The organism is Winogradskyella arenosi (assembly GCF_003337305.1).
Lineage (GTDB): Bacteria > Bacteroidota > Bacteroidia > Flavobacteriales > Flavobacteriaceae > Winogradskyella > Winogradskyella arenosi.
On sequence record NZ_QPJO01000001.1, the window covers coordinates 1 to 57,671 of the forward strand.

General features: G+C 36.9%; 43 protein-coding genes and 1 tRNA gene (1 of these 44 running past the window's edge). 5 read left to right on the forward strand and 39 right to left on the reverse strand.

Annotated features, from left to right (window positions below):
- Window positions 1–2,077: choice-of-anchor L domain-containing protein (locus DFQ08_RS00005; protein WP_245935337.1), on the reverse strand; the 2,077-nt coding region annotated here is incomplete at its 3' end.
- Between the two features lie 179 nt (window positions 2,078–2,256).
- Here DFQ08_RS00005 and DFQ08_RS00010 point away from each other — a divergent pair.
- Together DFQ08_RS00010 and DFQ08_RS00015 are read left to right on the forward strand one after the other, a co-directional pair.
- Complete coding sequence (locus tag DFQ08_RS00010; protein WP_114307756.1) at window positions 2,257–3,159, forward strand: NifU family protein; 903 nt, start codon at window positions 2,257–2,259, stop codon at window positions 3,157–3,159.
- A 145-nt stretch (window positions 3,160–3,304) separates the two neighbouring features.
- Window positions 3,305–4,117, forward strand: coding sequence for a mechanosensitive ion channel family protein (locus DFQ08_RS00015; RefSeq protein WP_114307757.1), 813 nt, complete (start codon window positions 3,305–3,307; stop codon window positions 4,115–4,117).
- Here the strand turns inward: DFQ08_RS00015 and tsaB are convergent.
- From tsaB to DFQ08_RS00185, 34 genes are all read right to left on the reverse strand, one after another.
- On the reverse strand, window positions 4,114–4,785 hold the full coding sequence (gene tsaB / locus DFQ08_RS00020) for a tRNA (adenosine(37)-N6)-threonylcarbamoyltransferase complex dimerization subunit type 1 TsaB (protein ID WP_114307758.1): 672 nt from the start codon (window positions 4,783–4,785) through the stop codon (window positions 4,114–4,116). The two genes, DFQ08_RS00015 and tsaB, sit on opposite strands and share 4 nt — an antisense overlap.
- Window positions 4,786–4,855: 70 nt before the next feature.
- Entirely contained in the window at window positions 4,856–6,151 is a 1,296-nt protein-coding gene (locus DFQ08_RS00025; RefSeq protein ID WP_114307759.1) for an efflux RND transporter periplasmic adaptor subunit, read from the reverse strand.
- Between the two features lie 2 nt (window positions 6,152–6,153).
- Entirely contained in the window at window positions 6,154–7,596 is a 1,443-nt protein-coding gene (locus DFQ08_RS00030; protein ID WP_114307760.1) for a TolC family protein, read from the reverse strand.
- A gap of 52 nt (window positions 7,597–7,648) precedes the next feature.
- Complete coding sequence (locus tag DFQ08_RS00035) at window positions 7,649–8,806, reverse strand: efflux RND transporter periplasmic adaptor subunit (protein WP_114307761.1); 1,158 nt, start codon at window positions 8,804–8,806, stop codon at window positions 7,649–7,651.
- 19 nt (window positions 8,807–8,825) lie between these two features.
- A complete protein-coding gene (locus tag DFQ08_RS00040; RefSeq protein WP_114308627.1) occupies window positions 8,826–10,085 on the reverse strand; it encodes an ABC transporter permease in 1,260 nt (419 codons plus the stop codon).
- Window position 10,086: 1 nt separating this feature from the next.
- Window positions 10,087–11,331: an ABC transporter permease gene (locus tag DFQ08_RS00045; protein ID WP_114307762.1), complete on the reverse strand. Its 1,245-nt coding sequence runs from the start codon at window positions 11,329–11,331 to the stop codon at window positions 10,087–10,089.
- The gene (locus DFQ08_RS00050) at window positions 11,324–12,025 is read right to left on the reverse strand and encodes an ABC transporter ATP-binding protein (RefSeq protein ID WP_114307763.1); all 702 of its coding nucleotides are present in this window, start codon (window positions 12,023–12,025) and stop codon (window positions 11,324–11,326) included. Before DFQ08_RS00050 ends, DFQ08_RS00045 begins: the two co-directional genes overlap by 8 nt.
- 166 nt (window positions 12,026–12,191) lie before the next feature.
- Window positions 12,192–12,416 (reverse strand): hypothetical protein, encoded by a 225-nt coding sequence (locus tag DFQ08_RS00055; protein ID WP_114307764.1) that lies wholly within the window; start codon window positions 12,414–12,416, stop codon window positions 12,192–12,194.
- 2 nt (window positions 12,417–12,418) lie between these two features.
- The gene (locus tag DFQ08_RS00060) at window positions 12,419–12,964 is read right to left on the reverse strand and encodes a DUF420 domain-containing protein (protein ID WP_114307765.1); all 546 of its coding nucleotides are present in this window, start codon (window positions 12,962–12,964) and stop codon (window positions 12,419–12,421) included.
- Window positions 12,965–12,999: 35 nt separating this feature from the next.
- Window positions 13,000–13,761 (reverse strand): SCO family protein, encoded by a 762-nt coding sequence (locus DFQ08_RS00065; RefSeq protein WP_114307766.1) that lies wholly within the window; start codon window positions 13,759–13,761, stop codon window positions 13,000–13,002.
- Window positions 13,754–14,476: a hypothetical protein gene (locus DFQ08_RS00070; protein WP_114307767.1), complete on the reverse strand. Its 723-nt coding sequence runs from the start codon at window positions 14,474–14,476 to the stop codon at window positions 13,754–13,756. Before DFQ08_RS00070 ends, DFQ08_RS00065 begins: the two co-directional genes overlap by 8 nt.
- 156 nt (window positions 14,477–14,632) lie before the next feature.
- Complete coding sequence (locus DFQ08_RS00075) at window positions 14,633–15,079, reverse strand: cytochrome C oxidase subunit IV family protein (protein WP_114307768.1); 447 nt, start codon at window positions 15,077–15,079, stop codon at window positions 14,633–14,635.
- 20 nt (window positions 15,080–15,099) lie between these two features.
- Complete coding sequence (locus DFQ08_RS00080) at window positions 15,100–16,101, reverse strand: cytochrome c oxidase subunit 3 (protein WP_114307769.1); 1,002 nt, start codon at window positions 16,099–16,101, stop codon at window positions 15,100–15,102.
- Window positions 16,102–16,138: 37 nt separating this feature from the next.
- Window positions 16,139–16,738 (reverse strand): cytochrome c oxidase subunit 3, encoded by a 600-nt coding sequence (locus DFQ08_RS00085; RefSeq protein WP_114307770.1) that lies wholly within the window; start codon window positions 16,736–16,738, stop codon window positions 16,139–16,141.
- Between the two features lies 1 nt (window position 16,739).
- Entirely contained in the window at window positions 16,740–17,633 is an 894-nt protein-coding gene (cyoE, locus tag DFQ08_RS00090) for a heme o synthase (RefSeq protein WP_114307771.1), read from the reverse strand.
- A gap of 223 nt (window positions 17,634–17,856) precedes the next feature.
- Window positions 17,857–19,965, reverse strand: coding sequence for an energy transducer TonB (locus tag DFQ08_RS00095; RefSeq protein ID WP_114307772.1), 2,109 nt, complete (start codon window positions 19,963–19,965; stop codon window positions 17,857–17,859).
- A 126-nt stretch (window positions 19,966–20,091) separates the two neighbouring features.
- On the reverse strand, window positions 20,092–20,886 hold the full coding sequence (locus DFQ08_RS00100) for an energy transducer TonB (protein ID WP_114307773.1): 795 nt from the start codon (window positions 20,884–20,886) through the stop codon (window positions 20,092–20,094).
- A gap of 117 nt (window positions 20,887–21,003) precedes the next feature.
- Window positions 21,004–21,732 (reverse strand): energy transducer TonB, encoded by a 729-nt coding sequence (locus DFQ08_RS00105; RefSeq protein WP_114307774.1) that lies wholly within the window; start codon window positions 21,730–21,732, stop codon window positions 21,004–21,006.
- Window positions 21,733–21,798: 66 nt separating this feature from the next.
- Window positions 21,799–22,137: a VanZ family protein gene (locus DFQ08_RS00110; protein WP_181858338.1), complete on the reverse strand. Its 339-nt coding sequence runs from the start codon at window positions 22,135–22,137 to the stop codon at window positions 21,799–21,801.
- A 16-nt stretch (window positions 22,138–22,153) separates the two neighbouring features.
- Window positions 22,154–22,534: a glycine cleavage system protein GcvH gene (gene gcvH / locus DFQ08_RS00115; RefSeq protein WP_114307776.1), complete on the reverse strand. Its 381-nt coding sequence runs from the start codon at window positions 22,532–22,534 to the stop codon at window positions 22,154–22,156.
- 64 nt (window positions 22,535–22,598) lie between these two features.
- Entirely contained in the window at window positions 22,599–29,912 is a 7,314-nt protein-coding gene (gene sov, locus DFQ08_RS00120; protein WP_114307777.1) for a T9SS outer membrane translocon Sov/SprA, read from the reverse strand.
- On the reverse strand, window positions 29,912–30,493 hold the full coding sequence (gene ruvA / locus DFQ08_RS00125; RefSeq protein WP_114307778.1) for a Holliday junction branch migration protein RuvA: 582 nt from the start codon (window positions 30,491–30,493) through the stop codon (window positions 29,912–29,914). Before ruvA ends, sov begins: the two co-directional genes overlap by 1 nt.
- A 186-nt stretch (window positions 30,494–30,679) precedes the next feature.
- On the reverse strand, window positions 30,680–32,962 hold the full coding sequence (locus tag DFQ08_RS00130; protein ID WP_114307779.1) for an NADP-dependent malic enzyme: 2,283 nt from the start codon (window positions 32,960–32,962) through the stop codon (window positions 30,680–30,682).
- 133 nt (window positions 32,963–33,095) lie between these two features.
- Complete coding sequence (queG, locus tag DFQ08_RS00135) at window positions 33,096–34,025, reverse strand: tRNA epoxyqueuosine(34) reductase QueG (RefSeq protein WP_114307780.1); 930 nt, start codon at window positions 34,023–34,025, stop codon at window positions 33,096–33,098.
- Window positions 34,022–35,359 (reverse strand): cytochrome P450, encoded by a 1,338-nt coding sequence (locus DFQ08_RS00140; protein WP_114307781.1) that lies wholly within the window; start codon window positions 35,357–35,359, stop codon window positions 34,022–34,024. Before DFQ08_RS00140 ends, queG begins: the two co-directional genes overlap by 4 nt.
- 55 nt (window positions 35,360–35,414) lie before the next feature.
- Window positions 35,415–36,437, reverse strand: a complete 1,023-nt coding sequence (ruvB, locus tag DFQ08_RS00145; protein WP_114307782.1) for a Holliday junction branch migration DNA helicase RuvB — start codon at window positions 36,435–36,437, stop codon at window positions 35,415–35,417.
- Window positions 36,438–36,610: 173 nt separating this feature from the next.
- A complete protein-coding gene (locus tag DFQ08_RS00150) occupies window positions 36,611–38,404 on the reverse strand; it encodes a cytochrome c oxidase subunit I (protein ID WP_114307783.1) in 1,794 nt (597 codons plus the stop codon).
- Window positions 38,405–38,434: 30 nt separating this feature from the next.
- The gene (locus tag DFQ08_RS00155) at window positions 38,435–39,496 is read right to left on the reverse strand and encodes a cytochrome c oxidase subunit II (protein ID WP_114307784.1); all 1,062 of its coding nucleotides are present in this window, start codon (window positions 39,494–39,496) and stop codon (window positions 38,435–38,437) included.
- 25 nt (window positions 39,497–39,521) lie between these two features.
- Window positions 39,522–40,886, reverse strand: coding sequence for a quinol:cytochrome C oxidoreductase (locus DFQ08_RS00160; RefSeq protein ID WP_114307785.1), 1,365 nt, complete (start codon window positions 40,884–40,886; stop codon window positions 39,522–39,524).
- 21 nt (window positions 40,887–40,907) lie between these two features.
- On the reverse strand, window positions 40,908–41,468 hold the full coding sequence (locus tag DFQ08_RS00165; protein ID WP_114307786.1) for a c-type cytochrome: 561 nt from the start codon (window positions 41,466–41,468) through the stop codon (window positions 40,908–40,910).
- A 1-nt stretch (window position 41,469) separates the two neighbouring features.
- A complete protein-coding gene (locus DFQ08_RS00170; protein WP_114307787.1) occupies window positions 41,470–42,009 on the reverse strand; it encodes a DUF3341 domain-containing protein in 540 nt (179 codons plus the stop codon).
- Between the two features lie 8 nt (window positions 42,010–42,017).
- The gene (gene nrfD / locus DFQ08_RS00175; protein ID WP_114307788.1) at window positions 42,018–43,751 is read right to left on the reverse strand and encodes an NrfD/PsrC family molybdoenzyme membrane anchor subunit; all 1,734 of its coding nucleotides are present in this window, start codon (window positions 43,749–43,751) and stop codon (window positions 42,018–42,020) included.
- Between the two features lie 27 nt (window positions 43,752–43,778).
- The gene (locus DFQ08_RS00180; RefSeq protein ID WP_114307789.1) at window positions 43,779–46,982 is read right to left on the reverse strand and encodes a TAT-variant-translocated molybdopterin oxidoreductase; all 3,204 of its coding nucleotides are present in this window, start codon (window positions 46,980–46,982) and stop codon (window positions 43,779–43,781) included.
- Window positions 46,983–47,088: 106 nt separating this feature from the next.
- Window positions 47,089–48,378: a c-type cytochrome gene (locus tag DFQ08_RS00185; protein WP_114308628.1), complete on the reverse strand. Its 1,290-nt coding sequence runs from the start codon at window positions 48,376–48,378 to the stop codon at window positions 47,089–47,091.
- 294 nt (window positions 48,379–48,672) lie between these two features.
- On the opposite strand from DFQ08_RS00185, the gene DFQ08_RS00190 reads away from it, so the two are divergent.
- Window positions 48,673–49,053 (forward strand): SPOR domain-containing protein, encoded by a 381-nt coding sequence (locus DFQ08_RS00190; protein ID WP_114307790.1) that lies wholly within the window; start codon window positions 48,673–48,675, stop codon window positions 49,051–49,053.
- Window positions 49,054–49,124: 71 nt separating this feature from the next.
- On the opposite strand, the gene infB is transcribed toward DFQ08_RS00190, so the two are convergent.
- The 3 genes from infB to rimP all read right to left on the reverse strand — a co-directional run bounded on the left by infB (window position 49,125) and on the right by rimP (window position 53,930).
- Entirely contained in the window at window positions 49,125–51,974 is a 2,850-nt protein-coding gene (gene infB / locus DFQ08_RS00195) for a translation initiation factor IF-2 (protein ID WP_114307791.1), read from the reverse strand.
- Window positions 51,975–52,220: 246 nt separating this feature from the next.
- Entirely contained in the window at window positions 52,221–53,453 is a 1,233-nt protein-coding gene (gene nusA, locus DFQ08_RS00200) for a transcription termination factor NusA (protein WP_114307792.1), read from the reverse strand.
- Between the two features lie 12 nt (window positions 53,454–53,465).
- Window positions 53,466–53,930, reverse strand: a complete 465-nt coding sequence (gene rimP / locus DFQ08_RS00205) for a ribosome assembly cofactor RimP (protein ID WP_114307793.1) — start codon at window positions 53,928–53,930, stop codon at window positions 53,466–53,468.
- 161 nt (window positions 53,931–54,091) lie between these two features.
- Between rimP and DFQ08_RS00210 the strand changes: the two genes are divergently transcribed.
- Window positions 54,092–54,916: a universal stress protein gene (locus DFQ08_RS00210; protein ID WP_114307794.1), complete on the forward strand. Its 825-nt coding sequence runs from the start codon at window positions 54,092–54,094 to the stop codon at window positions 54,914–54,916.
- 111 nt (window positions 54,917–55,027) lie between these two features.
- Here DFQ08_RS00210 and DFQ08_RS00215 read toward each other — a convergent pair.
- Window positions 55,028–55,103, reverse strand: a tRNA-Gln gene (locus DFQ08_RS00215).
- 151 nt (window positions 55,104–55,254) lie between these two features.
- Here DFQ08_RS00215 and DFQ08_RS00220 point away from each other — a divergent pair.
- Window positions 55,255–57,671 carry the 5' portion of a glycosyltransferase family 117 protein gene (locus tag DFQ08_RS00220; RefSeq protein ID WP_114307795.1) on the forward strand. 1,000 nt of this gene lie beyond the right edge of the window, so 2,417 of the gene's 3,417 nt are visible here — the first part of the coding sequence; the start codon lies at window positions 55,255–55,257; its stop codon lies off the right edge, out of view.

Below are 57,671 nucleotides of genomic sequence, written 5' to 3' on the forward strand. Positions count from 1 at the left end.
TTGCAGTTTGGTCACTTAGCATAAACTCGCCGATTCCATCGTTAGAATCATCATCACAAAGCTCTAAATTAGACACTGCGTTGATGGTTGGGGCTAATGCTGCAGATATAGAGAAAGAGGTTACATCGCTACACGTTTGAGTTACATCAGCTAAACGTGCCCAAATAACTTGCGGACTAGTAACATTAGTATAAGGAGAGACTAAAGCCCCTACATTATCTATAGCATCCTGCTCTGTAAGGTGATAAGTTACAGCATAATCTGTAGCCGATTGTACACCTAATATATCATCGTCATTTTGGGTTAAATCAAATTCTTCAACCCCTGTTTCACTACAAACCACCATATTTGGTGCTTCATTTGCCGTAGGGTTATCTCTAAATTCAATAACAATAGGGTCAGAAGATCCAGAACAAACACTTTCAATATCAAATTCTGCATAATAAACCCCAGGTTCTGTAACAGTTAATATAGCGGTTGTTTCTCCAGGTATAACCACACCATCTTTATACCATACATGGTTTGCTAATTCAATATCAGTATCTAAGATGACTTCAGAACCCTCACATTGTGCATTTCCGGCAGCAATTGTAATATCATCTCCTAAATTTCCACCTAAATTAAAACTTCCTGCCTTAATAAAAACTCCTGAATCATAGGAACTATCTCTAGCATCTGCAATTACCAATTTAATTGTATACTCTTCATTAGGTGTTACATTTGCATGTGCGGTAAAAGGTACTGTACGCCCATCAAATGAAATTGGAGCCCCAAAATCTGGCGTATAACTATCGAAATAACGCACATTAGCACCTCCACAGCTCTCACCATTATCAGGGTGAATATTGGTTACCAATATGGGCGTTGTAGTCCCTGGTATCACCGCTAAATTGGTCTCATTCCCTGCAGAATCAGTTAAAAGAAAAGCAAATGCGTCCGAATAACTACATTCATAACCTCCCATATCGTATTCTTCCGAAGCCATTAAGAAATCGAAGGTAATTTCATTTCCTCTAGGTATAAAATTAAATTGTATATAGGTTGCATCATTTGAAGTATCTCCCGGATCTAATAAGAGATCAATATCAGGATCACCAGCCCAACTACCGTCAGACAAAGTTGCTCCATTAGGTCCCCCTGCTCTACTGGCATCTCCACTTGTTAACACAAGACCATCTTCAAACTCAAAATTCACGCCATCACTAAAAAAATACCCGATACCACTAGGTAAAGATGGGTTAATAGTAGAGCCCGTGGAATATATAATATTAGAAACTGAAGCACAAGGGCTATCAACCAAAACATCTTCAATAAGCTCCTCTACTGTAAACATATCTTGATCTACCACTAAATTAGGCCCAAGAACAAACACCGTAACAGTATCGCTATCAAAACACCCTTGTGGATTACTATCAGTAGCCGTAAATGTAACCGTATAGGTTCCTGACGTTAAAAAGGTATGAGAAACATCTGTACCAGTTGCTGTATCGCCATCTCCAAAATCCCAACTATACGTAGCACCAGTATCATCAGACTGAAACAGTGCACTTCCGGAAAAATCTACGGTATCTCCTGGTAAAATCCCTATAACCCCAGCGCCATTAGGCTCGGGAGAAGAACTATCAAAAGACGCATCGATATCCTGACAGGCGGTAGCACATAGAATTTCGGCTTCCCAACCATCTACACTCTGTGTACTATTAGAAATAAATTCTACCGTTAAACATCCTGAGGTATTTGCTCCAGTCGCACTTACTGAAAACGCACCAACTGGCCCCGAATAGGTACCAAGTAATGGAGCCGTTGTATCGTCTCCATCATAAATATTCATAACATCGGGATCTGGTCCGCCTTCAGTGAAGAAAAAATTAAAATTAAGAATGGTAAATTGGTCTGAATTTAATGGACATATCGTAGTCACAATGTTTTCATCGTTACCATAGCCTCCAAACTGAGACCCTGAGTCATAAAACATATCAGGACCACAACGCATAAACACTCCAGGTTCCATGTTGATGTCTTGCGAAAAACTAAAAATTGAGAATAATAAAGTGAAAAATAGTAGTGTTTTCTTCATATTAAATAGGGTCTACTCATTAAAGTTTAACCTTTTGGTTAAAACATTAACAAATGCATAACTTAACTTTAACGCGAAATTTAATCAAATTATATTAATTGCCTAAGGATAATAGTTAGAAAACAACAGCCTTTCTTTGAACTTTTCAATTTCATATTTCATATTTTTGCAAAAAAAAGATGCCAAAAACAAAGATATCCATCGTAACCACTTCTAATGAAAGTATTAAGAAATTTGAAGCCGACCGATTTTTAACCAATCACAACAGCTTCGAGTTCAACAACATAGATGAAGCTCAAAATTCACCATTGGCGCAACAGTTGTTTTATTTGCCCTTTGTAAAGAAGGTTTATATTGCTTCAAATTTTATAGCTATTGAACGTTATAATATTGTAGAATGGAAAGATGTAGAAAATGAAGTTGCTGATCAAATTGAGAACTTTTTATCTCAGAATGATGTAATTGTCAAAGAAGATGCGAGCAAACCTAAAGCTGCCGTTACCATTTATGCCGAGAGCACTCCGAATCCTGGAGTTTTAAAATTTGTTTGTAATAAGGCTTTGGTTCCAAATATATTTGAATTTAAAACTATAGAAGAAGCGAAACCTTCTCCTCTTGCCACAGCACTTTTTAAATTTCCTTTTGTTAAAAATGTTTATATAGAGAAGAATTTTATCTCTATTACAAAATTTGACATTGTAGAATGGGAAGAGGTAACCTTAGAACTGCGTGAATTTTTGAAAGCTTATGTTGAAGAAGGTAAAACCATTTTAAATGATGATGCCCCTAAAAAGCTTGAAAAAACGGAGGAAGCTATTGAGCAAAAGTTTGAAGCTTTAGACGACATTTCTAAAAATATAATAAACATTCTTGAAGAATATATTAAACCAGCGGTTGAAAGTGATGGTGGAAACATAGAATTTATCTCTTATGATGAGGATTCAAAAAAAGTAGAAGTCTTGTTGCAAGGGGCTTGTAGTGGCTGCCCTTCCTCTACCTTTACACTAAAAAATGGTATTGAAACCATGTTGAAAGACATGCTTAACGACCATTCTATCACCGTAAATGCTATAAACGGCTAAAATTTATTTAATTTTAAGTGACTTTTTATAGCTATTAAGAGTCTAAGTTGTAGTGTAGACCTTGGTCTGCCTTAACGGAAAGACATAACTCGGACTAAAAATTAGCCGAGTTTTTTATTTTAAATTTAAAAATTAGAACATTAACATGGACACACAAAAATGGATTGACGAAGGCTATAACTTTATTGTTGAGTTTGGACCAAAAGTAATTGGAGCCATTCTTATTTGGATTATAGGCTTATGGGTCATTAAAGTACTTCTTAAAGGCGTAAAAAAAGCAATGAACAAAGGCGATTATGATGAGAGTTTAAAGAAATTCTTATCTAACCTTATCAATTGGATCTTAAAGATTGTCTTAATTATTGTGGTTTTAGGTACGGTAGGCGTAGAAACGACTTCTTTTGCCGCTATTATTGCTGCCGCTGGTTTAGCCATTGGTTTAGCGCTTCAGGGCTCATTAGCTAATTTTGCTGGTGGAGTTTTAATTATGATTTTTAAACCTTTTAAAATTGGAGATTATATTCAAGCCCAAGGTGAAGCCGGAAGCGTTAAGGAAATTGAAATCTTTACTACAAAGTTACTTACACCAGATAATAAAGAGATTATTATCCCTAATGGAAGTTTATCTAATGGAAATATCATTAATTATTCAACAGAAGATAAACGTCGTGTAGATTGGACTTTTGGAGTTGGCTACGATTCTGACATTAGAAAAACAAAAGAAGTGATCTTAGAAGTTATTAAAAAACACCCTTTAATCCTTCAAGATCCTGCACCGGCAATTAACGTTTCAGAATTAGCAGATAGTTCTATTAATTTTTTCACTAGAGTCTGGGTAAATACGCCTGACTATTGGGCTGTAAAATTTGATATTACAGAACAAACTAAAGAAGCATTAGATGCGGCTGGTATTGATATTCCTTATCCACATCAAGTAGAAATACATAAAGAGGCTTAAGACTTCTTTTTTAAAGCTACAAAATCCTTTAAATAATAAGGTTCAAAATAAGCGACATTTACGGTGTCGCTTTTTTTGTACTTTAATTCTGCCAAGGCTGACATTTCATTAGCTGAAGGTAATTTCCCTTCAACAAACACGGCATTAGGATGTGAAATTAAAGACTTGGTCTTCTCTACCCCATTACCTATAAAATAAACTTTAGCCTGTTCTAAAAGCGCCTTAAAACTAGCTTCGTTTAAAATCTCGGCTTCAATGCCGCGGTGGAGCTCAAATTCAGCCGTGTAAATTGCAGAATAAACTTCCATACGTCGTGCATCTAACATCGGAACGATAAAACCACTTTCTGTCTTAACTTGGTGGGCTAAACTCTCTAAAGTAGACAGCGCAATTAAAGGTTTATCTAAAGCAAAACATAAGCCTTTTGCTGAAGATACACCGATACGCAATCCCGTATAAGAGCCCGGGCCTTTACTCACGGCTATAGCATCAATTTGAGAAGGCTCTAGATTGGCCTCCTTAAAAACCTCATCAATAAACAGGTGTAAGGTTTCTGCATGAGAATACCCTAAACTATTATCTTCTTTTAAAACTAAAGTCTCTCCATCTTTAGACAGAGAGACTGAACAATTTGTTGTTGCTGTTTCTATATTAAGCACAAATGCCATAAGTGGTCCTAATTTTTGGCAAAATTACAATATATATTTATCAAAATGAACGGCCACCACGAGGAAGTGGTTAATTGTTGGTGCCTTCAGCGTTTTCTTGAGGCACCGCAATAGCATCACCTGAATTCAAATTTTTAGAAACCGTGTTATATGGCCCTATTATAATTTCATCGCCTTCCTCTAAACCAGATACAATTTCAATATTGGTATCATCTTGAATGCCGGTTTTTACCACTCTTAATTTGGCTTTTCCATTAGCGTTGACAAAGACACATTCAAACTTTTCATCTGACTGCCCAGACGTTGTAGTGGCCATCTCTACAGATTTTGTATTCAGTTTTTTGGTGGCACTCGTATCTGTCTTTATAACAATAGCACTAATTGGCACGGCGATAGCATCTTTTCTGGTCTTGGTAATAATATCTACAGTCGCCGTCATCCCTGGTCTAAATGGAGAATAGGTTTCAGGTTTCCCTTCTGTTAACGCTTTATAAGACGACTCAATAATTCTTACCTTAACTTCAAAATTAGTCACTTGGTCTGCCGCTAAGTCTCCTGCTGCTGAATTAGCAATAGCGGTAACCACACCTTTAAATTGTGTATTTAAATAAGCATCTACTTCTACAATGGTAGAATCACCAATGGCCACTTTTACAATATCATTTTCATTCACATCCACTTCCACTTCCATGTTCTTTAAGTTGGCTACGCGTAAAATTTCTGTTCCGGCCATTTGCTGTGTTCCAACAACACGCTCTCCAAGTTCTACATTGAGTAAGGAAATGGTCCCCGTCATAGGTGCATAAATAGTGGTTCGGTTTAAATTGTCTTTAGCTTCATTAACCGTTGCGGCAGCACTCTGCACATTGTAATAAGCTGAATTTTTTCCGGCGATAGCCGTTTCATAAGCCGCTACAGAATTATCCCATTCTGATTTTGAAATCACCCCTTTATCAAACAGTGTTTTATTTCTATCGTAATCCGCCTTGGCTTGTTTTAAGTTGGCTTCAGCTTGCGCTAAACCCGCTCTTACATTTTGGTAAGACGCCTGACTTCTACTTACTGCAGACTGAATTAAATCGGGATTAATACGTACTAAAAGGTCTCCTTTTTTCACCTCTTGACCTTCTTTAAAAGGCAGTTCTAAAATTTCACCAGACACTTCCGAAGAAATTTTAACCTCAACCTCGGGTTGAATTTTTCCGGTGGCCGATACCGTTTCTACAATATCTTTAAGGATTACGTCTTGTAACGTGACTTCTTTCAATTCTCCTTTTTCACCAAACCATCCTGATTTAGCGCCTATCACTAGAATTAGAAGTGCAACCACTACGATTCCGATAATAATTTTTACTGTTTTGCTCATAATTAAAACTTTAATTCTGTTGCTGGTATTCCGAAGTATAACTCTAAAACTTTTAACTTAAAGATGTAATCATATTTAGCACGATTTAATTCAATTTTAGAATTATCAAATCGCACTTTAGACTGACTAAAATCGAAAGCATTAGTAAGCCCTACATCATAACGTTCTTTGGCATACTCATAGGCCAATTGTTGCGACTCTAAGGCCAATTCTGCCGCCTCATAAGATTTTAAAGCGCCTTTAGCATCAACATAAGCTTGATAAACATTAGATTCTAAATCTAACTCGGCTTGCTCTAATTGAAACTTAGAACGTTCTAAGTTAATTTTATTTCTTTGAATATTTCCTTTAGTGCTAAAGCCATTTAAGATAGGAATATTAAGCTGTAACCCATATGCAATACCGTCATTTAAATATAATTGGTCTATAAACGGATCCGCTCCCACTTGCGTAGCAAAGGTATTAGGAAATTCCCCAATTACAGCTTGTCCGGTACCTTCAACAGTACCTATTTGCTGTGTTACTGTAGGGTTGTCTTGATCTACTTCTGTAATAAATGAAGGTGTATCAGTATACCTTGTGTTATAGCCGAAAAAAGCAGATAAGGTAGGATAATTAAGACCTTTGGCTAATTTTAGATCTATCGCCGCCAATTCTACACTTTGCTCTGCAATTTTGATTTCTGATCGCGATTCTTTTGCTGAAGCAATAATCTCCCCAACACTTTTATCGGCAATCTGTGAAGCAACAATATCATAGTCTTCATCTTCCACATCGAAATTTTCATAATCCTTAATCAGTAAAAGTTGTGCTAAACTGATTAATGAAATTTGAATATTGTTTTCCGCCTGAATAATACTTTGTTGTTCACTCGCATCCGTTGCTTTAATTTCTAATAAATCGCCACGAGGTAAAGATCCCGCTTCTACCAATTGCTCGGTTCTTTTAATCTGTTCTTTGGTCACCACATTTTGGGTTTGCAACACTTCTAAATTCGCCTTGTTTAAAATCACCGTGAGGTAAGCGTTTGCAACGAACAAAGAAATGTCGTCTTTCATCTTATCTAGGCTATATTGGCTAGAAAGCTTAGAAATTTTGGCACGTTGTACCTGTCTTACATTTCTTAATCCGTCAAAAAGTGTATACCCCATATTGATACTTCCGGAGACCGAAAGAAAGGTGGTGGTTTGTGCGTTATTGGTCACCGGATTAAAACTAAGTCCTGTATTTTCTGAAACTCCTGCCCCAGCACTGATACTCGGTAAAAAGTTTCCAACCGCCGTCATTTTATCAACATCGGCTAACTGTAAATCTAATTCGCTTTGTTTTACAGAAATATTGTTTTCTAAGGCATACTCCACACACTCTTTAAGCGTCCACTTTTTATGCTGTGCTTGTGCTAAAACTCCAAAAAGAAGTACTACGATAAGGATTGATTTTTTCATGATGTCTATTGGTCTATGTAAAACTTAAAATGTTACAGTAAATTTAAATATATTACTGAGCGTAGTCTGGCACCCCTTCAAGTTGGTTCCACACCTTTATCTTGTCGGATTTAGAAAGGCCCGATTTAACCTCTACTACAATTCCATCACTAAGACCTAAAGTAATGTCTTTTCGTTCAAAAGTTTGATCGCCAACTTCGACCTCTACATAAGGAGCTTTTGTTTCCTCGTCATACTGTACTAAGGCTTCTTTTATGGCCAACACCTTTTCAACTTTGTCTAAAATAATAGACGCATTTGCGCTGAGTCCGGCTCTAATAAAGGTAGAATCTATTTTCTGAAGTGTTCCTTTTATTTCAAATTGAATGGCACCATTTTCAGCCACACCTTTAGGGGCAATATAATCTAATACCGCTTCAAAAGTTTTATTCTCTATAGCGCCAACCGTGATTTCTAGTGGTAGACCTTCTTTAATTTTCCCCACTTCACTTTCATCTACTTTACCTTCAAAAATCATCTGTTTTACATCGGCTAAAGAAGCTATTGAGGTCCCTTCGTTAAAATTATTAGCTTCAATAACTTGATTTCCGGCCTTTACGGGCACATCTAAAACCATTCCAGATACGGTAGCTCTTACTTGGGTTTGGGCAATATTTCCTAAGCCCGAAGTGGTACCGGTTTTTATAATATCATAATTCTGATTGGCAGAATTCACGTTTATTTTAGCCTGTTCTACGCTTTGCTTAGATTGTAAATAGGCATTACTTACAGATTCGAAATCATTGGCAGAAATCACACCTTTTTCAAAAAGCGCTTTTTGCCTATCGTAGTTGGCCTGCTGCGTTTGTAGATTAATCTGTGCCGTTTGAAGAGCCGTTTGGTTGGTTGCAATATTATTTTTAGCACTCGTTAACGTTGAAGCATTAGGAATAACTTTAATCTGAGCAATAAGATCACCCTGTTCTACGTACTCTCCAGCTTCAATAAAAACCTTTTCAATTACTCCTGAAATATTAGGTTTTATAAGCACCTCTTCTTTAGGCACAATATTACCAGTGGCCACCGTTTTTAGTATAATGGTTTCTTCCGTTGGAGATTCTGAAGTATAGGTCTTTGGATCCTCTTGATTTTTTTGCCATAAATAAAAGAGTGCGCTTCCAAATACAGAAACAATGATGATTAATATAATTATCGTTTTTGTTCTTTTCATGATTATAATGGATATATATTTAGTCTATTCTAAGAGCGTCTACAGGTTTCATTTTTGTGGCACTATTGGCAGGAATAAGTCCGGCAAGCACGCCTGAAACAATTAATATAATTAAAGCGGTAAATATAACTTGCATACTTACACTTGGATTTGCAAAATTATCGACAGGGCCGTAATAGTCTAAAAGGATGTTCATGCCCCAAATGATAAAGGCCGCAAAAGAAATCCCGACCATACCGGCTAAAATGGTAAGCATTAAACTCTCTTGTAAAATTTGAGACTTTATGGCCCACGGGCTAGCTCCTAGTGCGCGTCTTACCCCAATTTCTTTCGTACGTTCTTTAACCACAATAAGCATAATATTACTGATGCCAATGATACCAGACATTAAGACCAAAGCGCCTACAAAATACCCCACAAAAGAAAGGATAGAAAACAAACCATTAACACGTCCAAATTGTTCGGAGAGGTCAAAATGCCCAATGGCGCGGTCATCCGTAGGATCTACTTTATGCCGGGCTTTCATAATGTTAAACACCTGAGGTTTTAAAGTGGTAATGCTTACATGATCTTGTGCCGTTAGCGCCATCCAACCTACGGTATCGCCTCTGTTAAACGCCTGACTAAAGGTGGTAAAAGGCATATAGATGGTATTGGCGTCTTGTTCTTCATCGCCTTGACTATTGCTCATTTTAAAGCTACCTACAACCATAAAATTGACCCCATTAATTTTAATATAGGTCCCTAAAACCGGCTCGCCTTTATCGTATAAACTATTAAGCACCCCTGTACCAATAACACAAATTTTTCGCTTTGCATTAATATCGGAATAACTTAAAAAACGCCCTTGAAGAATATCCATAGGTTGTTGTTTTATGTATTCGGGGTAATCGCCATAAATTTCAAATGCTCCTGTTTTAGTTCCTCTTGTCACATTATTAGCGCCATTAAATCCGCCCAACTGGTTTCTTGGTGACACATATTTTAAATTAGGTACGGCCGTTTTAAGCGCGGCAACATCATCGATTTTAAAATTGAAATAACGTCCCTTAGGCAAGCCTTTATAGGGTTTAGAGGTTCCTTGAGACCACATAAACATAGAATTGGTCGCAAAATCGCCAAAATCTGCAGTGACCCCATTTTTAAGACCATTGGTCAAGGCCAACAGCAAGACTAAAATGGTAATCCCCCAGAACACCCCAAAAGCAGTTAATAAGGTTCTAAACTTATTGGCGTTTAGCGCTTCTAATATTTCATCCCAACGGTCTCTACTAAACATACTATTCATCTCTTAGGGCATCAATAGGTTTAATTTTTGCGGCTCTATACGCAGGAATAAATCCGGCAATAGTCCCTGCAAAAACCAATAAAAACACAGTAGACAAGGCAATTTTAAAATCGACCTGCGGATACTTTATAAAATCATTTTGAATTTGTGGACCTACAAGTTCTAACAAGCCAAGCCCAAGAATTAATCCGAATAAGCCTGAAAACATGGTTACAAAAATGGCTTCTTGCAAAATCATACCGATAATAGAACTCGGTAGCGCACCAAGGGCTTTTCTTATTCCGATTTCTTTAGTACGCTCTTTAACTATGATAAGCATAATATTCCCAACGCCAACGATACCTGCAATGATGGTACCGATACCCACAAACCAGAAGACTAATTTTAAGGTAGCAATGAGCGAATAAATTTTTTCAGCCTGCTCTAAGGTATTGTTAACTCTAACGGCACTAATATCATCTGGGGCTACGGTATGCAGTTCCTTTATCTTTTTTTCAATGCCTAAAGCAATGGCATTAGAGGTTTGAACGGCTTCATCAAAATCATCAGCCATTTTAACGGTGAAGGCCATGTTTCTAATATTTTCTCCGGCATTAAATACTTTTTGCGCAGTTGTTAAGGGCACGTAAACCTGCCCCTCTTCACGATCTCCTCCCGGATCATAAAATACGCCCACCACTTTGAAATTCATCCCAAAGATTTGGATGTTCTTATCGATGGGATCTTCACCTTTAAACAGGTCTTCTTTAATTTTATTTCCAATGACAGCCACCTTTTTACTAGAACTGATATCGGAGCTGTTAATAAAACGACCCGATCCGATGTCTGCATTTTCAATAAATTGATTTTCGGGCATGGTACCACGAACGCGATAATTTCCGGTTTCATTTTGATAATTTACCGTACCACCATAGATCATATAATCTTTGGTTCGATACTCTAAGTAATCATCGTATTGATTTTCGATAGCCTCGAAGCTAGAATTTTTAAGCTGAACATAGCGCCCGGGATTGAGACCTTTATATCCCTTGGTAGTCACTCCCGTCCATACCGAGATTTTATTTGTCGCATCTTGCTCAAACTGTGATTTTACACCGTTAGCAATCCCTTCACTAAATCCTAAAAGTATCACTAATATAAAAATCCCAGAGGCCACAGAAAGTCCTGTAAGAAAGGTTCGCAATTTATTTTTGCTAAGCGTTTCGAATATTTCTTGCCAACGTTCTATATCAAACATGGGCTGATGCTCTTATCTGTTCTACGGAACTATCGTCTATTATTAAGCCATCTTTTAGATTTACAATACGCTTGGTCATATGTGCAATGTCATCTTCATGCGTCACGATTAAGATGGTTTTTCCTTCGTCATTAATACCTTGTATTAACTCCATAACCTCATAAGAGGTTTTTGTATCTAAGGCTCCTGTAGGTTCATCGGCCAATAACACTTTAGGATCACTTGCTAAAGCCCGAGCAATAGCAACCCGTTGTTTTTGCCCTCCTGAAAGTTCACTTGGTAAATGGTGCGACCATTGGGCTAGACCCACTTTTTCCAAATAATGCATGGCACGTTCTGTACGCTCTTTACGTTTTACTCCTTTATAGTAAAGTGGCATAGATACATTATCTAAAGCCGATTTATAATTGATGAGATTAAACGACTGAAAAATGAATCCGAGAAATTCATTTCTATATTTAGCGGCAATTTTTTCGTTAAGATTTTTAATAGGCACATCGTCTAAAATGTATTGCCCTTGATCGGCTTCATCTAACATTCCTAAAATATTAAGTAATGTTGATTTCCCTGATCCTGAAGATCCCATTATAGAGACAAGCTCACCTTCTTTGACATTAAAATTAATACCTTTTAATACGTGAAGCGAGTTGCTTCCCATATGGTAAGATTTATGTAAATCTTTTATTTGAATCATAATGTGATTGGGTTAACGAATACCATTCTAATGGCGTTTGAAGACCTTTTGAATCTACAACACTATTGATCTAAAGCTGGCACATATTAAATTAATTACAACAACAGCAGGCACAATATCCCTTATTTTCACATATGACGTCTATATAGCAAAAATGTTACAGGTTTTACTCTGATTTATCGGGCTGATTATATTTTCTATAAATCACATAACCAATAACCGCCACTAAGAGGTAAGGAACGGCCATTAAAAAGACAATTCCATCATTAATTCCTTCGGCTGCAGATTGATCTTCACCACTTTCTAAAACGGCTCTACACATCGCGCATTGCGCATTACTGAGGGTAAAAGATACAACCGTGAATAAGAATAAACTAATTTTACGCTTCATAATTAGGTATAATATGGTGCTATCATCACATAAACAATAACCCCTGTTACGGCTACATATAACCACATTGGAAAAGTGTAACGTGCAATCTTTCTATGACGCACTTTATCATTAGTAATACCCCGCACATAGGTTATTAATACAAAAGGAATAATCACTATAGACAGCACAATATGGGTGATCAGTATAAAATAATAAAGGTATTTTACAAGGCCGTCACCACCGAATTTTGTTGAATCGCTGGTCATATGATACGCCACATACATCACTAAAAACACCACAGAGCTCCAAATAGCTGTTGTCATTAAGTTTTCATGAAGTACCACCTGCTTTTTTCTTATGGCCAAGAAAGCAACAATTAATACAATAGCCGTGAACCCGTTAATGGTAGCATAAATAGGCGGTAAAAATGTTAAGGGCTCTACATCGTAACCCAAGTCTTGTAGCTTAACACGCGATAAAATGGCGACTACAATTGGGATGATAATAGACAGGACGATAATCCATTTGTTATATTTCTTTGCTTTTACTGTGTCGATTGTATTCATAGATTTGGTGTTACTTAAGCCAGTTCAGAATCGTATTATTCTTTTAATAATTTAGCTATATCTTCTTTTAGAATGGTAATTTCTTGGGCAATGCCATCTTCATCTACACCCACGGCTTCTGAAATTAAACCGTTATAAAAAATCTTAGGGTTTCCAAATTCATCTTTTCTAGAACGGATATATCCTTCTTTATCTATTAAGGCAAAATTACCGGAATGCTCAAAGCCTCCCACGACAGTTTCGTCTTTAGCGGTATAAAGATTAAAGCCTTCATTAGCCAACTTATAAATACGCGTCTCATCACCAGTCATAAAATGCCAATTAGGATTGGTAATCCCATATTTTTCAGCATAAGCTTTAAGTACTTCTGGTGTATCAATATCTGGAGCGATGGTAAATGAAGCAACTCCAAAATCTTTAAAATTCTTAAATTCCTCTTGCACCGTTACCAAGTTACGGTTCATAATTGGGCATATAGTTGGGCAGGTTGTAAAAAAGAACTCTACAACATAGACCTTTCCTAGATAATCTTCATTGGTAATGGTTTCACCATCTTGATTGGTGAAGCTAAAATGAGGCACTTTTTTAGGTGCGCCGTTAATTTCAAGATAAGCCAAGTCACTTTTCACCTTAACTGAAGACTCTAAATGAGAATTTAGAACATCTTTACTTCGACTCTCTTCACGGATAATATCTCCTCCTGTTACACGATCAATAATTTTAGGAACAAAAAGGATTCCAAAAATTAAAATTACAAATGCAATTCCGATATAGGAATAATTAGCTTTTTTACTCATGCTTTTTGTTTATTTCGTTTGCTCGTCTTGTGTTTGAATCGTCAAATTTACCTTTGCGTTTCTGACGGTATTCTGTGAATAGAATACGAACATCATCACTCATCATATTTTTAATTTCTGCCACCTTAATGGCATTATAAGCGTACACTCCGAAAGCGGGTTTATTGTTTTCAACAGCCCGTTCGTCTCGCCCGTCAATACGTCCACGTTGATTTAAATCTTTATCTATAATAAATACTTCATCTAGGGATAAATCGGCTTCTAAATTCACATCGGCCTTTAAAGAATGATAAAGCATTTTTATCTCGCCTTCTGAAGCAAAAGCGTAATGCCAATATTTTAAATCTTCGTAAGTATTGATTTCCTTTTTTAAGGCTTCCACTTCTTCTTCGGTCCCTTCAGGAACGACGATGACCAATTGAAATGTTTTAAACCCTTTAAACTTATCATAGACCAACTCCTTAAGATTTGAAGCCGCAATCATGTGATCTAAGGGTGATTTCCCTAAAAAGCCTAACACAGTAATATGATCTTTTAATAAAAGGGGCTCACCTCTATCCGAGCGAAATGCAGTAATATCAATAACCTTTTCATTGACGACATCTAAAGGCTCGTAATTGTGCTTTGCAGGATAAAGCATTAATAGGAATGCGACTGGTAGAAAGAATAATATACCAAGAACGAGATAGCGTTTTACTTTTGTTAATTTCTTCATCGATTAAGAACTATAGCCCTCATTTTTGGGGTTTAACACACTATAATTTAAGGTCTCTTATAGCGTATGCAAAAATAAAAAAGGTGGTTTATAAAAACCACCTTTTCATTGTATTTAACACTTTGATAAATCGCCCTGTTTATATGTCTGTTTTTACTAGAAATCCTTCTTAATTAAGGCGTGTTCTGCGTTGTATACACTAAATACATAACCTCCTTCTTGTAATAAGATAAAGACTAAGTAACAGATTAAGAAAACACCTGTCCAAACAATAACCTTTCTTAAGCTTCCTACTTCATCTCTAAGGTGCATGAAATCCCATGCAATGTAATAGGCCTTAACTATTGTTAATAAAATAAAGATTAGGTTTAAGGGCTTCATGTAAACAATAGGAGAAAGAATAATGTTTCCTAATGTTGCGAAGAATCCACCTTCTAAAGGCTCTAACCAAGTATGCATTAATATTGCTGGCTTGTAAATCCCTAAAACAACTTCTACTGCCGTTACTAAAGATAAGAATACTAATACGCCCCAGATTTTTTCTTTGTTAGATTTAAATTTCCAACGTCCTCTGAATATTTCTAATTTATGCTCGTGTGCCATAATATAACCTTAATTTCTTTTTAAACTAAATAGAAGAATGTGAATACAAATACCCATACTAAATCGACAAAGTGCCAGTAGAGTCCAACTTTTTCTACCATCTCATAACTTCCTCTTCTTTCGTAAGTCCCTAAGACCACATTAAAGAATATGATAATATTTAATATCACTCCTGAAAGTACGTGGAATCCGTGGAATCCGGTAATGAAGAAAAAGAAATCACCAAATAGAGACGTTCCGTATTCGTTAACCTTGAGGTTAGCACCTTTTACAACTAACTTTCCGTTCTCTTTTATTTGTTTTAAAGATTCTGCTCTAGATAAAATGGTTTTGTGTCCTTCTTCGTTTAAAAATTGTGTACGTACAACAACATTTTCTTGTGCCGCTAAACCTGTGTAGATTTCATCTACTGTATATGGAGGCAATGATCCTTCGTCAGTAAACCAAATTCCATTTTTACGTTCGTGACTGATACGTGCACTTTCTTGTGGAATTGCAATATCGTCAATAGAAACACGTTTGAAAATTTCTTCACCATCTTCAGTAACATACTCACCAAACTGTAAGATGTTTCCACCTTTAGTTTGTACAGCACCGTAATCTCCTTGAATAAACGTGGCCCATTCCCAAGCTTGCGACCCTAAGAATACCGCTCCACCTATAACGGTTAAAAACATGTATATGGTCACTTTAGATTTGTTCATATGATGACCTGCATCTACAGCTAATACCATAGTTACAGAAGACATAATAAGAATAAACGTCATAACTGCCACATAAATCATTGGCAATTCTTGACCGTGCATAAACGGCACGTGTGTAAACACCTCATCCGCTATTGGCCATTCATTAATGAACTTAAATCTTGAAAAGCCATAAGCTGCCAAGAAGCCTGAAAATGTTAAGGCATCAGATACAATGAAGAACCACATCATCATTTTTCCGTAACTTGCTTTTAGTGGACTGTTGCCACCACCCCAAGTTTTATCTTCTGTACCAGTACTAACTACCGTAGAATCCATAGAATTTATTTAAATTTTTAAGATTGGACAAAAATAATCAAATTATATATTTAAAAAAATATAAAAACAAAAAGAGCACAACCCAAAGCCCATCTACGAAATGCCAAAAAATTGCTGCTAGTTCAAATCCTAACATATTGTTGGAGTTATACTTTTGTTTAAAATGATTATAAATTACAACTATAAGGCATATTAGCCCAGCAATAACGTGCGCTATGTGTAATATAGCAATGACATAGATGTAAGACATTGTGATATTACTCGTAGGCCCGGTAAAGTAATAACCTTCCGAAATGATCTGTCCGAATCCTACAAATTGGCTATAAATAAATCCTATTCCAAGACCTAAAGTGGCCAATAAAAACACGGATACCATTTGCATTTTGCCTTGTTGAAGGGCACGTTTTGCTAAAATAAAGGTAATACTACTTACAATTATGAGCACTAAACTGGTAAAAAATGCGCTTGGCAATTGAAAATCTACTAACCAATCTTCATTAAGACGTTGTTTACTACTAACAATAAATGCACTTAATAATCCGGCAAAAGACATAATTAAAGAACCTATCCCAAACCATATCATCATCTTTTTAGACCTTGCAGTTTTTTCTGCTGTTGTTCCTTTTGTTAAATCCATTTTATCTTAAAAATTTATCTGCAACATATATTATTTGCAACATTGTAATATAAAAAACGCTTGATAGCATAAGTTGTTTTGCCGTTTTGATGCTACGATCTTTAAACAATTTAAAAGCGTAGAAAAGCATGATTAAGCCTAATAAAAAGACTAAAACAGCCCCAACGATAGACAATTTTAAATCGCCTGAAAATCCGAATACGGGAATAATAGACGCTAAAATAGTCCAAACACTATACATAATTATTTGTACAGCGGTACCTTTATCGGGCTTTCCGGTAGGTAACATATGAAACCCTCCCTTTTTATAATCTTCATGTAAAAACCAACCTATAGACCAGAAGTGAGGAAATTGCCAAAAGAATTGAATGGCAAATAAGGTTCCTGGTTCTATACCAAATTCGTTACGAGCAGCTACCCAACCTAACATAAAAGGAATAGCTCCTGGCAAGGCCCCTACAAAAACGGACAATGACGTCTTAGTCTTTAAAGGCGTATAAACACTTGTGTATAAAAATATAGAAATGGCGCCATACATGGCGGTCTTAGGATTAATAATGTATAAAGTAATTAGCCCTAAAATTGTAAAAGACACGGCAATAACAAAGGCCGTATTTACAGACATACGCCCGGAAGGAATTGGTCTATTTTTTGTCCGATCCATGAGTGCATCTAAATCGCGCTCAATAATTTGATTATAGGCATTAGAGGCCCCAACCATAAAGTAGCCCCCTAAAGCTAATAAGATTAAGGTAACCAGACTAATGGTCTCTGCTCCTAAAAAATAACCCGCTATAGAAGAAAACACCACACTTAAGGACAAGCCCATCTTGGTAATTTCCTTGAAATCTGTAACCACAGAACCTGTTGATACCGAAGATTTTGTACTGCTCAAACTAAACGAATTTTATTTTTTTTTAAAACGACTGCGAAGATAGTCTGAAAATTGATTCTAACCAACGTTAAACTTTAGTTTTAACAATACAACGCATCTCCTTAACTCTAGGTCTTATAAAATAGCACTATAAAACACTGTCCTTATCAGCACTCTAATAGCTTAGTGCATTGCGCTAACTTCACAAAATTAACGCTTAAGAAGTCACGACATATAACGCCCGTTAAAAATCATTATACCAGTTAAAGATATCTGTTCTTACCCCTAAACTGAACCATAAGGTATTAGACGATTGCGTTGATGCTGTTGTAACATCAGGGTTATAATCTCTATAAATAATATTGGTAAACAATTTAAGATTTGTTACAGGGTTTAAAACATAACCAGCTTGAATCTCGGTCATAAAACTATTGGTGGTATTTCCTTGTCCAACCACAATACCCGTATCGGCATTTCGATCATTGTAATCTCTATAAATGTTACCACCGTAAGAGAAGTTATCCTCATCGGTATTAAAATCTAAGCCGCGTTGTCCAATAATAAATTTAGCATCCCCAAACCAACGCTTATAATGATAGCGTCCTATTAAAACCAATTCTTTAAAATTAGCACCCCATAGGTGTGCCATTGGTTGGTTGAAATTCGCATAATTAAGCACTTGAGTATTGTGAGAATACACATACGGTCTTACGCGGTTATATTCTGCTTGTAACAAGAGGTTATCAACATTAAAGGCATTAAAATATTTGGCCCCTAACTGAAACCCGAATTTATTTTTCCAGCTTTTCTCTCCACCAGTTACATCACTTAAAGAAAATTCATCAAGAATAAACTGCCCATAAAGATTAACCTTATTATTCCATTTGTACTTAGACGTTAAGCCGAGAATGGCATTTCCGGCGCCTTGCCCGGTCTGAAACTCTATCGCTCTAAAAAAGATAATCGGATTTAAATAATTTACATCAAAGCCACGCTCATTAGAATTGGTCCATATTACAGATTCAAAAAGACCAATATTTAGACGCTTAGAGACATTCCAACTCAAGTAATGATTAGCCATATATTTTGTTAAAAAGGCTTTATCAACAACAACTTCATCTCTCACATCTTTTAACCACATCCATGTGCTAGTGTACTTTATTTTCCAAAAGGTAGCATTCAATTTTAAGAAAGGATACGGACTAGACACATCACTTTGCAATAATGAGCGATACCCATCGCCGATAAAGTTTTTACCATGACCAAATTGGATGTTTAAAAAATCGGCTGGTGTATAAGATAAATAAGCCTCTGCTACAGGATAATCATAAGCATCATCTTTAAAACGTTTGGCAATACCACGACCTGGGATAATAGCTGGGTCTGGGCCAAAAGCTTTTAAACTTTCTGCGTACTGATTAAAATACTCCGCAAAACGACCTTGACTTTCATAAACTGACGCCGTTAAATTAAAACGTTTCCCTAAACCGGCTTGTATATTTACCCCTCTTGTATTGTTCCATGTAGAATTAAAATCAGCCTCGGTGTCTTTACCTACTTGTAAATCTATTATAGGATCTACTGTAAACCAATAATCTTCCCCTTGGACTTCCACTAAATGTTCATTAAACAGCTTACGTCCAAACCACGTATCTGTATCTTTTGCTAAATTTTCTTTTTCGGCTTTAATATCATAATAGCGTGCCACATCACTATAGATAAATGGTTTCGCTGCGGTATGGCTATTGGTCCCAATGGCATTCATCTCATCATCAAATCTTGCATAATAAGAATGCGTAAAAGGCACATTTAGTTGGCTATTGTATTCTAAGTTTTCATACGGTTTTAATCCTTGTTCTAACACATCGTACTCTTGAGAAAGCGTCGCATTTAAACTGTCCGTTTCACTCAGGGCTTCAACGGTTTTTACAACGTTTGTTTTACGCACAGGAGCCGTTAGCGGAATGGCAATACTCACACTATACTGTACAAATGTAGGCTTCCCATTATAGGTGGCCGGTTGCACTTTAGGCAAGGCTTCAAAAACGCGTTGGGTTTCCGCTTTTAATTCGTCATAGATCGCATCTATATAAAGCACTTTAAAGGTTCCCTCCTTATCCACTTCAAACAACACCTTAACATCACCTTGATAAGACTCCTCCTCTACCACTTGAGGACTTTTAAAATTCTCAAATAAAAAGGTATTTAGGGTGAAATTAAAACAAGATTTGAGTTGCTCTACAGGAACAGAATCACAGACTTTAAATACGGGTGATTTTTCATAAAACAGGGAATTTTGAGAATACCCTAAGGCGGCCGTTAAGCAAATAACAAATAGCACAATGCGCTTCATAAAAGAGGTCTTTTTAAAGCACGAAAGATACTTATTTTTTTTAGTACCACGAGCTTGAATTAAGTCTTAAAAAAAACCACTATAAAAAATTATAGCGGTTCCTTTAGTCTTCTAATATTACAACTTTTAATTTCTAATCTGATAGGTAATTGGCAAAGAGTATACCACACCTACGGGTTGATTACCTTGTATCCCCGGTTTCATTTTAGGGATTTTACGAATCACTCTATCGGCTTCTGTCTCTAACGCCGGATGAGGCCCTCTCGTTTTTATATCGGTTACATTACCGTTCTTATCAATAGTAAACTGGGTAAAAATGCGTTGTTTTCCGGACATTCCGAAAGAGGCGCCAATGCTAGAATTGAACTTTCTATTAAGGAGTTTCGAAATTTTCTCAGACATACATTCTCTGCGGTCGTTGTTGGACGCATATTTTTCACAACCGGGATAAACGGGAACCCTTTCCACCGCAACAAAATCTACGACTAAAGGTTCTGAAGGTTTTTCAATTTCAGGAACATCAACAATATCTATTGGCGTTTCTACATCCGTTGTTTTAGCATCCGGATGATCCATAATCTGATCTACTATAGGGTGGTCATCTTCAACCACCTTAAGATCATCATTAAGATCGGGAGTCGAAGCCGGTTTCACTACCTGAGGTTTAATAGACTCAACTTGAAAAGGTGGCACCACATCTATGGTTATGGGTTCGGTGGTTGCCGTATCATGGTCAAGTCGCAATTTCTTTTCTTCAAATTGCATTTCAAATAAGGCATAGGTAGCCAACAAACAAAGGATAAGCCCTATTTGGAAATAAAGGCTCGAGTTTTTTCGTAAATTTGCATCATGCTTTTGTGATGGCTTTGCTTTAGTAGCGCTCTCACCAGCAACACTAAAGTCTTTGTTAGAATTTTTCATAATACTATTGGTTTAAATGTTAATATTATGATAAAATCACAATAAGCATACCAAAACGAAAATCCCGCTCAATTAATTTGAACGGGATTTTTTATATAAGAAAAATTCTATGTTGTATTAGTCTTGTACTTGGAATACAATAGGAATAGAGAACGGCATTACTACCGGTTTTCCTCTTTGCTTACCTGGTTTCATTTTAGGTAAATCTCCGATAACACGTTTAGCTTCTTTTTCTAATCCTGGGTGCGGACCACGAGCTACGATATTAGTAATGTTACCCGACTTATCAACCTTAAACTGGACGAAAATTCTTTTTCTTCCAGGAGGTAAACCTAAATCACCTGCTAAGTCTGTATTAAACTTTCTTCCGATAAACTTATTCACCTTATCGTTCATACATTTCTTTTTAGCTGCATTTCCTTTTTCTTTTTCACATCCAGGAAAAACGGCAACATTTTCAATGACAGAGAAAGGAACCTCTAAATCTTCTTCTACCTCAGCAACCTCAACTTCTTCAACTTCCACAATTTCTGCTTCCATTTCTGTTTCAGTAGATTCTATCACTGTTTCTTCAATCTCCTCTTCATCTTCAACAACTTCAATAATTTCCGGTGCTGCTGGTGGTGGTGGAGGTGGAGGTGGTGGGGTTACAATCTGTTCTGTGATTGGCACTTCTTCATCTAATTCATCATCTAAATTTAGCGAGTCCGCAATGATATCAGCTTTATCATAGGTTTTATAATTGATCGCCATATAGGTAATACCCAACATTAAGGCTAGACCAACAGCAAAATACAGCGAACTGTTTCTACTTACGTCTGATTTCGGGTTCTTTTTAGGTTCCATAATATTCTTTTTAAATATAACATCGCTAATTTAACTAATAAATAGTAAAATAAACAAGGCTTAAGGTTAATTTAATTTATATGTATTAATCTGACTTGCAATAAACGTACCAAAAACCGCTCCGATGCTATTTGCTATAACATCTAGCAAATCATAGCTTCTATTAGGGTTTAGGAAGTACTGCAACAACTCTAACACAAATCCAAAGACAATAGCGCCCACAACAATCATTAGATACCAATATCTAATTTTTAACGTTTTAGTGTAAAGCCCCCAAAATAAGGCTAAACAGCAATAGGCTACGATGTGATAAATTTTATCATCTATCGATGAGCCCAAACTAGGCACTGAAGTCAGTGTGATTAAACTTGCAATGACCAATGCCAATGTATAAGCCACCGACATTAGTAAAAGCCCTTTTTTAACCACCAATGTGTGCTTTATAGTCTTCTGCAGATAATAAATTATCGATTTGAGAAGCGTCTGAAAATTTTAATTTAATCATCCAACCTTTTCCGTAAGGATCTGTATTTACATTTTCAGGCTCGTCTTCTAAGTTCTCATTGAATTCTACGATCTCACCTGAGAGGGGTAACATTAAATCTGAAACGGTTTTTACAGCTTCAACGGTACCAAAGACTTCATCAACCTCTAGAGTTTCATCTAAAGTATCTACTTCTACATAGACAATGTCTCCAAGCTCGCCTTGGGCAAAATCTGTGATTCCAACGATAGCCAAATCGCCTTCAACTTTAACCCATTCGTGATCTTTGGTGTATTTTAATTCTGCTGGTATATTCATTTTATAGGGTGGTATAATTATATATTAGATACAAATGTAATTTTTTAATAGCTTCAATTCAAGATTAATTTCCAAAATTATATCGCAATGTTATTCCTGATCGTACTGAGGTTTGCGGAAATGAGGTTGAAATGGCAAATTCTGAGAAGGTATAATCAAAATAAAAGATGGCCGATAAATTTTTACTGAAGGCATAATCAGCGTTATATTGAAGTCCCCAAATGGTTTGTCCTGCCGTGATCTGATTATTCTCTAAATCTAAATATCGTATGATTGTTTTATTATCTCTTACCGACACATCAAGACTCATATTTAAATCACTTACAATAATTTGTTTTGGTCCTGCCAGCTCTGATCTAATTCTTAAATCTTTAATACGGTAACCTAAGCCTAGCGTAAACTCTTTACCTTGAATTTCGGTAAGTAAGTTATTATCGAAACTTAAAGACAGTAAACGATCGGTTTTTATTTCTGCCAAGACCTTGATAGAATTCTTCATCTCAAAATCTAATTTAATTAGAGGACTGAACTGTTCTTCTAAGTTAATATTACTGAATAAGGTTTCGTTCTTAAAGTTACCCGATTGGTCTAAAGCATCTGCATTACTAGGATCGGTAAAACCTAAATCTTGATCGTAATCTTGATAATCTAAATTGGTGATAAATTGATTCACGGTATAATTTGAGCGGTACCCATGCTGAACAGAAAAACGCTTAAAGGTTCTCTTAAACCAAGGCAATTTCATTAGTCCGGTGTACTTTAAATTCCAGTTTGGAATTGGCACATCTCTAAAGGCTCCTGTATTTACACTTTCCGGGTCCGACCCATGGTATGCCGCTAAGAATGCTGGTAATAGCACTTTTTGGCTATTTTTACCAAAACCTTCAGGATAACCTTCTGCATCCGTACCATAAGGCGTATCGCCATAAAATTCTTTAGCCAATCTGTTGGCTACAATATATCGGTTTGCTCTAAAATCATCAAAAGCATCCGATTGGTTTTCATTACTTTTTCCGAAGGCTGTTTTAATAATCGCTGTTGAAATACTAAAGTTTCCGTAAGAATTGGTAATTAAATCATTGTACTCATCACTTAATCCATCGGCGTTAGTATCTGTTGTATTGAAACTTTCCGTTGTGGTCCTTGCGTAAGTTCTGTTTCCGGTTAGGTCTATTTTTAAATCTGTTAACGGTTCTAGGTTAATAGAATAATCTAAACTTTGATTGGTCACTTCCGTGTACTGGTCATTAAAATCTTCATAGGTGGTTAACCAACCGTTTTCTGCAGCAATACTTCTAATGTCGCTCTGGCTACCAAAGGTATATCCTACCGTAGGTTTTAGCGTTCCAATAAATCCTGGAGTTGGTAAATACCCTGGTAAATAAGTTCCGTTATTTTCTGAATAGTTAAACTGCATACGTTTAACCATAGTAACAATATTCACAAAAGTATTATAGGCTTTTTCACCCGCGCTTGGTTTGTCTTCCTCCTCTGATGCTGCCGGGTTAGGTGATGGCGTACGTCTGCTCGCTACTGTACTTCGTGTTCGTGCTCTCGATTTTTGTTTCCCCTTTTTTACGAGCCCCAAGGTTTTGTATAAGGTCTCCATATTAAGGGTCGTATTAATATTGTGCGTATTAGAGTTTTGGATAGAGTTTCCTAAATTCACCGTTTCATATTCTCCGGTATCTGGATTCTCTATTTCTAAATTGCTGTATAAATCTGATCCTTTTTCCCATTGAAAAGCTCCGCTATATGCATAAGTACTTCTTAAGAAACTAAGAGCTGGAATTTTATATAATGGCAATTCATAATTCACCTGAATTTGCTGTGTTTGATAATTAGGATCTCCAAAATCAAAGAAGCCATCCCAAACATCAAGCTCCGGATCTTGAAGGCCGTCTAGTTGATTATCGATAAAATAGTTTCGAATAATATTGGTATTAGCCGCAGTAAAGTTAACACTTAAGGCATCCGATAAGTTATAGTTAATAGCGTACTGAAAATCGAAAGTATAATCTCTTCTGAATAATTCTTCAATACCAATATTGTCTCCTGTTAACTCGACTTCTCTAAACTTTTGTTTGTTAAACTGTCGGTTATAATCTGAATTAATAGAGAAGCTTGAAGGCAGTAAGTTAAAATTAAAATCTTTTAAAATCTTCCAATGTTTACTGGTGAATAAAGAATCGTTCTTTTTAAACGGTTCAATTTTAACAGGCTCAAAAGCGTAAACATAATTCGCTCCCGCTCTTACGGTTTGATCTAAAGCGTTTTCAATTTCGAAGTCGCGATGTTCAACTTTATTATACGAATAATTTAAGGTTAAGTTTTCAACATCATAAAAGTGCTTTTCAGTATCTCCTGTTTTCTGTTTTCTAACCCCAATAAAGTTAATACTTTGACGTTTGGTATAATCCTCTGATTGCTCTCTAATCTCATCCGCCTCCTCACTTGTGGTCGCGGCATCTATTCTAGACTGCAAGGTAAGATCATTATAATACTGATCGTATTTTGGCGTAATAAGTTCTTCACTTTGCGCATAGTTAAATGGCAACTGAACGCCCCAAGTCTTAGGAAACAGTTGTCCTAATTGTACATTGGTAACAAAATCGTATTGCTGTGTGTCTTCTAAACTTCTTTCACTTGGACCTTGATCTATACTTCCAAAACCAGAAGTACTTCTACTACCCGTTGCATTAATGCTTGCAAAATCTGCAATTTTAGTATCCATACTTAGTATGGCCGCCCAACCACCTTCGTTATCCATATCAGACATACGCAGCTCATTAAACCAAACCTCACTACAAGAGTTCATGCTCGTAGAACCTGAATTCTTAACCCCAACCATTAACACTCTAATATCCCCAAAATTCGGATTTCCTTTTATCGCAATACGTTGTTGTTTTTCAGTCCCAACAATATCATTATACGGTGTGTTTAATGACCCTAAAGGCGTTTCATCTAGTTCGCCATCAATAACGTTATAAATAGTCGCGTCCTCATTACTTAAGGTCCCTGCTGAAATTCCTAAAGATTTAATAGTCTGTAAATACTCTAAAGGCATTTCAATTTCATTCTGCTCTGGCCAAGTTTGTTCTCTTAAACTCCCTTCGGCATCAGAGGTTGGCAATAAAGGAACTTCAATTTGATAGTAATTCTCGGTAAAGTCATTACCCATTCTAATAAACCCAACCATTTCACCTGGCTCTAACTGTTGACCATCTTGAGCTTCTGCATGAATAAACATACGCAGTTTTTTATACTGGCGCATATCTAAATCGATGTTCTTATAAACTCCTTTTGAATCTGTTGGCGCCAAATCACAAGCTTGAAGCACTAAGGATTGTTCATTCTGATCTATAATGGTGTTGTTGTTATTTAATTGCTCTTGCTCTACCCCTGGAGGTCTTAAATAGCCTGCATTATCTTGAACGCCTACCACACCAACATTGAATTCTACATTAGGACTATCGTTGGTTAAATCATTATCTAAATCTAGAGTATAACGTCTCCAATCACTACGTACCAAATCGAAAGTAGCAAAACGCAGTACGGTATTTTGTGTAAAATTAGATAAGTATAAACGTGCAAAACGAATAGATCTGATATCAGAAATACCACCAACAGCTTCACGAATATCACTATCATCAATAGGAATTCTAAATTGGTACCATTTTACATCTCTTGTGTCTCCATTAGGTAAGGTTACCTGTTCTTCTTTAATATCGTTTACAATAGGATTTGTAAGACTCAAAGAAGCATTGGTAATATCTATTTCATACTCATAATAACTATTAATAGTATTCATGGTATTATCTCTATTGATATCTTCTACATCAGGTTGTGTGGTAGATCCACGATTTGTATCTGTAAAAGTCTCTGGCGAATTCCCTTCCGTGCCATTATATTTTCTATAACGCTCAAAGATATCTCCATCGGTATTTAAATAGTAGGTATAGTTATCATTAGAAGGATCTTCACCAAATTCTGCACCAAATTCTGCAATTTCTTCTGTATCATTAAAGCCATCGAATCCAACATCTTGATTGGTACGCTCAGCCCCTGTGGTATCAAAAGTATAGATTAGTGATTGATTTTCAGGAACTACACTACCAAAATCCGTTCTCGTTAATATAGAGACATCACCATTTTCTGGCAAACCATTTTCGTATTGTTTTTTTCCATCTTTTAAAATATCTTCAGAGATGTTTCCTAAGTTTAAAAACAACTTACCTCCAGGGTTAGAAGGATTATCTAAAAACGGATCTTGCACCCAAAACTCTATATATTCTACATTAGCTTGTTCAAAATCTGTAGAAGTAATTTGTCTTGTAATCCCCGCCCAACTATTTGAAGGGTTTAAATTATTACCGTTAGCTGCACTAGGATCGAAATTATAAGGTCCTCGTTCTGCAGGGTAATAGGCTAAATCTAAAGTATTAATAACTGAGGTTTGCCCTTGTACAATGTCTTGATCAAAAATCTCTTCAATAAAAATACGGCGCGTATATAAATCTGAAATATCATCATCCGTGATCCCACTTGGTCTTTGTGTACTGTAAAAAATAGGGTCAACGGTATACCAATTTAATAGCGCTCTACCATAGCCGTTTTCTATACCATTACCATCTACTCCGGGAATGTTATTTGGTAAATTTAAAGGTCTACTTGATAAACTCCATGACAACGGACTTAGTAAACTAATAGAACCTTGTGTGCCTTCAAAATCATCAATATAGGCGGTAGCTTCGTCATTAAAATCTGCACCACTAGAAGAGCCTGGTAATAAATACGCAAATTCCCCACGTAACGATAGACTTGACGGTACATCGGTGTCGATGTTGGGTAGTTTATTAACCATTCGGGTTAAAAAAGGCACCTCCGTTGAGTAGTTTCCATTAAACCCAAAAATGGTATTATTGATAGGTTCTGACGCATAATTTGCTTTTTGCGTAATCGGACTTTCGTTAAGATTAAGTAAGGTTGCCCCTAAAAGGAAATTCTCATTAAATTGATGCTCTACATTAACGCCCGTAAAACGTTTGGTCTGCTGTCCGAAAACCGCATTATTCTCTACAGAAATATTAATAGGCGTCTCTGAAGCGATAAGCGATTCATCTAAAATTTCTACCCGACCTAGTGTATAATTTACGGTATAATCTACCCCTTCAATAAGCGTTCGACCTCCTGCGGTAACGGTTACCGACCCACGAGCCACGTTAAATGCTCCAATTGGAATCCCGCTATCACTACCACTACTGGTATAACGCCCTTTAATTTGAAACTTATTTTTATCAGCCTCATCTAAAGCCGCTGTTTTGGTAGACTTATAGAGAATATCGTAAACGTACTTTTTCTGATTGACATTAAACCCACTTTGGGTATCGCCTATATCTTCATAATCAGAAGCATTGTTACTGGAGTTATTATCATCATCTAAAACATCGAATAAATAACGCCCGAAAGGTTCCGTTTTTGTAAAAATAATCTTCCCATTTTGGGCGAGTATGGTTACCCCTTCCACAAAATCGAAAAAGCCATCCCCTTGGACTTGTTCATCACCGTTATAATTTAATTTATCGAGGTGAAAAAGGCGTATTAAAGGTGTTTCACTAATTTGTGAATCATCACTGGTATCATTAGGTGTGTTATTATCAAAGGTCGGAAACGGCACCTCTACCCCATTACTTGTTGCTGGAGTAATATAATTTACTGCAGACGCTTCGGTATAAAAAATGTTTAAGGTGAAATCTTCTTGATCCAACTGATAAGCACCGGTATCATAGATGTTTTTCATCATTAAATCCCAAATCGGTTGCTCTACAGAAGTCACCGCACTCTTCAGCATTTTTAAGACTAAACTTTGATTGCTCACCACGGTATTTCCTGTAGTATCATCTACCGTTGTTGCATCTACACCATCATTAGCAAACTCTCCCACCTGATACACTTGACCACCAATGGTATATTGAAAGGCAACGGCTAAAACTTCGTCATTCAATAAACGTTGACTTAAAGAGATGTAACCTAACTTATCATTTAAAACGTAATCTTGTCCTTCAATTAATTTGCTTGCCGATTCTAGTTTCCCATAATCAAAACCTTCTTGAATAGACACGTTAACCCCGCCTTGAATATTGGTGATATTTCTAACAGATTCTGTTAAAAGTGAGCCTGCCCCTCCGATGTTGGTAGGGTCAAAATCATTGTTTGCGTTATTTGGTTTAGCCCCAAGGCTATTAATAAATCCACTTGGTAAGGGATCTAATCCTATATTTTCTGGGGATGACTCTCCTAAATCTTGAAACGCCACAATATTCCTTACATTATCGGTTTCATTGGTTCTGTTAGTCACCCAAACTTCAGCCCTTGTAATTTGCAAACCTTGATTATCAATAAACGGGTATTGCAATAAGGCCTTATCGTAAGTTTCTCTAAAATACTGCGCTAAAAAGAAGTGTCTATTTTCATCGTAATCTTGGGCATAGAACTCAAATTCTTCAACTGTTCCCCCACCTTCAGCTACAACTGAGGTTGATTCGGATTGTTGTTCAGAAAACACTGCTGTGACTCTAGTTTTTCCAAATTGTAATTCGGTCTTAACCCCAAATAAACTTTGCGCTCCGGTAATAAGCGAACTGTTTAAAGGCATACTCACGTTACCCACTTCAATCTTACGGATGATATCGTCTTCAGTTGGTGTATATTCTAATTTTACGACCTGTTGAAAATCGAAAGTAGCCTCGGTATCATAATTAGCAGTCACTTGAAGTTTTGTTCCTACTTTACCCAATAAGTTTAGGCTAATTCTTTGGTCAAAATCGAAGGTAAAATTCGACCGATTTTGAGGCGAAAGTGAAGGATTATCTTGTTTTGAATACAGAATCCCTAAATCGACTTCTACAGAACCTTGAGGAATAATATTAATGGTATTCCCACCAAATATAGATTCAAAAAGTCCTGAGTTGACATAAAACTCAGGTAGTAAATTCTTTTGATCTTCTTCTGCGCCTTCCTTTTGGCCTGCCGCAGCATCGGCCATTTTCTTATAATAATTTTTTAGTTTTTCTTCTAAAACTAATTTTCTAAATTCCTCTGGTGTAAGAATTAAGGGATAATTGATATTAAAATTTCCAATCTTTTCTGAATAGACATAGCGGTCTAATACCGGATCATAAGTATACTTAGAAACGATACTACTAGGATTGGGCATGTTTAATTTACCAAAGGCAAATGTAGTTTTCGTAGAATCTTGTTCGCTTTCCGTTTCGGTTTCTTGGGCGAGGGCAAGATTTCCAAAGAGCATCATAAATGCTAATAGGTAATAACATTTAGAAGCGACGCTTTGCTTATGGTTAGGTGTATTCAATTGCATTATAAATTTTTTAGAGCTTCTTTAATAATCTGCTCTACTTGGGCATCAGGTTGGGCTTTTAATATTCTATCTACAACTTTTTCAGACTGTTTTTTGTTAAAACCTAAAACATCTAAAGCTGATAACGCTTCTTCTTTGTCCGTATTGTTCGGGGCTAGCGAAAGTTCGTCCATATCAAAGACTTTTAACACTTTATCTTTTAAATCTATGATAACACGTTGTGCAGTTTTTATACCAATCCCTTTTACACTTTGTATTAAGGCCACATCGCCACTTGCTATTCCTTCCTTTACCTGATCTGGAGATAGGGATGATAACATGGTCCTTGCCGTGTTAGCACCAATACCATTTACAGAAATTAATAATTTAAAGATTTCACGTTCTACCTTAGATGAAAAGCCATAAAGTGTTTGAGCATCTTCGCGTACCAATAAATACGTGTAGATTCTGAGTTTTTCTTGGTCTGGAATTTGCGAAAACGTATGTAATGATATGTTGATAAAATAACCGACACCATTGCAATCTATGACAATATCTGTTGGATTTTTTTCTACGAGCTTGCCTTCTATATGTGTAATCATTTATAAAGAAAAGTTAAAAAACCAAATGTAATAAAATTATTTTCATTCTAGTGAATACCGGACTAGTATGAAAGTGAGAAAACGCTATAATTCAGCTATAAAACATAAATGCCCACAGAATGTGAGCATTTACGTCTAAAGTAATTTATGGTTTTAGTTCTAAGCTATAGAACGCAACATCTTTTATTATTTAGCTTGTCTTTTCTCGCGTTCTTGAGCATCTACAACAGCAATAGCCGCCATATTAACAATCTCATCTACACTGGCGCCTAATTGCAAAATATGCACCGGTTTACGCATCCCCATCATTATAGGCCCAATAGATTCTGATTTGTTCAGTTCTTTCATAAGCTTATAAGTAATATTGGCCGCATCTAAGTTTGGAAAAATAAGCGTATTCACTTTACGTCCTGCCAATTTAGAAAACGGAAAAATATCTTGTAGCATTTTTGCATTTAACGCGAAATCCGTTTGTAATTCGCCATCTACAACCATATCCGGATACGCTTTATGTAAGTATGAAACAGCATCATTTACTTTCTCTGCTCTTGGATTCTCAGAAGAACCAAAGTTAGAATAAGAAATCATAGCGGTTACAGGTTCTATACCAAACATTTTTGTGACTTGCGAAGTCATTCTAGCAATCTTAGCTAAGGTTTGTGCTGAAGGATCAATATTTATTGAAGTATCACTTAAAAACATCGGACCACGTTCCGTCATCATTAAGTTCGTGGTTGCTACTCTAGATACGCCATCTGCCATACCTACCAATTCTAACATCGGTTTTACCACTGACGGATAATTACGAGAGTATCCTGTAATTAGCGAGTCTGCATCGCCTACATTAACCATCATAGCCGCAAAATAATTACGCTCGCGCATTTTCTTTTGTGCAGAATAGATCGTCACCCCTTGACGTTGGCGTTTTTCCCAATACACCTTAGCATATCTATTTTTACGCTCCGTCTCTTCGTCAGATTTAGGGTCTACAATTGGCACATTGGCATCAAATTCTAACTCCGCCATCAAAGCAACAATCGTTTCTTTTCGTCCTAATAAAATAGGATGTGCAATTCCTTCTTCATACACAATTTGCGCCGCTTTTAAGACATCGAGCTGATCGGCCTCTGCAAAAACCACACGTTTAGGGTTGGCTTTAGCACGTCCTAATAACATACGTACCAATTTATTATCCGAGCCTAAACGCTCTAATAATATATTTTCGTAACGTGCCCAATCTTCAATAGGTTCTTTAGCTACACCACTTTCCATAGCGGCTTTAGCTACTGCTGGAGGTACTACTGCTATTAATCTTGGATCGAATGGTTTTGGAATAATATAGTCTTTACCAAAGGCTAATCGGGTTTCGGCATAAGCGATATTCACTTGCTCAGGTACCGGTTCTTTGGCCAATTCAGATAAAGCTTTAACGGCAGCCATTTTCATAGCTTCGTTAATTTTTGTTGCTCTTACATCTAAAGCCCCTCTAAATATAAAAGGAAATCCAAGGACATTATTCACTTGGTTAGGATGGTCACTACGTCCGGTAGCCATGATAATATCATCTCTGGTATCAATGGCCAATTGGTAGTTAATCTCAGGAACCGGATTCGCCATTGCAAAAACAATAGGGTTTTCGGACATGGACAAGAGCATTTCTGGCGTTACAATATCGGGTTGTGATAAGCCAATAAATACATCTGCATCTTGCATAGCTTCGCTTAAGGTATCGATTTTACGATGCGTGGCGAACTCGGCTTTTTGTGACGTTAAATTATCTCTATCATCACGAATCACCCCTTTACTATCGAGCATTACGATGTTTTCTCTACTTGCTCCACAAGCTTGATATAAACGTGTACATGAAATAGCGGCTGCACCTGCTCCACTGACCACAATTTTTACGTCTTTTATATTCTTTTCGGCAAGTTCTAAGGCATTGATTAAGGCGGCCGCTGAAATAATAGCAGTACCATGTTGATCATCGTGCATTACCGGAATGTCTAACTCTTCCTTTAAACGACGTTCAATTTCAAACGCTTCTGGCGCTTTTATGTCTTCTAAGTTAATGCCCCCAAAAGTAGGTGCTATATTTTTTACAGTTTCTATAAACGCATCTACGTCTTCCGTGTCTACCTCAATATCAAAAACATCAATATCAGCGAAGATTTTGAATAACAATCCCTTCCCTTCCATAACCGGCTTAGAGGCTTCAGGACCTATATTTCCTAAACCTAATACGGCGGTTCCGTTAGAAATCACGGCTACTAAATTTCCTTTAGCCGTGTATTTATAAACGTTCTCTACTTCTTTGGCAATCTCTAAACAAGGTTCTGCCACACCGGGAGAATAGGCTAAAGATAAATCGCGTTGTGATGCATATTTTTTAGTCGGTACGACTTTTATTTTTCCAGGAGTTGGCTTAGCATGGTATACTAAGGCTTCTCTTCGTTTGCTTTGTTTGCTCATAATCTAATTGGATTAAGCTACAAATATAAGTATTTGAGTCTTGGCTACAGATAGCTTTATTCTTAAAAAAGGACCTACAAGTTTTAAGTGAACTTTGAATGCGGTGCAGGCCTTATCATCATAGGCCTACAACCTAATCCTCCTTAAGAAAACGGATATTCCGTTCTAAGCCTGAAAATTTAGTGCGTTTTACAGCTGATTTTTGAAACACCTTGCTGAACGTGTCTTCTGTGATTTCTTCCCAATCCTTTTTAGTCATCTCCAATAATTCAGGATGCGGGTTGAATAAGGGTTCATTATGCGGTTTAGAAAAACGATTCCACGGGCAAACGTCTTGGCAGATGTCACAACCAAACATCCAATCTTCAAATTGGCCTTTAAACTCTGAAGGAATATTTTCTTTGAGTTCAATGGTAAAATACGAAATACATTTACTGCCATCCACCACATAAGGTGCGGTAATAGCTTCCGTGGGGCAAGCGTCTAAACAGGCAGTGCAGGTTCCGCAATGGTCGGTTACAGGCGTATCGTAATCTAATTCTAAATCAATTATTAACTCGGCAATAAAATAAAACGACCCTACTTTTTGAGTTAATAAGTTAGAGTGTTTACCTATCCACCCTAATCCAGATTTTGCCGCCCACGCTTTATCTAAGACCGGAGCGGAATCGACAAAGGCACGTCCACCAACTTCTCCTATTTCATCTTGAATAAAATACAGGAGCGACTTTAATTTGTGTTTTATGACATGATGGTAATCGTTACCGTAAGCGTATTTTGAAATTTTATAGCTATCCTCGGTTTGTGTGTCTTCCGGATAATAATTCAGTAAAAGAGACACCATACTTTTGGAACCTTCTACGAGTAAAGTAGGATCTAAACGCTTATCGAAATGATTTTCCATATAACGCATTTCACCATTGTTATTGTCTTTAAGCCAACGCTCTAATCGTGGGGCTTCCACTTCCAAAAACCCAGCTTGGCTGATGCCACAAGACAAAAAGCCGAGGCGTTTGGCTTCGGACTTTATCAACTCGGTATAGCGGGTTTTGTTATTGATCATTGGGTACGCGCTTCAAAGCTTAACCATGCATTTTTAGGCTTCAAGGTAATTAAAGGGGTAATGGCGATGTCTTTAAAATTGGGACTAATTTTATACCTACCTACCAATTCTGAAATGGCGATAATCATTTCAAACATGGCGAAATTATTTCCGATACATTTTCGGGGTCCCGCACCAAAAGGGAAATATTGCGATGAGAATTTTCGGCCGCCTTCGCTAAAACGTTCTGGTAAAAAACACTCTGGTTGCTCCCATAATTTCGGATGACGGTGTATTTCGTAGACGGAGAACAAGAGATTAGATCCGGCTTCAAAATGTAAGCCCTTAAACGTATCAGCTTCTTTGTTAACACGGTCAATAAAATAAACGGGAGGATATAAACGCATGCCTTCTTCTATGACTTGCTGGCACACTTTTGACTGGGTTACTAAATCCATAAGGTCATCCGTACGCTCTAATATCGCTTCGCGTTCTTTCAAAATTCGGTCTTGCCATTCCGGATGTAAAGCCAAAAGTTGTGTTATAAACGTAAGGGCATTAGAGGTGGTCTCATGGCCCGCGGTAAATAAAATTAAAATCTCATCTATGAGTTGCTCCTCTTCCATAGGATTGCCATCCTCATACCGAGCATCTAATAACATGTCTAATAAGTCATCTTCCCTAAGCTTGGAGGCGCGACGTTCCTTTACAATGCGCTTTAGAATTTGACGTGCCTCACCGGTAAGCTCAATATGTTTTTTAATTTTTCCACTAAGGTTGAACCACCACCCTAAATACGGTTGACGCAATTCTTTAACCAACATTCTTTGAGCTGCCTCTGTGATATATTGCAATCTATTAATATCGGCTTCCGTAGCAGCAGAACTAAACAGTGATTTTACCACCGCTTGAAACGCCAAATCATTTAAAATTGGAAAAGCGTCGAGGGATTTATTCGGAATAATTTTATCGTATTCTGAAGTAATAGCGCCTTTAATACTGTCCAAAAGATTGGCTAATTGTTTTTTATGAAAGGCCGGCTGAATGAGTTTACGTTGCTTTTTCCAATGTTCTCCTTCCGCTGTTAATAAGCCCGTCCCCACGTACTTTACTAAATCTTCAGTTTGAATTTTAGATTTGGTATAGTTCTTATGGTTCTTCTTAAGTACATATTCTGCAAAGGCCGCATCTCTTGCAAAAACCACACTATTGGAGAATCCGATTTTGAGTCTAAAAACATCACCTTGTGCTTCAAAATTTTGATGATGAAATGGTAAAGGGTTCTTTAAAATTTCTAAGGAATGTTTAAAGAACCGATGCAACGGCACTACGGGTATGTTGTTATTGGCTTTCATCATATAGCAATCTTAGTTCAGTTGAAGATGCAACCGATACATCCCAAAAAAGGTCTTAGAATAATCCGCCTTGTGTAGGCCCTTTCATTTTACCCAAATGTTTATAGGCTTGTTCGGTAACCTCACGGCCTCTTGGGGTACGCATAATAAAACCTTGTTGAATTAAGAAAGGCTCATAAACCTCTTCAACGGTTTCTACACTTTCACTGACTGCCGTGGCAATAGTACTAATCCCAACCGGCCCCCCTTTAAACTTATCAATGATGGTCGTTAGAATCTTATTATCCATCTCATCGAGTCCGTAGGCATCTACATTTAATGCTTTAAGAGCAAACTTAGCAATAGCAATATCTATTTTTCCGTTCCCTTTAATTTGTGCAAAATCACGTACCCGTCTCAGTAGTGCATTGGCAATACGCGGGGTTCCACGACTACGACCTGCAATTTCTATAGCAGCCTCCATTGAAATAGGCATATCTAATATGGAAGCACTACGTTGAACGATAGTGGTTAATAGATCGGTTTTATAATATTGTAAGCGACTTTGAATCCCAAAACGTGCGCGCATTGGTGCTGTAAGTAATCCAGATCGTGTTGTAGCACCTATTAAGGTAAAAGGGTTTAGATTAAGTTGCACCGTCCTAGCATTAGGTCCAGACTCAATCATAATATCAATCTTATAGTCTTCCATTGCGGAATAAAGATATTCCTCTACAATAGGACTTAATCGGTGTATTTCATCAATAAACAAGACATCACGCTCGTCTAAGTTAGTAAGCAGCCCTGCTAAGTCCCCAGGCTTGTCTAAGACCGGACCTGAGGTCACTTTGATGCCCACATCTAACTCGTTTGATAAAATGTGCGCTAATGTCGTTTTTCCTAATCCTGGAGGACCGTGGAATAAGGTATGATCTAAGGCTTCACCACGAAGGTTTGCAGCCTGAACGAACACCAATAAATTTTCGAGTACCTGATCTTGACCTGTAAAATCTTCAAAGGATAAGGGTCTTAATTTCTTTTCAACATCCAATTCTTCAGAACTGAAATGATCACTATTTGGGTTTAAGTTTTCGTTCATCTTTAGTTCCCGTAATCCTGGGAATCTTTTAAGGTTAAATATGGTCTCTGAAGTCTATACAGAAGGCCTAAATACATTCAAAACAAATATAACGAAAAAGCCTTTCTGAAAACAGAAAGGCTTTGTTATTATAACGCGTTTAACAACGCTCCCTTATAAAAGGGTTATAGCTTTTAGTGTTGTAATTCTTCTTCACCTTCTTTTAAAGGAACATTCTGAGGAACGAAATCAACATCATGACCTGGCTTACTGTAATCGTAAGACCAACGGTATACTTGAGGAAGTGCACCTGGCCAGTTTCCGTGGATATGCTCTACTGGAGTTGTCCACTCTAAAGTTGTAGATTTCCATGGGTTCTGTTCTGCTTTCTTACCGTAATAGATACTTACAAAGAAGTTATATAAGTAGATAATTTGTGCAATACCACCAATGATCGCGAAAACCGTAATGATTACGTTAGTGTTTGCTAAGTCATCAAATAATGGGAAGCTAGAGTTCGTATAATAACGTCTTGGTAAACCTGCCATTCCGATAAAGTGCATTGGGAAGAATACCCCATAAGCACAGATTGCAGTAATCCAGAAGTGTAAATACCCTAAATTCTTGTTCATCATACGACCAAACATTTTTGGGTACCAGTGGTAAATCCCTGCAAACATTCCGTAAAGTGCAGAAATACCCATTACTAAGTGGAAATGCGCAATAACGAAATACGTATCGTGAACGTTAATATCTAAAGCAGAATCTCCTAAAATAATACCTGTTAATCCACCTGTAATAAAGGTTGATACAAAACCGATAGAGAATAACATGGCCGGATTCATCTGAAGATTACCTTTCCATATGGTCGTAATCCAGTTAAAGGCTTTTACGGCAGAAGGAATAGCAATTAATAACGTTGTAAAGGTAAATACAGAACCTAAGAATGGATTCATACCTGAAACGAACATGTGGTGACCCCAAACAATTGTTGATAAGAATGCAATCGCTAAGATTGAAGCAATCATCGCACGGTAACCAAAGATTGGCTTACGTGAGTTACTTGCCATAATCTCTGATACAAGTCCCATTGCTGGTAAAATAACGATATAAACTTCTGGGTGACCTAAGAACCAAAATAAGTGTTCGAATAATACTGGTGATCCTCCTTGGTAGTGTAATACTTCACCTTGAATAAAAATATCTGATAAGAAGAATGACGTACCGAAACTTCTATCCATAATTAATAATAAGGCTGCTGATAATAATACTGGGAACGATACCACACCGATAATAGCCGTAACGAAGAAGGCCCAAATGGTTAAAGGTAATCTTGTCATAGACATCCCTTTTGTACGTAAGTTAATTACGGTAACAATGTAATTTAAAGATCCAATTAAAGATGATGCGATAAAGATTGCCATTGAGATTAACCATAAGGTCATACCCATTCCAGAACCTCCTGATGCCATTGGTAAAGCAGATAATGGTGGGTAGATTGTCCAACCTGCAGCTGCTGGTCCAGCTTCTACAAATAAAGAACTCACCATGATAATACAAGAGATAAAGAATAACCAGTAAGACACCATGTTTAAGAATCCTGAGGCCATATCTCGTGCCCCAATCTGCAATGGAATTAAAAGGTTACTAAACGTACCACTTAATCCTGCTGTAAGTACAAAGAATACCATAATGGTACCGTGAATGGTAACAAGCGCTAAATAAACATCGGCACTCATAACACCATCTGGTGCCCATTTTCCTAATAACGCTTCAAACAATACGTTAGGCTCTGATGGCCATGCGATTTGCATACGAAACATTATAGACATTAAAATACCGATAATCCCCATTAAAGTTCCTGTTACAAGGTACTGCTTAGCGATCATCTTGTGATCTAAACTAAATATATACTTGGTAACAAATGTTTCTTTGTGGTGATGTACCTCGTGATCTTCGTGATCGTGTGTATCTATAGTTGCTGACATAAGTGTATTATCTTTTTCTTAAAACCTTAATTAATTTAATGAATTTGGGAAAGTGGATTGTTCTTTGATCCACGCATCATATTCTTCTTGAGTCTCTACAATAATCTTCATCTGCATATTGTAGTGAGACGTACCACAAATTTTATTACATAAAAGTAGGTAATCAAATTCATATATTAACTCTTGTCCTGATTCTTGAATTTCAGCAGCACGCTCTCTTCTAAGTTCATTAATACCTTGAACCTTCTCAACGATTTCTGGAGTCTGACGCATTTCTTCTGTCGTTACTGTTGGAGTAAAACCAAATTGTGTAACCATACCAGGAACACAGTTCATCTGCGCTCTAAAGTGTGGCATATACGCTGAGTGTAATACATCTTGAGATCTCATTTTGAAGACCACAGGTTTTCCTACTGGTAAGTGAAGTTCTGATACAATAATATCATCTTGTGCGTTAGGATCATCTTCATCAACCCCTAAGATGTTAGCACGGTCAATATCAATTAACCTAACGTTAGCTTTACCAAGAACATTATCTTGACCACTGTAACGTGCTTTCCAGTTAAACTGCTGTGCGTATAACTCAATCACCATAGGATCTTCATCTTCATCGATATTCATAATATCATTCCAAGTGAATAAACCATAGATAATTAAACCTGCTAATACAATTACTGGAATGATAGTCCAGATAAACTCTAAGGTATTGTTATCCGCATAGAAAAAAGCTTTCTTTCCTTTTTCACCTTTATATTTAAAAGCGAAGTAGTGTAATAAAAACTGTGTGATGGTTTGTACGATAAAAATGACTACTAAAGAAATAATCATTAAGTTATCGACTTCAGATCCATGTTCTGAAGCTGCGTTTGATAATAAAGGTAAATCGCCTATATACCAAAAACATAATATGGTCATGATATAGATGAATGCCAAGAATCCCATCATTAAATAGCCGTTGATCTTGTTATCTTGATCGTCCGCTACTTGTGTATTTGTTGCAGTACCCACCTGAGCTAGGTCAAAAATTTTCACCATTTGCCATAAGGCAACCGCTACAAAAAGTACAATTATAATCGTTAATAAAGCCGTCATTATCGTTTCTTTTCTTATTTAATAATTAATAATGGAAGTGTTCACTCTCCTTTACAAAAGGGTTTCCTTTTGCTAATAATGGGTGTTTCCCTAGTGATGTAAATACAATGAATATAAATAAACCAGCAAAGAATAAAATGGATCCGATTTCTGGAATTCCAATAAACCATCGGTCTCCAACTGTTGCAGGCATAATCATATTAAAGATATCTAAATAGTGACCAAATAGAATCACTACCCCTGTCATTACTACGAACCATGGAATACGCTTGTAATCACTGTTCATTAATAGTAATAAAGGGAATAAGAAGTTTAAGGCTACCATACCGAAGAATGGTAAGTTGTAATCTTCAATTCGTGTAATATAATAAGTTACTTCTTCAGGAATATTAGCATACCAGATTAACATAAACTGAGAGAACCATAAGTACGTCCAGAAAATACTAATACCGAACATAAACTTCGCTAAATCGTGAATATGGCTATTGTTTACAAAGGTTAATAGGCCTTTAGACTTAAGGTAGATTGTAATTAAAGCAATTACCGTAATACCACTTACAAACATACTTGCAAATACATACCATCCAAATAAGGTACTAAACCAGTGCGGATCTACACTCATAATCCAATCCCAAGACATCATAGATTCTGTATAAATATAGAATACTAAAAAGGCTGCTGAGATTCTAAAGTTCTTTTTGAAGTAAGACTTATCGTTTACATCGGCTAAATCTTGCGCTACAGAGAACTTTCTAGAGAAGTGACGGTACGCAGACCAACCTCCTACAAAGATTAAACCTCTAATTAAGAACCATGTCTTATCTAACCAACTTGATTTATTTTGAATAAGTGCATCATGAGCCACAACGTTTTCATCCATCCAAATAAAGATATGACTGTCTGCAACTAAAATAATTGCTAATACAATAAGTCCACCAGGTAACACGTAAGCCGTGATTCCTTCCATAACTCTAAAGAGTACTGGAGACCAACCTGCCTGTGCTGCATACTGAATAGCGTAAAAGGCTAAGACCCCTAAAGCAATCATAAAGAAAAAGAAAGCGGCAACATATAAAGCTGCATAAGGTCTGTTGTGTATTTGGTGAAGTACGTGCTCTTCATGAGATAACTCATGGCCTTCAACTTCAGCTTCTGCACCATGTCCGTGGTCTGCTTCAACTTCTGAAAGCGTTTCACCATGCTCAGCTTCACTTCCGTGTGCTTCTGTTGCATGCGCACCATCATGATGTCCTTCATTTGCTAAGAATTCGGTAATATTGTCTTCATTAACACTATGTGAATCCATAAAACCATAACCAACACCTAATGCTCCTAAGATCATTAATATGATAGCTCCTGTTCTTAATCGATTTGAAATTTTATATTCCATTATATAATCTTTATCTAAATCTTATTTTTCTAAATCTGCTTTTAGCTTCTCAACATAAGCCACTACTTGCCAACGTTCTTGCTCGTTCAATTGGTTTGCGTAAGACCCCATGGTGTTTTTACCATAGTATAAAACATGGTAAATACTTCCTGTTGTAATCGCTCTACCGGCATCATCGTAACTTGGTACACCAAGAATCTTTTCACGGTCTACCAATTTACCTTTACCGTTCCCTTTATTACCATGACAAATACCACAATAAATATTATATAAAGGTCCTCCAATAGCGTAGTCTACTTGCGTAGAATCTAAAGGACTTTTTAAGTTCTCTTTAGCGTATAAATACCCTTCGTTGGTGTTTTCAATTTCAAAAGGCATAAAATCACCTCTTGGAATTGTTCCTTCTGCTGGTAACTGTGCTTCCACACCGTTAGCAAAAACATCAGACTCTTGGTAGGTTTCGTATCCTACAGATTCGTACATATTAGGCATGTACTGATAGTTAGGTCTAGAGTTCTTTTGGCATGATACAAGACCTACCACCATAACTAATACTACGATATATTTTGTAACTATCTTCATATTAATGTGCATCTTCATCTTTATCAACAATATTTATCTCTACGGCCCCTGTTCCTTTTAACAGTGATGTAAGAGCTTCTTCGTTATTATGAACAGCTATTTCCATTAAGAAATGGTCATCTGTAGTTCTTGGATCTGGGTTTTCAGCAGTTTTAAATGGCCAAATTCTACTTCTCATATAAAAAGTAATAACCATTAAGTGGGCTGCAAAAAACACCGTAAGTTCAAACATAATAGGCACAAACGCCGGCATGTTTTCTAAGAAACTGAAACTTGGTTTACCACCGATATCTTGTGGCCAATCTTCAATCATTATATAGTTCATCATTAAGGTCGCTACAGATAAACCAACACACCCATATAAAAAGGCTGTTATGGCTAAACGTGTAGGAGCTAATCCCATTGCCTTATCAAGTCCGTGAACTGGAAAAGGTGTGAATACATCTTCGATGTGGTGCTTTTCTGCTCTTACTGTTTTAACAGCAGCCATTAAGACATCATCATCGGTATAAATAGCATGAATTACTTTCGAAGCTTCCATAGACTATATTAGTTGTTTAATAAGGTTTTTGCTTGTCCAGACCAGTCATCACGTTCAGCTCTTCCTGGGAAAGATCCTGTGATTTCATCTAGTAAGTCATATTCTCTTTTTGTCATTTTACTGACCTGTGCATAGGTATAGATTCCAAGGTTGTTAAGAACTTCTTCCATCTTTGGTCCAATACCATTAATCACTTTTAAATCATCTGCCGTTTGAATAGACGCATCAAATCTTCCGATCCCTTCTAAAAGGTTTCCTAACTTCTCAGCATCATCTTGTGTTGGTTTAGAGGCAGTCGTTTCAGCAGCAATTTTTAAGTTAGATGTTCTTTCATCAACTCCAGTACCTACTAAAGACGCTCCGCTTTCTCTAATGCGCTTGTAACGCTCACCAGACGATTTTAAAATTGTTTTTACTTCCGCTTGTGCAATTACTGGGAACGTACGAGAGTAAAGTAAGAACAATACAAAGAAGAACCCAATAGTACCGATAAAAATTCCGATATCTACAAACGTTGGAGAGAACATCGTCCATGATGATGGTAAGTAATCTCTGTGCAATGATGTAACAATAATTACAAAACGTTCAAACCACATCCCGATGTTTACAACAATAGAGATAAAGAAAGAGAACATAATACTAGTTCTAAGTTTCTTGAACCACATAAACTGTGGAGAGAATACGTTAAAACTCATCATACACCAGTAAGCCCACCAGTAAGGTCCGGTTGCTCTGTTTAAGAAAGCAAACTGTTCGTATTCTACACCAGAATACCAAGCAATAAATAACTCTGTAATATAAGCTACACCTACGATAGAACCTGTAAGCATAATTACAATGTTCATTAACTCGATATGTTGAACGGTGATATAATCTTCAAGGTTACATACTTTTCTCATGATGATAAGCAAGGTATTTACCATAGCGAATCCTGAGAAAATTGCTCCTGCAACGAAGTAAGGCGGGAAAATTGTAGTATGCCATCCCGGAACAATTGAGGTTGCGAAGTCAAAAGATACAATAGTGTGTACCGAAAGTACTAAAGGTGTTGCTAAACCAGCAAGCACTAAAGATACTTCTTCAAAACGTTGCCAATCTTTTGCTCTACCTGACCAACCGAAACTTACTAAGGCGTAAATTTTCTTTTGGAACGGACGTACAGCTCTATCTCTTAGCATTGCAAAATCAGGTAAAAGACCCGTCCACCAGAATACTAATGATACCGATAGATACGTTGAAATTGCAAATACATCCCAAAGTAAAGGCGAGTTAAAGTTTACCCATAACGAACCAAATTGGTTTGGAATTGGTAATACCCAATACGCTAACCATGGACGACCCATGTGAATAATAGGGAACAAACCTGCTTGGAATACCGCAAAGATGGTCATTGCTTCCGCAGATCGGTTAATTGCCATTCTCCACTTCTGACGGAATAATAACAATACTGCAGAAATCAATGTTCCTGCGTGACCGATACCAACCCACCAAACGAAGTTAGTAATATCCCAAGCCCAGTTAACGGTCTTGTTAAGACCCCAAACTCCAATACCCGTAGATACGGTATAAATAATACAACCTATTCCCCAAAGGAATGCAACCAACGCAATACTGAAAACAATCCACCATGCTTTATTGGCTTTGCCTTCAACTGGTCTTGCGACATCAACAGTAACATCGTGATACGATTTTTCTCCTGTAACTAAAGGTCTTCTAATAGGTGCTTCGTAATGAGACGCCATAATTATATACTTGTTTCTTTGATTTATTTACGCTTTTGATGTATTTCTCACTTTGGTATGATAGAATACGTTAGGTTTTGTCCCTACATACTCTAATAAGTGATACATACGATCGTCTTCTTTTAACTCTGCCACTTGACTTTCCTTGTCATTGATATCACCAAATACCATAGCACCGTTTCCACATGCTGCAGAACAAGCTGTTTGGAATTCTCCATCTTTAACTGGGCGTCCATCACGTTTAGCATCAAGAATTGTTTTCTGTGTTTTTTGAATACACATAGAACATTTTTCCATAACACCACGAGATCTTACAACAACGTCTGGGTTTAATACCATACGTCCTAAATCGTCATTCATGTGGTAGTCAAACTCGTCATTCTTGTTATATAAGAACCAGTTAAAACGACGTACCTTATACGGACAGTTGTTAGCACAGTAACGTGTACCTACACAACGGTTATAAGCCATGTGGTTTTGACCTTGACGACCATGAGCTGTTGCTGCAACCGGACAAACTGTTTCACAAGGTGCGTGGTTACAGTGCTGACACATTACAGGTTGGAAAACAACTTGAGGACTTGCCGCTGGGTTTTCCATTTCTCCAAACTCACTTAATGAACTACTTAAGCCTGAAATATTATTTTTCTTATCTAAATCTTCTTCGAAGGTATCTTCAGAAGAGTAGTAACGGTCAATACGCAACCAGTGCATATCTCTACTACGTCTCATTTCAGACTTCCCTACAACAGGAACGTTGTTTTCTGCATGACATGCAATAACACAAGCTCCACAACCTGTACAAGCATTTAAATCAATAGATAAGTTGAAGTGATGTCCTATTGAACGATCAAACTCATCCCATAAATCAACATCAGGAGATGTTACAGGCGTTTCTATGTGATTAAGTGATACTTGAGGTGTTGCATTCCAATACGCTTTATCTTTCGTATTAAAAATCTCTAAACTCGTTTCTTTAATGATATCACCACGTCCCATTAAGGTATTATGCAACTGTACACAAGCAAACTCATGCTCACCTGATACTTTTTCAATAGTTACATTCTGTACCGCTTGGAAGTTTTGATATAACGGATAAGCGTTAACTCCCGTTTTCATTTCTTCTTTTAAGGCCTTCGACGTTCTACCATAACCAAATGATAAACCTGCCGATCCTTTAGCCTGACCTGGTTGAATAATTACAGGAACCGTAATCGCTTCTGCACCTGCAACAGATACTTTAGCATAACTACCATTAAGACCACCGTTAGCTACATTCCAATTCTCAATTCCTAAGGCTTCAGCATCAGCTTGAGAAACGGTTAAATAGTTATCCCATGATGTTCTTGTAATAGGATCAGGGAATTCTTGTAACCAAGGGTTATTAGCTTGTTGACCATCACCCATACCTGTTTTAGTATAAAGTGACAATTCTATACCACCTTCTTTAACTGACGCTGCTAAAGCTCTCGCTGCAGTTCCGCCTGTTAATACAGCACCGCTATTGCTCGCTGTTGTGGTTTCTGTACGATCTTCATCTTTTATTCCAACGCCTACAGCGACATCATGAATAACGCCACCAAGGAACGTACGTTCTTTTTTATCGTTTCCTACAGCCGTAGTCGCAGCTCCTAAACCTAATCCTGCGCTCCCCGATACAAACGTACCATCTTGAACCGCTTTATTAAATGAAGCTCCGTTTAAAATACTTTGCGTCCAAACCGATTTAATATAATCTCTATAAGACCCTGGAGTACTTGTCCATCCCATTAACACTTCTTGAAACTGTTTGGTATCAAATAAAGGTCTAATGGTAGGTTGCATCATTGAATAATGCCCCGTTTTAATTTCAATATCACCCCAAGACTCTAAGTAATGTGGTGCCGCCGCGATATACTCGCAGTTTGTTGACGTCTCGTCTTGCTTCATAGAAAAAGCAATAGACAATTCTGTCTTAGCAAGACCCGCTTTAAAATCAGCAGCATTTGGTAACGTATATAATGGGTTAACACCATTCATTACAATAGCGCCAACTTTTCCTGCTTTCATATCCGCAACTAATTGCGATACGGCTGCAGCATTACCTTGTCTTGTTTTTATAGCAGTTTCAGGTTTAAAAGCCTTTGATTTTAAGTGCTCATTAATCTCTAAAACTGTAGTTTGTGCGTTAACATCTTGAATACCGGTAACAACAACACCGTTGCGTCCTGCTTTTGATAATTCTGAAGCTGCCGCCTTAACCGCTGCATCTAAAGCTTCAGGCAATTTACCTGGTAAAGCCACACCAGTAACATAGCTATATAATTTAGCTAAAGCTAACTTCTGTTGACTTGGTGTTAATGGTACACGCTTATCTGCGTTTGCTCCAGCAAGAGACATATTAGACTCAAACTGAATATGACGAGACATTTTACCATTAGCTGGTATACGTTTTTTAGCGTAAGCAGACTCAAAGCCTCCACCTTGCCAATCGCCTAAGAAATCAGCACCGATAGAAACAATTGTCATGGCTTTAGAGAAATCGTAATCTGCCATTCCTCTTGTTCCATACTTAGCTTCGTAAGCATCTAAAGTTGCAGTTTCTGAAATAGCATCATAAGTAACATGACTTACGTTACCGTATTTCGAAGAAAATTCTGCAATTAATTTATTTGTTGAAGGACTCGGCATTGACTGTGTTAATAACACAATCTTTTTACCATTAAGGCCTTTTAACTTTGAAGTCGTTTCAGCCATAAAGTTGTCCCAAGAGATTGTTGATTCCCCTTTCATTGGAGCTTTCACCCTAAGGTTATCATACAACCCTAAAACTGAAGCATTCACTCTTGCATTAGCAGAACCATTAGTTCCTGCATCGGTGTTGTTTTCAATTTTAATTGGTCGCCCTTCTCTTGTTTTCACTAAAACACTAGCAAAATCGAAACCATCTGCAATTGTAGTAGCATAATAATTAGCAACACCTGGAATAATCTCTGTTGGCTGAACTATATAAGGTATAGATTTCACTACCGGTCCTTCACAGGCTGCTAACGATGCGGCAGCTGTACTAAAACCAACGTATTTTAAGAAATCACGACGCGATGTAGATGAAGACTCTAAAGACTCTTTATCTCCTAAAAATTCGTCTGTAGGAATCTCTTCCACAAATTCATTCTGTTGAAGCGCCTCAACAATAGAGCTATTTTCGTTTAGCTCTTCAACACTTTTCCAGTATTTCTTGTTTGATGACATAGTGTTTATTTATAATTTTCGATTCCGAAATCAAGAGATACTTTCCTAATTTACGTCCTCTAAATATTTATTCTTTTATAATTATTCTCTTCTTGTTAAAGCCGTCTTAGTAGTGACATTTACCACATTCTAATCCACCCATCTGTGCTACCGTTAACTGGTCTACACCATACTTTTTAGATAACTCATCGTGAATCTTAGTGTAATACTCGTTATCCTTAACTTTAACATTAGTCTCTCTGTGACAGTTAATACACCACCCCATTGTCAATGGCGCATGCTGATACATAATTTCCATTTCCTGTACAGGACCGTGACAAGTTTGACATTCTATACCTCCAACAGAAACGTGTTGTGAGTGATTAAAGTAAGCAAAATCTGGCAAGTTGTGAATACGGATCCATTTTACCGGCTTAGACTCTCCAGAATATCCAGTTCCATCCCATCCTACAGCATCGTATAATTTTTTAATTTCAGCGTTATAATCCACACCATACTCATTGCCTTCAGCTAAGGTTTCTGGAGCGACTTCTGAAATTGACTTATGACAGTTCATACAAACATTCAAAGAAGGAATCCCTGATGTTTTACTCACTCTTGCAGAAGAGTGACAGTATTTACAATCAATACCGTTATCTCCAGCGTGAATTCTGTGTGAATAATGAATAGGCTGCACTGGCTCGTAACCTTGATCTACACCAACCTGCATAAAGAAACCATAAACAAAATAACCACTTGCTAATAAAAATACAATTGTAGTCACCAATACTAAAAACTGGTTTTGTACAAAAGCTTTCCATAATGGCGTCTTTTGCTCCGCATCAGTAATCACTTTAATATCCTTCGCTTCTGCAAAACGATTTAAAGTACGATTTACTAATACAAGTGCTAAAGCTAATAAACCAAATAACAATGCTAGTGCTCCAAGGATTAAATCATTTGATACACCACCTTGTTGTGTTGTTTCCCCTCCTGCTGGAGTTTCTGCAACAACAGGTTCTGGTTTTGGTTGCGCCGTGTACGCTAAGATATCAGCGATATCTTGATCACTTAATTGTGGGAACGGCGTCATTTGAGTTCCGTTGTGTGCGTTGTATACTTTGTTAGCATATGCATCACCAGACTTAATCACGGCAGAACTATTTCTAATCCATGCCTTCAACCATTCTCTATCTAGACCTTCATCATCTGCAAGTCTTGACTCAACATTTCTTAAAGCCGGCCCCGTCATTGGTGCGTCTAATTTATGACACGCCGCACAATTGGAGTTGTACAGTGATTTTCCATTAACTGGATCACCTTCTTGTGCTATAAGAGAGGTTGAAAACGTAAGCAATAGAACAAGACAAAGACGTGATATCTTCGAGGTTAAACTACAGTAAATCACCTGTTTCATATTATAATTTGGATTATCTTCTAAACTTTGGTACGATTTTTTCATTAAAAACGAAAAAAGTTATTTGTAAAAAACTCTCGCAAAAGTAACATTTAAAGTGGATTTTGAAAATCTTAGATATGTCTTAATAGATAATTTATACTAATTCTAAATAACAAAAATTCAATTCGTACGTAGGGCTATTCCCTCCCTAATTATCGATCGCTTGAAGTGCAATTGATTACAACTTTAGGGCTCTAAAAAAAATTATTTATCTTTATTTATATATCCTACCTTTGTTTAATAATCGATCTTATGAAATTAAAAAATAAAACTTTCGTCTTAGCATTAACAGGTTTAAGCTTGTGTTTTTCCTTACAGGCCCAAGAGGGTGTGGTAAACGTAAGCCAAGACGGTGATATTGCTAAATTATTAGAATTTAAAAAAGATATAAAGACAGCTAAAGTCTACCGTATACAGGTTTATCAAAATGTAGATATTGATAAGGCCAAACGTGAGAAAGCTAACTTCTTAAATGCATACGATGAGTGGCCGGTAGAGATCGTTTGGAATACGCCAAACTATAAAGTTTGGGTAGGAAACTTTACAACGCGTTTAGAAGCCGATAGAGCTTGGGCTAAGATTAAAGAGAAGTATATGTATGCCATTATCTTTCAACCGAAAACGAACGACTAATACAACCTTCAATTAAGCGCAAAAAAAAAACCGACAATCACTTGTCGGTTTTTTTATTATTACTAGTTCTATTATTTCAATTTCTTCTTCACTTCCACTTCTTGGAAGGCTTCAATTACATCACCTTGTGCAATGTCGTTATAACCTTTAATTTGCATACCACAGTCGTAGCCTTTAGAAACTTCTCTTACATCATCTTTAAAGCGTTTTAAGGCTTCTAATGATCCCGTATGAACTACAACTCCATCCCTAATAATACGGATACCAGAGTTTCTGTAAATCTTACCATTCATCACCATACATCCGGCAATGTTTCCAACTTTAGAAACTTTGAATATTTCTCTGATTTCTGCAGTACCTGTAACCTCTTCTTTAACTTCTGGCGATAACATACCTTCCATTGCATCTTTAAGGTCATTGATGGCTGCATAGATAATAGAATACGTTCTGATATCGATTTCTTCTTTATCAGCAATCATTCTTGCATTTCCAACAGGACGTACATTAAATCCAACAATAATAGCATCAGAGGCTGTTGCTAATAAGACATCACTTTCAGTAATGGCTCCAACACCTTTATGGATAATATTCACTTGAATTTCTTCAGTAGATAATTTCTGGAACGAATCCGTTAAGGCTTCTACAGATCCATCTACATCACCTTTAAGGATAATGTTCAACTCTTGGAAATCTCCAAGGGCAATACGTCTTCCAATTTCATCAAGGGTAATATGACGTTGTGTTCTTACAGACTGCTCACGTTGTAATTGTGCACGCTTGGTTGCAATTTGTTTCGCTTCACGCTCATCATCAAAGACATTAAACTTATCACCCGCTTGTGGTGCACCATCTAATCCTAAGATTGAAACTGGTGTTGCTGGTCCTGCAGTTTTAACATCATTACCACGCTCATCTTGCATCGCTTTGACTTTACCACTGTTTTTACCGGCTAAAACGTAATCTCCAATTTTTAAAGTACCCGCTTGAACTAAGATCGTAGAGACATAACCACGTCCTTTATCTAAGTACGCTTCTACAACTGTACCACTAGCAAGTTTATTAGGGTTCGCTTTTAATTCTAAAAGTTCAGCTTCTAACAATACTTTTTCAAGTAAGTCTTGAACCCCTGTTCCTTTCTTCGCAGAGATATCATGAGATTGAATTTTACCACCCCAATCTTCTACTAAAAGATTCATTTGTGCCAATTGCTCTTTCACCTTTTCAGGGTTTGCATCTGGCTTATCAATTTTGTTTATGGCAAATACGATTGGTACTCCAGCCGCTTGCGCATGAGAAATTGCTTCTTTTGTTTGTGGCATTATAGCATCATCTGCTGCTACCACAATAATGGCGATATCAGTAACTTGAGCACCACGAGCACGCATTGCTGTAAAGGCCTCGTGACCTGGTGTATCTAAAAAGGCAATTTTCTGACCATTTTCTAATTGTACTCCATAAGCCCCAATGTGCTGCGTAATTCCACCAGACTCTCCTGCAATTACGTTTTCTTTACGAATGTAATCTAATAAAGAGGTCTTACCGTGATCAACGTGTCCCATTACCGTAACAATAGGTGCGCGTTCTATTAAATCTTTAGGATCATCTTCAACAACCACTATAGATTCTTCAATATCGGCTTTAATAAATTCAACATCAAAACCAAACTCTTCAGCAACGATTGTTAAAGTCTCAGCATCCAATCTCTGGTTCATGGTTACCATCATCCCTAAGGACATACAAGCTGAAATTACTTGAGTAACCCCCACTTCCATCATGGTAGCCATTTCACTTACCGTAACAAACTCGGTTACTTTAATAGTCTTGCTTTCTGCTGCAGCGATTTCCTGATCGATCTCCGTTTGTTGACGGTGTTGATCCCTCTTATCTCTACGGTATTTAGCACCTTTACCTTTATTAGATTTACCTTGAAGCTTCTCTAAAGTTTCACGGATTTGCTTTTGAACGTCTTCTTCACTAGGCTCTTCTTTAACCACTTTTGGTCTAGAAGTATTCCCTCTTCCTTTTTGTCCGCCACGTCTGTTATCGAAGTTAGGCTTATTAGTGTTATCTCCGGTTTTACTAATTCTACGACGTTTACGCTTATTAGCATCACCACCAGATTTAGCAGTATCGGTCTTTTTCTTTTTAGGCTTATTAAATTGCGATAAATCAATCTTTTTACCTGTAGTAGTAGGACCGGTAAGCTTTTGGTATTGTGTTTTTATGGTTTCTTCACCAGGAGCGCTTGGTGTCGCTTTCGGTGCATCTTCCTTTTTAGGCGTTGCTTTGGCAGCAGGTGTTGTAGGTTTCTCTACTTTCTCTGTTTTTGCCGGCTCCGGTTTTTTATCCGCTTTAGGCTTTTCTACCTTTTCAACTTCAACGGGTTTCTTAACCTCTACCTTAGGCGTTTCTTTAGGCTTTTCAACAACCTTTTCTTCCACCTTATCCTCTTTAGGAGTTTCCTTAGGCGTTTCAACAGGAGCTGCTTTCACCTCTGGCTTTTCAACCTTAGGCGTTTCCTTAACTTCTGGAGTTTTAGGTGCCTCTTCTTTAGTTTCAGCCTTTGGTTTTTTATCTAAGTCTATTTTACCAACTTGTTTAGGGCCACTTAGTTCAGCTCTCGCTTTAACAACAGCATCCCTTTCGGCCTTTTGTTTTTGCTTCTCTTCAATTTCACGTTCTCGCTGCTCGCGAAGCGCTTCTTTTTCCTTAAGCTTAGCTTCACTTACTTCTTGAGCTTTTTCACGCTTAGATGCATCGGTCTGAAATTCATCCGAAAGCGTGTTGTAAACCTCTTGTGAAATTTTAGTATTAGGACTCTTCTCAATCTCCACACCTTTGGATTCTAAGAAATCCACCGCGCGGTCTATTGAAATGTTTAATTCCCTTAATACTTTATTTAATCTTGTTGTTTGAGCCATAAATTGCCTGTAAAATACTTAAATATATTATATACTAATTATATAGTAAAAAAAGCGACCTAAAATTAGGTTAAAATTTCTATAGTTTTAACTATAAAAACCGCAGCACTACCTCTGCTTCACTTTATGCTTCGTATAAAGATAAAAATTCATCATTTTATTCAAAGCCAATTTAAAATAAAATTAGTAGGATACCAATTCAACTTCAAAATGTATTAACTAAATCATTTTAAAATTATACTGCTATTATTCTTCAAATTCTTCTCTTAGAATCCTAATGACATCTAAGATTGTTTCTTCTTCTAAATCTGTACGTTTCACTAAATCATTAACATCTTGTTCTAGAATACTTTTTGCCGTATCTAAACCAGCTTTGCTAAATTCAGCGATTACCCATCCTTCGATTTCGTCAGAGAATTCCTTTAACTCTACATCTTCTTCTGCACCTTCTCTAAAGACATCAATTTCATAACCCGTTAGTTGTCCGGCTAAACGAATGTTATGTCCACCTCTACCAATAGCTTTAGAAACCTCTTCTGGCTTCAATAAAACTTCAGCTCTCATGTTCTCTTCGTCTAATTTTAAAGACGTTACTCTTGCTGGACTTAACGCTCTAGTTACAAAAAGTTGAACATTAGTGGTAAAGTTAATCACGTCGATATTTTCATTTCCTAATTCACGTACAATACCGTGAATACGAGAACCTTTCATACCAACACAAGCACCAACAGGGTCAATTCTATCATCATAAGAATCAACAGCTACTTTTGCTTTTTCACCAGGAATACGCACGACTTTTTTAACGGTGATTAAACCATCAAAAACCTCAGGAATTTCCTGTTCAAATAATTTTTCTAAAAACAATGGTGATGTTCTAGACATCACAATTGCTGGTTTACTTCCTTTTAAATCAACACTTTCAATAATTCCTCTTACATTTTCTCCTTTTCTGAAGAAATCCGACGGAATTTGTTTGTCTTTTGGAAGTATAATTTCATTTCCTTCATCATCAAGTAAAATAATAGCTCTATGACGAATATGGTGAACTTCAGCCGTATATATTTCGCCCTCTAATTCCTTAAATTGCTTGTATATATTGGTGTTATCGTGTTCATGAATCTTAGAAATTAAGTTTTGTCTTAAGGCTAAAATTGAACGTCTACCCAAATCAATTAACTTCACCTCTTCAGCAACATCTTCTCCAACTTCAAAATCCGGCTCAATTTTCTGAGCTTCTGACAATTCGATTTCTTGGTTTGGTTCTTCAACCTCGCCATCTGCAACAACAATACGGTTCCTCCAAATTTCTAAATCGCCCTTATCAGGATTTATAATAATATCAAAGTTATCGTCATCACCATACTTCTTCTTTAAGGCATTACGTAAAACATCCTCAAGAATTGCCATTAGCGTAACTCTATCTATTGATTTGTCGTCTTTAAATTCTGAAAATGAATCAATTAACGCTATATTCTCCATAATTGATATGAATTAAAATTTTATTTTAACTTTTGCTTCTTTAATATTGCTGAAGGCAACTGTAGCGGTTTTCACAACGGTTACTTTCCCTTTTCCAACAGGCTTTGGTTCTCTCGCTTTCCAGCTTAAAACCACCTCTTCATCATGAACTTCTGTAAGTTCACCCTCTAGATTTTTACCTTCTAAAGTTTTAATTTCTAAATTTCTACCAATATGTTTGTGATATTGTCTTGGTAAAACTAAAGGAGATGCAGCACCTGAAGAAAGCACTTCCAAAGAATAATCATGTTCTTCGCGGTCTATATTGTGCTCAATAGCTCTACTGATAAACATACAATCTTCTACCAAAACGCCATTATCGCCATCAATTACAATTTTCACAGCGTTATCTCCAGACAAAGAAAAATCAATTAAAAATAAATCTTTTCGCTCGTCTAATGCCGTCTGTAATAAGTCTTCTACTATTTTCTTGAACATTTCTTAATATAAAAAGAGAGGACTTTTCGTCCTCTCGCTTATTTATTTTTAGTAAATAACGGTGCAAATATACGATATTATATTCACTTACCCAAGCTATGCATTGTTGATTTATTTTCTTAACTTTAAAGAGACTCAATAAATTAATATCTACAACACCTATGAAAAGAATCTTAGTTCCTACCGATTTTTCTGACCGAGCGGAAAACGCGCTCAAAGTTGCCGCCATGATTGCTAAAAAGCAGCACTGCGAAATCTATTTGTTGCATATGATGGAAATTCCGATACGCCAAACCGATCCTGGCCAAACAGAAACCATTATTCCTCAAACCTTATTTTTTATGGATCTAGCACGAAAACGGTTTGAAACGCTTATGAGCCAAGATTACCTTAAAGGCCTCACAGTACACGAAACCGTAAGGGAAGATATTACTTTCCATGAAATTAAAGATTCTTGTCATGAATTTAACATCGACCTCATCGTTATGGGCTCTCATGGCGCTACAGGACTGCAAGATATGTTTGTTGGCTCTAATGCTGAAAAAGTGGTGCGCTCCTCCGATGTTCCAGTATTAGTCATAAAAAACGAACACGAATCTTTCGATATTCAAGATTTTGTTTTTGCTTCCGACTTTAAAAATGACAATCAAGAGACCTATCAACAAGCTGTAAGATTCGCCGAAATGTTTAATGCAAAAATTCATCTTCTTCTGGTCATTACCGCCAGCGATTTTATGACCACCTATGAAGCTCAAACTCGAATTAGCGATTTTATTTCTGGACAAAGTTTTGACAATTACACCGTAACCATACACAATGACTACACCGTAGAACAAGGTATTTTAAATATCTGTAAAGACATTAATGCCGATCTTATTGGCATAAGCACCCACGGCAGACAAGGCATAGCGCATTTCTTTAACGGTAGCATTAGTGAAGACATTGTAAACCACGCCAACCGCCCCGTAATTACTTTTAAGATTTAAAAACTTGTTTAAACTAAGACACTCGCTAGCAGAAAAACGAATAAGAGCCTCTTAGAAAAGCGTATAAAACTAAAAAATCCTAATTCGAAAAACGAATTAGGATTTTAATTTTGGTTGGCCCACTAGGGATCGAACCTAGACTCTTTGGTACCAAAAACCAATGTGTTGCCAGTTACACCATAGGCCAATCTCTCAATTTGAGGGTGCAAATTTAAAACAAACTTTTACTTTACCAAAACTTTTTTTGATTTTTTTTTGAAAAACTTAAGCTTAACTTAAAAACCTAGGGTTTTAGCTAATAATTATTAAATTCGCCTGCATTATTAAGTAAGGATTTCATGACAGATATAAACTTTAAAAAGTGGAACAACATCTTAGGATGGTTTGTTTTTGCCGTAGCATGCGTTGTATATGCGTTAACCATAGAACCAACCGTGAGTTTTTGGGATGCTGGTGAGTATATTTTAACCTCTTCTAAACTACAAGTTGGCCACCCACCAGGAGCACCATTGTTCCAAATGTTTGGGGCTTTCTTCTCTATGTTTGCTTTAGAACCTTCACAAATTGGAATGATTATGAACATGATGAGTGGTGTGGCCAGTGCCTTTACCATTCTTTTTATGTTTTGGACCATTACCCTTCTGCTTGTAAAACTTACAAAATACAATGAAGAAAAAGATAACGGTAAAGCTTATGCTATTTTAGGCAGTGCCTTAGTAGGAAGTTTAGCCTTCACCTTTACAGATTCATTTTGGTTTAATGCGGTAGAAACTGAGGTCTATGCCATGGCGACTTTAATTATGGCCGTGTTATTTTACTTAGGACTCCGTTGGGAACAAGATATGAACCAGCCTCGTGGTAACCGTTGGCTTATTCTTATTGCCTTTGTTATTGGTTTATCTTTTGGAGTTCACTTTATGGGCTTACTTACCATTCCTGCCATAGGTCTCCTCTACTACTTTAAAAATTATAAAACCATTACAGTTAAGAATTTTATCATTGCGAACATTGCTTCAGCAGCGATATTATTATTCATCTTTAAACTCCTTTTACCGTCTACTCTTGAATTGTTTGGTAATATGGAGGTCTTTTTTGTGAATTCTATAGGCTTACCTTTTAACTCAGGAACCATTATTACCGGAATTGTGGTGATTGCCTTATTTTATTACGGTCTTAATTACACTAGACAAAAAGGGATGCAGCATGTTAACACCTTAGTATTGTGTTTAATGTTTATTTTTATTGGCTTCTCTTCTTGGATGATGCTTCCTATCCGTGCGAATGCTAATGTGGTGATTAATGAAAATAATCCTTCAGATGCACGAGAGCTTTTAGCGTATTACAATCTTGAACAATACCCAGAGACCCACTTATTTTATGGGCCGTTCTTTACCGAGGTGTATTCTGGTGCTGATAAAGACGAGCCGTTTATAGATGACAAAAAGAATTATGAGCGTGATGATGAAGCTGGAAAATACGTGATTATTAACGATTGGGAAAAGAGCAAGCAAAACTATAATCATGAACATGCCTCAATTCTTCCTAGAATGTGGAGTTCTGAGCATGCCGAAAATTACATGATGTTTACCGGTTTAATCGATTTTAAAGTGGACCCTGCTTTACAATCTAGAGCTTATAATGAAGCTTTAAATGCTGGTTTATCAGATGAGCAAGCGAGTCAATATGCTTTAGGTGAAAAACAACAATTTGATCAGTTGGTTAATGATTTTAGAATGCGTGTAGCCAATGGTGAAATAGATTATGAAGGTTATGATGCTTTTTTAAAGCGCTACGGACAACAATATTTAATTATTGAAAAACCAACCTTTTTAGATAACCTAGTTTACATGTTTCAGTACCAATTTGGTTATATGTACTGGCGTTATTTTATGTGGAACTTTACAGGGCGTCAAGACGACATCCAAGGCCGTTACACTTATAAGAATGGAAATTGGATTTCTGGAATCGATTTTATTGATGCTTGGCACCTTGGAATGTCTCAAGACAACTTACCGACCGATGTAATAGAAAACAAAGGACGAAACACTTACTACTTTTTACCTTTATTATTAGGATTAGCAGGGTTCTTCTTCTTAATGTATTCCGACTTAAAACGCTTTTGGGTCTTATTAGTATTCTTTTTATTAACCGGTATTGCCATTCAGTTTTACACCAATGTAAGACCTTTTGAGCCTCGAGAACGTGATTATTCCGTAGTAGGTTCCTTTTATGTCTTTGCCATTTGGATTGGATTTGGAGTTTATGCTATTTACGATCGTTTAAAAGCATTCACATCTACTAAAGTCTTAGCGCCAGCAATTACTTTAGTTTGTCTTATTATAGTACCAGGGGTATTAGCCGCTAACAATTGGGATGACCATGATCGTTCTGGAAAATACACAACCAATGCCATGGCCCGAAAATATTTAGAGTCCTGCGCACCAAACGCTATTCTATTTACTATTGGAGATAATGACACCTTCCCCCTATGGTATTTACAAGAAATTGAAGGCGTACGTACCGACGTCCGTGTAATTAATACCAGCTTGTTTCAAACCGATTGGTATATAGACCAAATGAAACGCAAGGCTTATGAAAGTGACCCGATTCCTTCACAATTAACCCATAAGCAGTATCGTGGAGAAACTAGAGATGTTGTCGCTTATAAAGAAATAAGCCCAAGAATTGCCAATGATACCTTAGATATTAAACAATTTATGGACTTTGTTGCTAGCGAAAAGCCAAATACGAAGGT

What these genes read in the sequence shown, in the direction of transcription:
- DFQ08_RS00010 (WP_114307756.1), top strand. Translation starts at nt 2,257, where the DNA reads ATGCCAAAAACAAAGATATCCATCGTAACCACTTCTAATGAAAGTATT.
- DFQ08_RS00015 (WP_114307757.1), top strand. Translation starts at nt 3,305, where the DNA reads ATGGACACACAAAAATGGATTGACGAAGGCTATAACTTTATTGTTGAG.
- tsaB (WP_114307758.1), bottom strand. Translation starts at nt 4,785, where the DNA reads ATGGCATTTGTGCTTAATATAGAAACAGCAACAACAAATTGTTCAGTC.
- DFQ08_RS00025 (WP_114307759.1), bottom strand. Translation starts at nt 6,151, where the DNA reads ATGAGCAAAACAGTAAAAATTATTATCGGAATCGTAGTGGTTGCACTT.
- DFQ08_RS00030 (WP_114307760.1), bottom strand. Translation starts at nt 7,596, where the DNA reads ATGAAAAAATCAATCCTTATCGTAGTACTTCTTTTTGGAGTTTTAGCA.
- DFQ08_RS00035 (WP_114307761.1), bottom strand. Translation starts at nt 8,806, where the DNA reads ATGAAAAGAACAAAAACGATAATTATATTAATCATCATTGTTTCTGTA.
- DFQ08_RS00040 (WP_114308627.1), bottom strand. Translation starts at nt 10,085, where the DNA reads ATGTTTAGTAGAGACCGTTGGGATGAAATATTAGAAGCGCTAAACGCC.
- DFQ08_RS00045 (WP_114307762.1), bottom strand. Translation starts at nt 11,331, where the DNA reads ATGTTTGATATAGAACGTTGGCAAGAAATATTCGAAACGCTTAGCAAA.
- DFQ08_RS00050 (WP_114307763.1), bottom strand. Translation starts at nt 12,025, where the DNA reads ATGATTCAAATAAAAGATTTACATAAATCTTACCATATGGGAAGCAAC.
- DFQ08_RS00055 (WP_114307764.1), bottom strand. Translation starts at nt 12,416, where the DNA reads ATGAAGCGTAAAATTAGTTTATTCTTATTCACGGTTGTATCTTTTACC.
- DFQ08_RS00060 (WP_114307765.1), bottom strand. Translation starts at nt 12,964, where the DNA reads ATGAATACAATCGACACAGTAAAAGCAAAGAAATATAACAAATGGATT.
- DFQ08_RS00065 (WP_114307766.1), bottom strand. Translation starts at nt 13,761, where the DNA reads ATGAGTAAAAAAGCTAATTATTCCTATATCGGAATTGCATTTGTAATT.
- DFQ08_RS00070 (WP_114307767.1), bottom strand. Translation starts at nt 14,476, where the DNA reads ATGAAGAAATTAACAAAAGTAAAACGCTATCTCGTTCTTGGTATATTA.
- DFQ08_RS00075 (WP_114307768.1), bottom strand. Translation starts at nt 15,079, where the DNA reads ATGGCACACGAGCATAAATTAGAAATATTCAGAGGACGTTGGAAATTT.
- DFQ08_RS00080 (WP_114307769.1), bottom strand. Translation starts at nt 16,101, where the DNA reads ATGGATTCTACGGTAGTTAGTACTGGTACAGAAGATAAAACTTGGGGT.
- DFQ08_RS00085 (WP_114307770.1), bottom strand. Translation starts at nt 16,738, where the DNA reads ATGGATTTAACAAAAGGAACAACAGCAGAAAAAACTGCAAGGTCTAAA.
- DFQ08_RS00095 (WP_114307772.1), bottom strand. Translation starts at nt 19,965, where the DNA reads ATGAAGCGCATTGTGCTATTTGTTATTTGCTTAACGGCCGCCTTAGGG.
- DFQ08_RS00100 (WP_114307773.1), bottom strand. Translation starts at nt 20,886, where the DNA reads ATGAAAAATTCTAACAAAGACTTTAGTGTTGCTGGTGAGAGCGCTACT.
- DFQ08_RS00105 (WP_114307774.1), bottom strand. Translation starts at nt 21,732, where the DNA reads ATGGAACCTAAAAAGAACCCGAAATCAGACGTAAGTAGAAACAGTTCG.
- DFQ08_RS00110 (WP_181858338.1), bottom strand. Translation starts at nt 22,137, where the DNA reads ATGTCGGTGGCTTATACATTGGCATTGGTCATTGCAAGTTTAATCACA.
- gcvH (WP_114307776.1), bottom strand. Translation starts at nt 22,534, where the DNA reads ATGAATATACCAGCAGAATTAAAATACACCAAAGATCACGAATGGGTT.
- sov (WP_114307777.1), bottom strand. Translation starts at nt 29,912, where the DNA reads ATGCAATTGAATACACCTAACCATAAGCAAAGCGTCGCTTCTAAATGT.
- ruvA (WP_114307778.1), bottom strand. Translation starts at nt 30,493, where the DNA reads ATGATTACACATATAGAAGGCAAGCTCGTAGAAAAAAATCCAACAGAT.
- DFQ08_RS00130 (WP_114307779.1), bottom strand. Translation starts at nt 32,962, where the DNA reads ATGAGCAAACAAAGCAAACGAAGAGAAGCCTTAGTATACCATGCTAAG.
- queG (WP_114307780.1), bottom strand. Translation starts at nt 34,025, where the DNA reads ATGATCAATAACAAAACCCGCTATACCGAGTTGATAAAGTCCGAAGCC.
- DFQ08_RS00140 (WP_114307781.1), bottom strand. Translation starts at nt 35,359, where the DNA reads ATGAAAGCCAATAACAACATACCCGTAGTGCCGTTGCATCGGTTCTTT.
- ruvB (WP_114307782.1), bottom strand. Translation starts at nt 36,437, where the DNA reads ATGAACGAAAACTTAAACCCAAATAGTGATCATTTCAGTTCTGAAGAA.
- DFQ08_RS00150 (WP_114307783.1), bottom strand. Translation starts at nt 38,404, where the DNA reads ATGTCAGCAACTATAGATACACACGATCACGAAGATCACGAGGTACAT.
- DFQ08_RS00155 (WP_114307784.1), bottom strand. Translation starts at nt 39,496, where the DNA reads ATGACGGCTTTATTAACGATTATAATTGTACTTTTTGTAGCGGTTGCC.
- DFQ08_RS00160 (WP_114307785.1), bottom strand. Translation starts at nt 40,886, where the DNA reads ATGGAATATAAAATTTCAAATCGATTAAGAACAGGAGCTATCATATTA.
- DFQ08_RS00165 (WP_114307786.1), bottom strand. Translation starts at nt 41,468, where the DNA reads ATGAAGATAGTTACAAAATATATCGTAGTATTAGTTATGGTGGTAGGT.
- DFQ08_RS00170 (WP_114307787.1), bottom strand. Translation starts at nt 42,009, where the DNA reads ATGGAAGCTTCGAAAGTAATTCATGCTATTTATACCGATGATGATGTC.
- nrfD (WP_114307788.1), bottom strand. Translation starts at nt 43,751, where the DNA reads ATGGCGTCTCATTACGAAGCACCTATTAGAAGACCTTTAGTTACAGGA.
- DFQ08_RS00180 (WP_114307789.1), bottom strand. Translation starts at nt 46,982, where the DNA reads ATGTCATCAAACAAGAAATACTGGAAAAGTGTTGAAGAGCTAAACGAA.
- DFQ08_RS00185 (WP_114308628.1), bottom strand. Translation starts at nt 48,378, where the DNA reads ATGAAACAGGTGATTTACTGTAGTTTAACCTCGAAGATATCACGTCTT.
- DFQ08_RS00190 (WP_114307790.1), top strand. Translation starts at nt 48,673, where the DNA reads ATGAAATTAAAAAATAAAACTTTCGTCTTAGCATTAACAGGTTTAAGC.
- infB (WP_114307791.1), bottom strand. Translation starts at nt 51,974, where the DNA reads ATGGCTCAAACAACAAGATTAAATAAAGTATTAAGGGAATTAAACATT.
- nusA (WP_114307792.1), bottom strand. Translation starts at nt 53,453, where the DNA reads ATGGAGAATATAGCGTTAATTGATTCATTTTCAGAATTTAAAGACGAC.
- rimP (WP_114307793.1), bottom strand. Translation starts at nt 53,930, where the DNA reads ATGTTCAAGAAAATAGTAGAAGACTTATTACAGACGGCATTAGACGAG.
- DFQ08_RS00210 (WP_114307794.1), top strand. Translation starts at nt 54,092, where the DNA reads ATGAAAAGAATCTTAGTTCCTACCGATTTTTCTGACCGAGCGGAAAAC.